This is a genomic window from Thermostichus sp. OS-CIW-33 (assembly GCF_054059615.1).
In genome coordinates this window covers 169,487-222,883 of sequence record NZ_JBSSCH010000005.1, presented here as the reverse complement: position 1 = coordinate 222,883, position 53,397 = coordinate 169,487, and the positions used below count along the sequence as shown (strand labels likewise).

53 protein-coding genes (1 of these 53 running past the window's edge) are annotated in these 53,397 nt (G+C 57.1%); 27 read left to right on the top strand and 26 right to left on the bottom strand.

The genetic code is table 11. The annotated features are described in order from the left end of the window. A partial coding sequence (locus ACVWZG_RS05850) for an RNA-guided endonuclease InsQ/TnpB family protein (RefSeq protein ID WP_457405373.1) occupies positions 1-428 on the bottom strand: 428 nt, incomplete at its 3' end. A gap of 213 nt (positions 429-641) precedes the next feature. Between ACVWZG_RS05850 and proB the strand changes: the two genes are divergently transcribed. Continuing rightward, positions 642-1,757 (top strand): glutamate 5-kinase, encoded by a 1,116-nt coding sequence (gene proB, locus ACVWZG_RS05845; RefSeq protein ID WP_414352179.1) that lies wholly within the window; start codon positions 642-644, stop codon positions 1,755-1,757. An 86-nt stretch (positions 1,758-1,843) separates the two neighbouring features. Here proB and raf1 read toward each other — a convergent pair whose 3' ends face one another. From raf1 to infC, 4 genes are all read right to left on the bottom strand, one after another. After that, complete coding sequence (raf1, locus tag ACVWZG_RS05840; RefSeq protein ID WP_414343401.1) at positions 1,844-2,947, bottom strand: RuBisCO accumulation factor 1; 1,104 nt, start codon at positions 2,945-2,947, stop codon at positions 1,844-1,846. A gap of 164 nt (positions 2,948-3,111) precedes the next feature. Further along, positions 3,112-5,049, bottom strand: a complete 1,938-nt coding sequence (locus ACVWZG_RS05835) for a serine/threonine-protein kinase (protein WP_457405372.1) — start codon at positions 5,047-5,049, stop codon at positions 3,112-3,114. 126 nt (positions 5,050-5,175) lie between these two features. Further along, entirely contained in the window at positions 5,176-5,640 is a 465-nt protein-coding gene (bcp, locus tag ACVWZG_RS05830; RefSeq protein WP_457405371.1) for a thioredoxin-dependent thiol peroxidase, read from the bottom strand. 15 nt (positions 5,641-5,655) lie between these two features. Continuing rightward, positions 5,656-6,162, bottom strand: a complete 507-nt coding sequence (gene infC / locus ACVWZG_RS05825) for a translation initiation factor IF-3 (protein ID WP_457405392.1) — start codon at positions 6,160-6,162, stop codon at positions 5,656-5,658. 310 nt (positions 6,163-6,472) lie between these two features. Here infC and ACVWZG_RS05820 point away from each other — a divergent pair, with 310 nt between their 5' ends. The 4 genes from ACVWZG_RS05820 to ACVWZG_RS05805 all read left to right on the top strand — a co-directional run bounded on the left by ACVWZG_RS05820 (position 6,473) and on the right by ACVWZG_RS05805 (position 10,460). Beyond that, positions 6,473-6,784: a hypothetical protein gene (locus ACVWZG_RS05820; RefSeq protein ID WP_011432176.1), complete on the top strand. Its 312-nt coding sequence runs from the start codon at positions 6,473-6,475 to the stop codon at positions 6,782-6,784. 41 nt (positions 6,785-6,825) lie between these two features. Next, positions 6,826-8,211 carry an aspartate ammonia-lyase gene (locus ACVWZG_RS05815; protein ID WP_457396139.1) on the top strand — a complete coding sequence of 462 codons (1,386 nt, stop codon included), beginning with the start codon at positions 6,826-6,828 and terminating at the stop codon, positions 8,209-8,211. Positions 8,212-8,251: 40 nt separating this feature from the next. Beyond that, the gene (locus ACVWZG_RS05810) at positions 8,252-8,992 is read left to right on the top strand and encodes a Uma2 family endonuclease (RefSeq protein WP_457405370.1); all 741 of its coding nucleotides are present in this window, start codon (positions 8,252-8,254) and stop codon (positions 8,990-8,992) included. A gap of 79 nt (positions 8,993-9,071) precedes the next feature. Continuing rightward, positions 9,072-10,460: an MFS transporter gene (locus tag ACVWZG_RS05805; RefSeq protein ID WP_457405389.1), complete on the top strand. Its 1,389-nt coding sequence runs from the start codon at positions 9,072-9,074 to the stop codon at positions 10,458-10,460. A gap of 372 nt (positions 10,461-10,832) precedes the next feature. Here ACVWZG_RS05805 and ACVWZG_RS05800 read toward each other — a convergent pair whose 3' ends face one another. From ACVWZG_RS05800 to trpE, 4 genes are all read right to left on the bottom strand, one after another. After that, positions 10,833-11,294 carry a hypothetical protein gene (locus ACVWZG_RS05800; protein WP_414374946.1) on the bottom strand — a complete coding sequence of 154 codons (462 nt, stop codon included), beginning with the start codon at positions 11,292-11,294 and terminating at the stop codon, positions 10,833-10,835. Between the two features lie 173 nt (positions 11,295-11,467). Beyond that, positions 11,468-12,574 carry a chlorophyll synthase ChlG gene (chlG, locus tag ACVWZG_RS05795; RefSeq protein WP_414332050.1) on the bottom strand — a complete coding sequence of 369 codons (1,107 nt, stop codon included), beginning with the start codon at positions 12,572-12,574 and terminating at the stop codon, positions 11,468-11,470. Between the two features lie 234 nt (positions 12,575-12,808). Further along, positions 12,809-13,639, bottom strand: a complete 831-nt coding sequence (locus ACVWZG_RS05790; protein ID WP_457405368.1) for a phytanoyl-CoA dioxygenase family protein — start codon at positions 13,637-13,639, stop codon at positions 12,809-12,811. Positions 13,640-13,642: 3 nt separating this feature from the next. Continuing rightward, entirely contained in the window at positions 13,643-15,163 is a 1,521-nt protein-coding gene (gene trpE, locus ACVWZG_RS05785) for an anthranilate synthase component I (RefSeq protein WP_457405367.1), read from the bottom strand. Positions 15,164-15,303: 140 nt separating this feature from the next. On the opposite strand from trpE, the gene ACVWZG_RS05780 reads away from it, so the two are divergent. Beyond that, positions 15,304-15,852 carry an NUDIX hydrolase gene (locus ACVWZG_RS05780; RefSeq protein WP_457405365.1) on the top strand — a complete coding sequence of 183 codons (549 nt, stop codon included), beginning with the start codon at positions 15,304-15,306 and terminating at the stop codon, positions 15,850-15,852. Between the two features lie 256 nt (positions 15,853-16,108). Further along, on the top strand, positions 16,109-16,774 hold the full coding sequence (locus ACVWZG_RS05775) for a hypothetical protein (RefSeq protein WP_414332047.1): 666 nt from the start codon (positions 16,109-16,111) through the stop codon (positions 16,772-16,774). Positions 16,775-16,836: 62 nt separating this feature from the next. Here ACVWZG_RS05775 and ACVWZG_RS05770 read toward each other — a convergent pair whose 3' ends face one another. Then, the gene (locus tag ACVWZG_RS05770; protein ID WP_457415292.1) at positions 16,837-17,742 is read right to left on the bottom strand and encodes a M23 family metallopeptidase; all 906 of its coding nucleotides are present in this window, start codon (positions 17,740-17,742) and stop codon (positions 16,837-16,839) included. Between the two features lie 205 nt (positions 17,743-17,947). Here ACVWZG_RS05770 and cruF point away from each other — a divergent pair, with 205 nt between their 5' ends. After that, positions 17,948-19,009 carry a gamma-carotene 1'-hydroxylase CruF gene (cruF, locus tag ACVWZG_RS05765; protein WP_457405363.1) on the top strand — a complete coding sequence of 354 codons (1,062 nt, stop codon included), beginning with the start codon at positions 17,948-17,950 and terminating at the stop codon, positions 19,007-19,009. 47 nt (positions 19,010-19,056) lie between these two features. Continuing rightward, positions 19,057-20,094, top strand: a complete 1,038-nt coding sequence (locus ACVWZG_RS05760; RefSeq protein WP_457405361.1) for a threonine aldolase family protein — start codon at positions 19,057-19,059, stop codon at positions 20,092-20,094. Between the two features lie 89 nt (positions 20,095-20,183). Here ACVWZG_RS05760 and lspA read toward each other — a convergent pair whose 3' ends face one another. From lspA to ACVWZG_RS05745, 3 genes are all read right to left on the bottom strand, one after another. Next, positions 20,184-20,708: a signal peptidase II gene (gene lspA, locus ACVWZG_RS05755; RefSeq protein ID WP_457405359.1), complete on the bottom strand. Its 525-nt coding sequence runs from the start codon at positions 20,706-20,708 to the stop codon at positions 20,184-20,186. 260 nt (positions 20,709-20,968) lie between these two features. After that, on the bottom strand, positions 20,969-21,193 hold the full coding sequence (locus ACVWZG_RS05750; RefSeq protein ID WP_148202686.1) for a hypothetical protein: 225 nt from the start codon (positions 21,191-21,193) through the stop codon (positions 20,969-20,971). A gap of 156 nt (positions 21,194-21,349) precedes the next feature. After that, positions 21,350-22,153 (bottom strand): ABC transporter permease, encoded by an 804-nt coding sequence (locus ACVWZG_RS05745; RefSeq protein ID WP_457405357.1) that lies wholly within the window; start codon positions 22,151-22,153, stop codon positions 21,350-21,352. Between the two features lie 166 nt (positions 22,154-22,319). On the opposite strand from ACVWZG_RS05745, the gene ruvA reads away from it, so the two are divergent. Both ruvA and nadD read left to right on the top strand, forming a co-directional pair. Then, positions 22,320-22,934, top strand: a complete 615-nt coding sequence (gene ruvA / locus ACVWZG_RS05740; RefSeq protein WP_457394558.1) for a Holliday junction branch migration protein RuvA — start codon at positions 22,320-22,322, stop codon at positions 22,932-22,934. Then, complete coding sequence (gene nadD / locus ACVWZG_RS05735) at positions 22,931-23,539, top strand: nicotinate-nucleotide adenylyltransferase (protein WP_414375554.1); 609 nt, start codon at positions 22,931-22,933, stop codon at positions 23,537-23,539. Before ruvA ends, nadD begins: the two co-directional genes overlap by 4 nt. Positions 23,540-23,725: 186 nt before the next feature. Here the strand turns inward: nadD and psaC are convergent, their stop codons facing one another. Next, a complete protein-coding gene (gene psaC / locus ACVWZG_RS05730) occupies positions 23,726-23,974 on the bottom strand; it encodes a photosystem I iron-sulfur center protein PsaC (RefSeq protein WP_011432199.1) in 249 nt (82 codons plus the stop codon). A 213-nt stretch (positions 23,975-24,187) separates the two neighbouring features. Here psaC and ACVWZG_RS05725 point away from each other — a divergent pair, with 213 nt between their 5' ends. Then, a complete protein-coding gene (locus tag ACVWZG_RS05725) occupies positions 24,188-24,580 on the top strand; it encodes a hypothetical protein (protein WP_457405355.1) in 393 nt (130 codons plus the stop codon). A 26-nt stretch (positions 24,581-24,606) separates the two neighbouring features. Here the strand turns inward: ACVWZG_RS05725 and ACVWZG_RS05720 are convergent, their stop codons facing one another. The 7 genes from ACVWZG_RS05720 to ACVWZG_RS05690 all read right to left on the bottom strand — a co-directional run bounded on the left by ACVWZG_RS05720 (position 24,607) and on the right by ACVWZG_RS05690 (position 31,762). Continuing rightward, positions 24,607-24,969, bottom strand: a complete 363-nt coding sequence (locus tag ACVWZG_RS05720; protein WP_011432201.1) for a DUF3493 domain-containing protein — start codon at positions 24,967-24,969, stop codon at positions 24,607-24,609. A gap of 3 nt (positions 24,970-24,972) precedes the next feature. Beyond that, the gene (locus tag ACVWZG_RS05715; RefSeq protein WP_011432202.1) at positions 24,973-25,614 is read right to left on the bottom strand and encodes a hypothetical protein; all 642 of its coding nucleotides are present in this window, start codon (positions 25,612-25,614) and stop codon (positions 24,973-24,975) included. Positions 25,615-25,749: 135 nt separating this feature from the next. Next, complete coding sequence (locus ACVWZG_RS05710; protein ID WP_414412849.1) at positions 25,750-27,051, bottom strand: aldehyde dehydrogenase family protein; 1,302 nt, start codon at positions 27,049-27,051, stop codon at positions 25,750-25,752. A gap of 137 nt (positions 27,052-27,188) precedes the next feature. Beyond that, positions 27,189-27,641: a hypothetical protein gene (locus ACVWZG_RS05705; RefSeq protein WP_011432204.1), complete on the bottom strand. Its 453-nt coding sequence runs from the start codon at positions 27,639-27,641 to the stop codon at positions 27,189-27,191. Positions 27,642-27,698: 57 nt separating this feature from the next. Further along, positions 27,699-28,898 (bottom strand): hypothetical protein, encoded by a 1,200-nt coding sequence (locus ACVWZG_RS05700; RefSeq protein ID WP_414374958.1) that lies wholly within the window; start codon positions 28,896-28,898, stop codon positions 27,699-27,701. Positions 28,899-29,036: 138 nt separating this feature from the next. Next, positions 29,037-30,326, bottom strand: coding sequence for a hypothetical protein (locus ACVWZG_RS05695; RefSeq protein ID WP_414374959.1), 1,290 nt, complete (start codon positions 30,324-30,326; stop codon positions 29,037-29,039). Continuing rightward, positions 30,323-31,762: an NAD(P)/FAD-dependent oxidoreductase gene (locus tag ACVWZG_RS05690; RefSeq protein ID WP_457405352.1), complete on the bottom strand. Its 1,440-nt coding sequence runs from the start codon at positions 31,760-31,762 to the stop codon at positions 30,323-30,325. The genes ACVWZG_RS05695 and ACVWZG_RS05690 overlap by 4 nt, the downstream gene beginning before the upstream one ends. A 148-nt stretch (positions 31,763-31,910) precedes the next feature. Here ACVWZG_RS05690 and gshA point away from each other — a divergent pair, with 148 nt between their 5' ends. Further along, on the top strand, positions 31,911-33,047 hold the full coding sequence (gene gshA / locus ACVWZG_RS05685) for a glutamate--cysteine ligase (protein WP_457405349.1): 1,137 nt from the start codon (positions 31,911-31,913) through the stop codon (positions 33,045-33,047). A 212-nt stretch (positions 33,048-33,259) separates the two neighbouring features. On the opposite strand, the gene ACVWZG_RS05680 is transcribed toward gshA, so the two are convergent. Together ACVWZG_RS05680 and ACVWZG_RS05675 are read right to left on the bottom strand one after the other, a co-directional pair. Continuing rightward, positions 33,260-34,006, bottom strand: a complete 747-nt coding sequence (locus ACVWZG_RS05680) for a TVP38/TMEM64 family protein (protein ID WP_457405348.1) — start codon at positions 34,004-34,006, stop codon at positions 33,260-33,262. An 80-nt stretch (positions 34,007-34,086) separates the two neighbouring features. Further along, positions 34,087-34,437, bottom strand: coding sequence for a phenylpyruvate tautomerase MIF-related protein (locus ACVWZG_RS05675; RefSeq protein WP_414357213.1), 351 nt, complete (start codon positions 34,435-34,437; stop codon positions 34,087-34,089). Between the two features lie 183 nt (positions 34,438-34,620). Between ACVWZG_RS05675 and ACVWZG_RS05670 the strand changes: the two genes are divergently transcribed. Continuing rightward, positions 34,621-35,004, top strand: a complete 384-nt coding sequence (locus ACVWZG_RS05670) for a RidA family protein (protein ID WP_011432209.1) — start codon at positions 34,621-34,623, stop codon at positions 35,002-35,004. Between the two features lie 17 nt (positions 35,005-35,021). Here ACVWZG_RS05670 and yidD read toward each other — a convergent pair whose 3' ends face one another. After that, positions 35,022-35,291: a membrane protein insertion efficiency factor YidD gene (yidD, locus tag ACVWZG_RS05665; protein ID WP_414344078.1), complete on the bottom strand. Its 270-nt coding sequence runs from the start codon at positions 35,289-35,291 to the stop codon at positions 35,022-35,024. 231 nt (positions 35,292-35,522) lie between these two features. On the opposite strand from yidD, the gene ACVWZG_RS05660 reads away from it, so the two are divergent. The 12 genes from ACVWZG_RS05660 (at position 35,523) to ACVWZG_RS05605 (ending at position 50,125) form a co-directional block, all read left to right on the top strand. Beyond that, positions 35,523-36,824, top strand: coding sequence for an MFS transporter (locus ACVWZG_RS05660; protein ID WP_457388316.1), 1,302 nt, complete (start codon positions 35,523-35,525; stop codon positions 36,822-36,824). A gap of 160 nt (positions 36,825-36,984) precedes the next feature. Then, on the top strand, positions 36,985-37,821 hold the full coding sequence (locus ACVWZG_RS05655) for a SpoIID/LytB domain-containing protein (RefSeq protein WP_457405346.1): 837 nt from the start codon (positions 36,985-36,987) through the stop codon (positions 37,819-37,821). A 373-nt stretch (positions 37,822-38,194) separates the two neighbouring features. After that, entirely contained in the window at positions 38,195-38,461 is a 267-nt protein-coding gene (locus ACVWZG_RS05650) for a CRISPR-associated endonuclease Cas1 (protein WP_414344071.1), read from the top strand. Positions 38,462-38,522: 61 nt separating this feature from the next. Beyond that, positions 38,523-40,511 carry a type III-B CRISPR-associated protein Cas10/Cmr2 gene (cas10, locus tag ACVWZG_RS05645; RefSeq protein ID WP_457394584.1) on the top strand — a complete coding sequence of 663 codons (1,989 nt, stop codon included), beginning with the start codon at positions 38,523-38,525 and terminating at the stop codon, positions 40,509-40,511. Positions 40,512-40,821: 310 nt separating this feature from the next. Next, complete coding sequence (locus ACVWZG_RS05640; RefSeq protein WP_457405344.1) at positions 40,822-41,937, top strand: type III-B CRISPR module-associated Cmr3 family protein; 1,116 nt, start codon at positions 40,822-40,824, stop codon at positions 41,935-41,937. Then, positions 41,934-42,830 carry an RAMP superfamily CRISPR-associated protein gene (locus ACVWZG_RS05635; protein ID WP_457405343.1) on the top strand — a complete coding sequence of 299 codons (897 nt, stop codon included), beginning with the start codon at positions 41,934-41,936 and terminating at the stop codon, positions 42,828-42,830. The genes ACVWZG_RS05640 and ACVWZG_RS05635 overlap by 4 nt, the downstream gene beginning before the upstream one ends. Positions 42,831-42,832: 2 nt before the next feature. Beyond that, on the top strand, positions 42,833-43,411 hold the full coding sequence (locus ACVWZG_RS05630) for a hypothetical protein (RefSeq protein ID WP_414407813.1): 579 nt from the start codon (positions 42,833-42,835) through the stop codon (positions 43,409-43,411). Next, positions 43,371-45,077: an RAMP superfamily CRISPR-associated protein gene (locus ACVWZG_RS05625; protein WP_457405341.1), complete on the top strand. Its 1,707-nt coding sequence runs from the start codon at positions 43,371-43,373 to the stop codon at positions 45,075-45,077. Before ACVWZG_RS05630 ends, ACVWZG_RS05625 begins: the two co-directional genes overlap by 41 nt. Positions 45,078-45,130: 53 nt before the next feature. Next, a complete protein-coding gene (locus ACVWZG_RS05620) occupies positions 45,131-45,766 on the top strand; it encodes a Uma2 family endonuclease (protein WP_457415289.1) in 636 nt (211 codons plus the stop codon). A 211-nt stretch (positions 45,767-45,977) separates the two neighbouring features. Further along, complete coding sequence (locus ACVWZG_RS05615; protein ID WP_457405338.1) at positions 45,978-47,666, top strand: hypothetical protein; 1,689 nt, start codon at positions 45,978-45,980, stop codon at positions 47,664-47,666. A gap of 11 nt (positions 47,667-47,677) precedes the next feature. Continuing rightward, entirely contained in the window at positions 47,678-49,702 is a 2,025-nt protein-coding gene (locus ACVWZG_RS05610; RefSeq protein ID WP_457405336.1) for an AAA family ATPase, read from the top strand. A 156-nt stretch (positions 49,703-49,858) separates the two neighbouring features. Continuing rightward, positions 49,859-50,125 carry a hypothetical protein gene (locus ACVWZG_RS05605; RefSeq protein WP_414331890.1) on the top strand — a complete coding sequence of 89 codons (267 nt, stop codon included), beginning with the start codon at positions 49,859-49,861 and terminating at the stop codon, positions 50,123-50,125. A 14-nt stretch (positions 50,126-50,139) separates the two neighbouring features. Here ACVWZG_RS05605 and menB read toward each other — a convergent pair whose 3' ends face one another. Both menB and cobA read right to left on the bottom strand, forming a co-directional pair. Further along, entirely contained in the window at positions 50,140-50,964 is an 825-nt protein-coding gene (gene menB / locus ACVWZG_RS05600; RefSeq protein WP_457405334.1) for a 1,4-dihydroxy-2-naphthoyl-CoA synthase, read from the bottom strand. A gap of 63 nt (positions 50,965-51,027) precedes the next feature. Continuing rightward, positions 51,028-52,584: a uroporphyrinogen-III C-methyltransferase gene (cobA, locus tag ACVWZG_RS05595; protein WP_457405333.1), complete on the bottom strand. Its 1,557-nt coding sequence runs from the start codon at positions 52,582-52,584 to the stop codon at positions 51,028-51,030. Positions 52,585-52,759: 175 nt separating this feature from the next. Here cobA and ACVWZG_RS05590 point away from each other — a divergent pair, with 175 nt between their 5' ends. Further along, positions 52,760-53,397: the 5' portion of an ABC transporter substrate-binding protein gene (locus ACVWZG_RS05590; protein WP_414344061.1), read on the top strand. Its footprint extends 373 nt past the window's final position; 638 of the gene's 1,011 nt are visible here — the first part of the coding sequence; the start codon lies at positions 52,760-52,762; its stop codon lies beyond the right edge, outside the window.

Here is a 53,397-nt window from a genome sequence, read left to right as displayed (position 1 = left end):
CGGCTGTTGCGATAACGCAGCCAGCCAAGTTTGGGCAGAAAGATGCGGCTGTTGGCCTGGTCCAGCTGGATTTGCTTGGGGTCGGGATAACGGAAGCTGTCGGACCGGCCTTTTTTCTTGAACTTCGGGAAGCCGGCGCGCTGGGCGAAGAAGTGGCTGTAGGCTCGCTCCAAATCCTTGAGTGCCTGTTGCAGCGGATGCACCGGCGCATCCGCCAGCCACGCCGTATCTGCGCTGTGGCGCCACTTGGTGAGCAACTGGCACAAGCCCGCATAGCCTAGCTTTTTCTGGCCTTGCTCGTGACGCTCCTTCTGCAACGCCAGTGCCTTGTTGTAGACGAACCGGCAGGAGCCAGCAAAGCGGCGCATCTGCCGTTCCTGCTGGCTGTTGGGCAGCAATTCGTACTTGAAGGCTTGAAGTCGTTGCACCGCTCAATCGTATTCTTGGCCTATGCGTGATGACAACGATATTCACATGGCCGACACTGCGTTTTTAAAGGGCGTCGGCTACGGTCGGCGCTATCCTTCCCTGCCCTGAAGGACGGGGCTTGCCGCGCCTTTTGGTCAATACAGCTGCGTCTTGACTCCGCTATGGTGGCGCTATGGTGAATAGAGGGGTGGGAGGATGGGTTGAGAGCGGCGATGGCAACAACAGACGTGACGGTGGTGGTGAAGATCGGCACCTCCAGCCTGACAGATACTCAGACCGGCTTGTTGCGTCTTTCGGTGTTGGGGCCGCTGGTGGAGGTGCTGACCCACCTGCGCAGGCAGGGGTATGCGGTGATCTTGGTCTCCTCTGGGGCGGTGGGGGTGGGCTGTGCTCGCCTTGGCTGGCGGCAACGACCGACGGCTATTGCCGAGAAGCAGGCGGTGGCTGCGGTGGGACAGGGGCGGTTGATCCGCCTTTACGATGACCTCTTCTCGGCTCTGAACCAGCCAATTGCCCAAGTGCTGCTCACCCGCGGCGATCTGGTGGAGCGCAGCCGCTACGTGAACGCCAATCGCACTTTTGCCCAACTGCTGCAGATGGGGGTTATTCCCATCGTCAATGAAAACGACACGGTGGCAGTGGAGGAGCTGAAATTCGGCGATAACGACTCGCTTTCGGCGTTAGTGGCCAGCATGGTGCAGGCCAAGTGGCTTATCCTGCTCACCGATGTGGACAAGCTCTATTCGGCTGACCCCAACCGAGATCCCTCTGCCCAGCCCATTGAGCGGGTGTTGCCCGGGATCCCGCTACAGGTGAAGGCCGAAGCCCAGGGGAAAAGCGGCTGGGGCACCGGCGGCATGGCCACCAAACTGACCGCTGCTCAAATTGCTACAGCTGCAGGGGTAACGGTGGTGATCACCAATGGCAAACGGCCTGAGCAGATCCCGGCAATTCTGGCCGGCGAGGCCATTGGCACCCGCTTTGATCCGGCTCCTCAGCCCGCCAGCGCCCGCAAGCGATGGATTGCCTACGGCCTCATCCCCGAGGGATCTTTGACTTTGGATGAGGGGGCGGTACGAGCGGTGTGCGAGCAAGGGCGCTCGCTGTTGCCGGCAGGGATCACAGCCATTTCTGGGGAGTTTGAGGCGGGGGCTGCCGTGCGCCTGTGCGATCCCAGCGGCCAGGAGGTGGCGCGGGGCCTGGTGAACTACAGCGCCGAGGAGCTGCGGCAGATTAAGGGCAAAAAAACTGCCGAGATCCCTCACATCCTGGGCTACGAAGGGGTTGATACTGCCGTCCACCGGGATAACTTGGCCTTGCTCAATTGAGGCCATGGGTGAGGCCATGGGGGCGAGTCCAGGCGCGGTGCTCTGCACCACTAGCACGAATGGCTACAACGGCGGGATCCCAACGCCTATTCTTCCAACTGCCAGGGATCCTGAGCCAGCACCTCATCGAAAACCCGCGGGGGGCGCACGGCCATCAGCACCTGGCCCAACAGGGGAGAGGAGGGCGAGTCTTCTATCCACTCCACCGCCAGGGATCCGGCCCGATCCACCAGGAAAAATCCCGCCATCTGAGCTCCCTCCCAAACCCGAGCGGCGCGATCGACCACCAGCAAAACCGGATCCTGTTCTTCACCGGCAGGCACCGGCAAACCCAACAGGGATCCCAAAAGCCGGTTTTCCACCTGAAGGATCACCGGATCCCCGGCCTTTTGAATCACCGGCCAAGCAGGCAAGGCCATCCAAGTCTGCTCCGCCGGGCTGTTGACCCAGCCAAAGGGCCCTTGCGGCTCGCTGGGGGGGATCCCTTCCCAGGCGGCAGTTGCAAGAGGCAGGGATCCGGCCACCGGCAGCAGTCGCGGCAGATCTTCTTCCAGGCGAAACACCGACAGCTTGGGCAAAACGCTGCGTTGGGGGCGGGAGCTGGTGGCAATCGTGGACAAGAGCTGCTCCACCTGTCGGCGGGCTGTATCACTGTGGACATACTGAAACGCTCGACCGATAGCCCGAGTTCGCTCCTGCAGATCGCGGGTTTGCTGGGCCGTCCGCCAGGCTTGATAGGCCACCGCATCGCCGGGGTGATCCGTAAACCCTTCCGGAAGCTGTTGGAGCTGGGCATAATTTTTCACGGCGCGGGCGATCTCATGAGCATCAGCGGCATTCAAATGGCGACTGAAGATAAATTCCGCCACCCGAACCCGATCCTGTGGAGAGAGAATGCGCAACTCGTAGAGGATATCGCTGCCTTTATGGGCAAAATGCCCCAGAACTTCTGGGCTGGCTCCTGCTTTGGCCATCCCTTCGTAAACCTGGGCCGCAACAAGGATCTGGTTTTGGTGAATGGGCTCAAACCCGGTTGCCTCGAAGATGGCCTGGGGAGTCATTTTCTGTCGTTGCAAAGCTTGACAGGCCTTGGCCCAATCCAGCCACCGGCCCTCTTTGCGGCGCAGCCGCTCTACCAACAAGCTGGGATCCTCCTCCACAGCAGCAGGTTCCGGCAGATACTGACTCATGCTTGTTCTCCAACAGGCTGGACAGATCACCACTCCCCTGGTCCACAGCCCAGCAGAGCTGGCCGGGCATCTGGCCAAACTTGATCTTCAAACTTGATCTTAGGGCTGATAGCGGTTCTGGCCGAGTCCGGTCGCGACAGCGGGACGGAGTCCTTGGCGAAACTCTAGATCGCTGGGTCGCACAGCATCACCTGGGAAGGCTGTCCACTTACCGGCAAGCAGTTCAGATCCAATTGCCAAAGCTGAGACAGGTGAGATTTCTCTGCTTTGGGCACCTGCAGCCAAATCTTGCCCCTTTGGCCCACCTGCAACACCTGTGAGCCGTTAGGCACAGCTACTTGGGCCAAGGGATCCCCTTTTTTACTGTACAGCCAGAGGGAAGTGGATTGCTCGCCCTCTCGACACAGCAGCAGCACGCCCCAAGGGGCCTTGGCCATCTGGACAGGTTGCCCTTTCAAGAACCAGCGGCGCACCCGCAGCGGATTCACCTGCACCGAGTCGAGATAGGGGCAGAAATCCTGCTGGCCTTCCTTGCCCCCATCTGTTGCCGCGAAGAGCAACCGTTCCCCCAGGCTGATCACCCCCCCTTGGGGATCCAAGGGCAGGCGATAGCGAATGGGCTGGGATCCCGTCTGCAGAGACCAACCGGTCGCGACAGTGGGATGGTGTCCCTTGGGATAGGGCAAGAGGCTCATCTCCACCCACTGCTGCCCCACACCTGTCAACAAAACCAGATGCTCCGAGAGGGCCAGCAAGCGGGACAGGGATCCCTGCCAAGGCCAGCGGAAATAACAGCGGGAATCGGGGAAAGGCTGTGTTCCTGTCGGCTGCCATTGTACTGCCCCCAACTCTTGGGCGGTGGCCCAGACCAGCTCCTGTCGCTCTGCCAGCCAGGTGGCCTGCCAATCCTCCTCAAAGCTGAGCAAGGTGCGGATGCGGCTGGGGCTGAGGTGCAAAAGGCTGCTTCGGGAGAAGGCCAGGGCTTCCGGGAAGGTGTTCAAGGGCAGCACCGCCCGAATTGGCTCGTCCAGGGAAAAACGGGCCAAAGCAGGGGATCCCAGGGCAAGGTTCTGGAGCTCCAGCCATTCCAGCCTCTGGGGGGTCACCCGCAACAGCAGCGGGGATCTGGAGCCGCTGGGATCCTCGCAGATGCAGAACTTTTGCTCGGCCAGGAACTCCATCCCGCCAGTGTCAACAGAGCCCAGATCCGGCAGATCCCAAACCTGTACCCCAGGGGGCGGCCATCTGGGCAGGCGAGGGCCAACCCAACAACTGGCCGGCTCTTGCCACTCTTGGGCAACCACCGCCAAAGCCGACCGCATTTGGGCAGCAGTGCGGAACCGCCGCAAGGGCAACTTGCGTAGGGCTATCTCCAGCACCTCCCGCAGCGGGGCAGGGATCCCTTCGGGACAGACAAACGGCTGGTTGAGGTGGGCGTGCATCAACTGGCCGGGGGATCCGGAAAAAGGCCGCCGGCCTGTCAACAGCTCCAGCAGGATGATCCCCACCGCGTAGAGATCCGAGGCAGGGCTAAACTGACCGTAGAAGCGCTCGGGAGCCATGTAGGCAGGGGATCCGGTGGCGCTGATCTCATCGGGAAGAGGCTGGGAGTGGCGGGCAATGCCAAAGTCTGTCAGCTTCAGTTGCCAGCCCTGGGGCGTGGGCTTGAGCAGGATGTTCTCGGGCTTGACATCGCAGTGGATCACCCCCTGCCGGTGGGCATGATCTAACCCGGCCAAAATCTGATCCACAAAGCCCAAAACCTGCTTGACCGGCAGCCACAGCCCTTGCTCCACCTGGTCGATCAGCTCCCGCAGCGTGCCTCCCTCGCAGTACTCCAACACCAGGTAGCGACCTTCGCGGGCATGTTCGAGGGCGTAGCAGCGGGTAATGTTGGGGTGGTTGAGGGTGAGCAGATGGCGCAGCTCCCGCAGCAGATTTTGGGTGGGAAAGCGCTCCGCCGGCAGCTCCTTCAGGGCCACCAGGTCTCCTCCTTGACGGGGACGGGCACAGAATACACGCCCGTACTGCCCTTGGCCGGCCAAACCCAACATTTGGTAGCTGTCGTGAATCGACTTGAGGGTACGGCTGCGTCGGGACACGGCCCTAGCCCACGAGGAATCAATACCGGCACTTTACATCTTTTTTTGCTCTTTTCGTTCCCGTCTTGGCTCAGGTTCCAGAACAACGAGCCCAGCAGCAGGTCTGCCGAACTCCCACCGGAAAGCCTAAGAGCCGGTCAACTGCTTGAGCAGCTCCGCTGCGTGGGTTTCCACCTTGACCTTGGTGATAACGGCCTCGATCTTCCCCTCCGGATCAATAACAAAAGTGGTGCGGTGAATGCCGTTGTACTCTTTGCCCATGAACTTTTTCGGCCCATAGACCCCGTAAGCCCTGGCCACCTTGGCCCCCTCATCCACCAACAGGGGGAAGGGCAGTTGCAGCTTCTGGGCAAATTTTTGGTGGGAACGGGCATCGTCGGCGCTCACCCCCAAGATGGCGATGCCGTGGGCTTGATAGTCAGCGTAGGCATCCCGAAAGCCACAGGCTTCTCGGGTGCAGCCGGGAGTGTTGTCTCGTGGGTAGAAGTAGAGCACCACCCGCTGGCCCCGCAACTGGCTCAAGCTGATGAGATTGCCCTCGGCATCGGGCAAGGTGAACTCAGGAGCGGGATCCCCAACCGCAAGGGGCATAGGTGGGATCCCTCCTCAGACCGATTTTTTGGGAGAGAGAATCATCGTGATGTTTCGCCCTTCCTTTTGGGGGGGCTGCTGCATTTCCGCCACGCCCTCCAGGTCTTTGAACAAGCGCTGCAGCAATTCTTCCCCCAGCTCGGCGTGCTGGGCCTCACGACCGCGGAACATCACCGTGGCTTTCACCTTGTCTCCATCCCCCAAGAACTGTTGGGCGCTGCGCAGGCGCACGTTGTAGTCGTGCTCGCCGATGTTGTAGCGAAACTTCACTTCCTTGATCTCGGCAGTGTGTTGCTTCTTGCGGGCCTCCCGTTCTTTCTTCTCCTTCTCAAACTTGAACTTGCCGTAGTCCATGATGCGGCAGACGGGCGGGTCGGCCTTTTCGCTCACCAAGACCAAGTCCAGATCTTTTTCTTCTGCCAGGCGCAGGGCTTCGCGCGGGCTCATGATCCCCAACTGAGTGCCGTCGGTATCGATAAGGCGGATTTTGGGGAAGCGGATGCGCTCGTTGATAGCCGGCAGCTCTGCACGCTGCTTGCGGGGGAAGCGGTCAGGTGGACGCTCTACGGTCAAGTTTTCCTCTCTCAACGAAATAACAACACAAGACAAATGCTAAGTAGGACTAGCCCCCTTCGGAGCAGTGCCGAACCCTGAGTTTGGACTCTCCAATCAAAGTCGGCCACTGGCCCGCAGGCCAAGGCAGGCTGCACCTATACTAACCGGCATTTTCCGTCTCTTTCTAGAGCCGTCAAGCGTTGTCAAGGCCCGCTCACTTGGGGATCCTGCCAGATTGGGGCAACAACCGCGGTAGGATACCAAAGTGGCGATCCTGATGGGATCAAAGGTTGTTTGTCGGCCAGCAGGGAGGGCAGAAGCGGTGCAGCTCGGTTTAACGGAACGGGAACTGACAGAGTTGGCCCAAAAGTCGGTTCAGCTCATCCTGAGCCCGCGGGAAGGGGATAGCGAAGCGCTGATCCAGTACAAGTCTTCGGCAGAATTTCGAGCAGGGGTGCATCTGGCCTGTGCGGCCATGGTGTTGGTCTTGGCAGAGAACAACGAGCGCCTCAGCCAGCAGTTGCAGGCTACTTTACAAAACTTATCTGCAGCCGTCGAGACACCCTCAGAGAAGGCTGCCGGAAGCTAGCCCAAGGATCCGCGAACGGGGGAGGAAAAGCCTTGGCTGAGGTGCGCAGCGAACGAGACTCAATGGGGGAGCGGCAACTACCCCAGTCGGTTTACTACGGCATCCAGACCGCCCGTGCCCTGGAGAACTTCCCCATCAGCGGCCTCAAGCCCCTGCCAGAGTATGTGGAGGCCTGCGTGCTGATTAAAAAGGCGGCGGCGGAGGTCAACGGCGAGCTGGGGTGCATTCCGGCAGAAGTGGCCAAGGCGATTGTCCAAGCGGCGGATGAGATCCTCCAGGGATCCCTGCGGGATCAGTTTGTGGTGGATGTGTACCAGGCCGGGGCGGGCACCTCCCACCACATGAACGTCAATGAGGTGTTGGCCAACCGCGCCCTGGAGATCCTGGGGGAGCCCAAGGGCCGCTACGAGCGGGTCAGCCCCAACGACCATGTCAACTACGGCCAGTCCACCAACGATGTCATCCCCACCGCCATTCGTCTGGCTGCCCTGCTGCGGGTGCGACGGGATTTTCTGGGCACGCTGGACAATTTGGTAGCGGCGCTGGAGCAGAAGGCCCAAGAGTTTCGCGGCATCCTCAAGGCCGGTCGCACCCATTTGCAGGATGCGGTGCCAGTGCGGCTGGGGGATAGCTTCGGCGCCTACGCGGCCATCTTTGCCCAACACCGTCGCTGGATTGAGGAGGCCAGCCAGGCCCTGTGCAGCTTGGGGCTGGGGGGAAGCGCCGTCGGCACCGGCCTCAACACTCATCCCCAGTACCGGCAAAAGGTGGTGCAACGGCTGGCAGAGTATACCCAGTTGCCCCTCACCCCTGCTCCCCACCCCATGGCGGCGATGCAGAGCATGGCCCCCTTTGTGCATCTGTCGGGATCCCTGCGCAACCTGGCCCAAGATGGCATCAAGCTGGCCAACGACCTGCGGCTGATGGATTCTGGCCCCAAGACCGGCCTGAAGGAGATCCAACTGCCGCCGGTGCAGCCCGGCTCTTCCATCATGCCTGGCAAGTACAACCCGGTGATAGCCGAGATGTTGAACATGGTCTGTTTCCAGGTGATTGGGCTGGATACCGCCATCACCCTCGCAGCCCAAGCGGGGCAATTTGAGCTGAACGTGATGATGCCCCTGATTGCCTATGACCTCCTGCACAGCCTGCAGATTCTGAACAGCAGCCTGCGGGTCTTTGCCGAGCGCTGTATTCAAGGCATCACCCCCAAACCGGAGCGCTGCCGCGGCTACGCAGAAGGGACGCTGGCTTTGGTGACCGCCCTCAACCCCTACATCGGCTATTTGCAAGCTGCAGAAGTGGCCAAGGCTTCTTTGGAAACCGGCCAGTCCATTCGTCAGATTGTCTTAGAGCGCAACTTGATGACCCCGGAACAGGTGGCCAAGGTGCTGGATCTGGAGGCGATGAGCCAAATGCAGTCCTAACCCATTCGCTACAGTGGAGGCATACTGCTCCTGCCTGGCCATGACCATCGCCCCCTATCGCTGGCCCACCCAGCACGACTTGCCCGATACAGACGACACCCCCTTGGACAACGAGGATCAAGGCCGCCAATACCCCCTCCTCCGGGAACCGCTGCTGCTGCACTGGTCAGATCGGCAAGACTTTTTTGTGGCTTGCAATATGGGCCTTTACTACGCCCTACCCCAGCAGGTCATTGTTCCAGATTTGTTTCTGGTGCTGGGGGTTCCCCGTTGGCGGGATGGCACTGCCCGCAAAAGTTATGTGGTTTGGGATGAAGGGAATATCTTGCCTATTCTCATCTTGGAGATCATCTGCAACGACCAGGGGGAAGAAAAACCCGGACAAGCCAAATTCCAGCTCTACGAAAGGCGGCTGCGGATCCCCTACTACGTCACCTTCGAGCTAGAGACCGATGAGCTGAATGTTTATCAACTCCAGGGCGGACACTATGAGCTGCTCCCCGGCTCAGGCGCTGGAGAACATCCCCCAATTCTGTTGCCCGATTTGGACTTGAGTATCGGTCGGTGGTGGGGATCCTACGAGGGGCGAGAACGCTTTTGGGTGCGCTGGTATGATAGGGCAGGGCAATTGTTGCCTACGGGAGCTGAACTAGAACGGCAGCGGGCTGAATTGGAACGGCAACGGGCTGAATTGGAACGGCAGCGGGCAGAATTGGAACGCTCCCGAGCCGAACGACTGGCCCAGCGGCTACGGGAACTGGGAGAAGACCCTGAATTTTGATCAGCTTTTTCAGGGATCCCCAAAAAAGAAATCTCCACCTACCCCCTACACTGGAATCCTGGCATTCCAGGGGGACATGATGACCAGACAGCGACTCAGTTTGTGGACGAAGCTGGCCTATGGGGTGGGGGATCTGGGCACAGGCATGACGGCCAACATCCTCATCTTTTTCCTGCTGCCCTTTCTCACCAATACCGTTGGCATGTCGGCAGGCCTAGCCGGCAGCATCTACGCCATCACTCGCTTTTGGGATGCCATCAACGATCCCATCATCGGCATTCTCAGCGACCGCACCCGCACCCGTTGGGGCCGTCGCCGCCCCTGGCTGCTGTTTGCAGCCCTCCCCTCTGGCCTCACGTTCCTGGCCCAGTGGTGGATCCCTTTTCCCGGTCGGATTGGCCCCCTGTTTGCCTACTACCTGGCGGTGTCGCTCTTGTTCAATACCTTCTACTCTGCGGCCAATATTCCCTACGCCTCCCTGACAGCGGAGCTGACCCAGGATTACGACGAGCGCACCCAGCTCAACCAATTCCGCTTTGCCTTCTCTGTAGGGGGCAGCATGGTTGCGGTGGTTACCTTTCCGCTCTTGGTCAACCTGCTGCCGGATCGGGCTGCCGGCCACCTGCTGGCGGGAGCCTGTTTTGGAGTGATCTCGGCTGTGCCCTTGCTGATCTGTTTTTGGGGGGTGCGAGAACGGTATCCATCCCAACGGGATCCCATGCCCCTGGTTCAACAACTGCGGGTGGCCTTCAGCAACCGCCCCTACCTGTTTGTCAGCGGCATCTACCTGTGTTCTTGGCTAGCGTTTCAGTTCACAGCCACAATCATCCCTTATTTCATCGTCTTCTGGATGGGCCTGCCGGAGGTGTGGATTTCCTTGGTGGTACTGGCGGTACAGGGGATCGCAGTGCTGACGCTGTTCGGTTGGACCCAACTGAGCACCCATCTGGACAAGCGCACCATGTACCTCATTGGGGCGGGGTTTTGGCTGATCTCGCAGGCAGGCCTGTTTTTTCTCCAGCCCGGGCAGCAGGGGATCATGATTGGGCTGGCTCTGTTGGCCGGCATTGGGGTTTCTGCTACGGCCTATCTCGGCCCTTGGTCCATGTTGCCGGATGTGATCGATCTGGATGAACTACAAACCGGGGAGCGGCGGGAGGGGATCTTCTACGCTTTTATGGTCTTCTTACAAAAGGTGGGCCTGGCGCTGGGGCTGTTTTTCGTGGGGCAAGCTCTGGATTGGGCCGGCTTCGTGCCTTCGGTGGCCGGAGAGGCCCTGCCCATCCAGCCGGAATCGGCTTTGTTGGCCATTCGCGTTGCCATTGGCCCCTTACCGGGAGTGGCTTTGATCGGCGGGATCTTGCTGGTGTGGTTCTACCCAATCACCCGGCAGCGTCATCAGCAGATCCTGATGGAATTGGAAGAAAGACGGCAACAATACCACCCCAGCACCGAAAGATCTCCTTAGACCGCAAAATAGGCTACGGTTTCTAGCGGCAGAGCAACTGGCGCAATTGCGGGGGTTTTGATCTTCGGCCCAGGCTACTCCTCTCTCAGGGGCCTGCAGGATTACCCCATCAATAGCCTGAAAATCGATCACTCCTTCATCTCGCGCTGGGGGCCGAATGAAGAAAATGCCGAGACCATTGCCTGATCATCACCTTGGCCCGCAGCCTGGGAATGGATGTCACTGCCGAGGGGATCGAAACCCTACAGCGACTGCACCAATGAGGCTGTTGAACTGCGAGTATGGCCAGGGCTATTTCTTCGCCAAACCTCTCTAGGATGCAGAGCAAATGCTGCGGTTGCAACTGGACAAGAGGTGAAGGGATCCCTGCCCTCAGTCTAGGATGATGCGCAGGCCGCTACCCGAGGGAGTCGCCGGTTCAGGGTTGGGCACAATCCGCAGCCCACTGCCGGAGGGCCGGGTCACCGTGTTGTCGATGTTCACAAGGAAGGTGTTGGATTGGCCGTCCCGCTCATACACCACCACGTCGTTGCGGTTGAACTGGGAGCGACAGATGATGGGGGAGTTGTCGGCAGCAGTAGCCGCACTGCAGCGGTAGCCAGGGGCAGAGACGATCTTGCCTTCTTCATCGATGGAAAAAGGAACTGCAGAGGGCAAGATTGGAGAAAAGACCGGCTGGTCGGGATTGAGGATCACCGAGCCACCTGTGCTGGGTTCTACCACGATCCCCCGCCCGTCGATGACGATCCGCTGCGCTTGGGCGGGAGAGACGGCCAGCGGCCCCAAGAGCAAAGCCAGGCTTAGGCCGAGTTTGAAGGGGAAAAGCGGGTTCATCGGATATCTCCTTTGGCCCAGGGCCATAACAGCTTCCAGGAATCCGCCAACGATCCTCGAAGGGGATGGATCCCTGGCTCAACTTAACTTGATCTTGGCCCAGATGTCGGGCCGAACCCAGGGCGGAAGCCGTCACCTCTGTTGCCAAGATGGGCACTTTGCCGTCGGCTCGACTACCACAGCCCCGAGCGGCCCAACGCCAGCCCGACCACCAACATGCCCAACACCAAGAAGGGCTGCGCACTGGCCTGGTATTTCACATCGTTGTTCAAAGGATCCCGCAGCAGGTACATATCTTGGAAGGTTATTTGCGGGATGATCAGCAGCACCAAAAGGGCCGCGTAAAGTTTTAGGCCCGCCCCCAGCAAAAACGAGGCCATGCCGAACTGGAACAGGTCGATCATCAGCACCGAGATCCAAGCGGCCCCCATCGCCCCAAACATCACCGGCAAAGAGGCCAAGCCAAACTGCCTGTCCCCTTCGATGCTTTTGAAATCGTTGACCACAGCAATCCCCAGCCCGGCCAAGCTGTAGATCAGCGTCAGGATGCAGACCGTCCAGTTCAGCTCGCCGAACAAGGCGTGGCCTGTCCACCAGGGCAGGGCGATGTAGCTGGCACCAAGGGCATAGTTGCCCAGCCAGCCGTTGCGCTTGAGCTTCAGGGGGGGCGCCGAGTAAATGTAGGCAATCAGGGCTCCTGCCAGCGCAATGCAGGTGATCACCGGGAAGTCATGGCCGGTGTACCAGTCCAGAGCGTAGGCCAAGCCCAACCCCAAGATCAGCAGCACCCAGATCTGGATAACCACCCGCTGCAGAGAAATAGCGCCGGAGGGAATGGGGCGGTAGGGCTCGTTGATGGCGTCGATCTCGCGGTCGTAGTATTCGTTCACCGTTTGGGTATAGCCCGTCATCAGGGGGCCCGCCAGAATCATGCCCACCAAAATGAGAGCCACATTCTCCCAAGTCCAGGTGAAGTGACCGGAAGATGCCGCCCCCGGAATCAGACCCCACACCAAAGGAATCCAGGTAACCGGTTTCATCAGCTGCAAGTGCAACTGCCAAATGGAGCGAGACTCCACCTCTGCTCCTTTCATGCCCAGCAGTTGACGGACACGCTGCGCATTCGACCCGCCGGTGCCAGGGGATCCCTTGCCGGGATCCGAGTCTGGGGTGGTTTCTTCCGCAGTAGCTCCTACCTCCTCTAAACTGGGCTCTGCAGCAAAGGCCATCTCAGCCGCCATTTCCGGCGAGGAGGGATCTTGAGGGATCTTTTCGCTCATGGTGGGATGCGCAATCAAACTGCAATAACGGGGATAACCACCCCCATTCTGAGACATCCTAGCCGGATTGCTCAAACAAGAGGAAAGAGTCAGAAAGTTTAAAGTCAGGGTCGTTATCCAGTCGCTCCGAAACGGTCTGTTGCAATTCCACACTCTCCCCTCCCAGAAGGACAAAGGCGGATGGCGCGGAGCGCTTGGGAAGTCTTGGCCGGTCAGCTCGCAGTTCCGGGCCGTCTACACAATCTGTGCCGTCACGAATAGGCGCTGATGCTCGGCTGGGATCCGCTCTTTTTCTTGGGCCGGGATCACCAGGGGAGGTTGCTGAGTGTAATTGATGGGATCCCGAAACCAAGCGCGGCTGTAGGTGTTGTAGAGAAGAGGACGGGGAGCGGGCGAGCGATTGGCCCGACCCAGGTGAATCAGGCGGTAGTCGAACAGGAGGCAGGATCCCTTGGCCAGGGGCGGATCGACAAAGGGCATCTGCTGGGCCAGCTCGGTATAGTGGGCATCGAAGACCGCATGGCTGCCGGGCCAGAGACGGGTCATGCCGTTCTCTTCGTTGACCTCCACCAGAGGAATAAGCAAATTCAGGGCATAGCAAGGAATGATCGCATCCAAGGTCTCGTCGCCAAACAGATGAGACAGATCCCGGTGAACTTGTTGATCGGCGGATCCCGGCAGAGAGACCACCGCCCCCAGCCCGCTCAAGATCAACTCCGGCCCCAAAATCCGCTTCAGGATGGGCAAGATCAGAGGATGGGCATAGATGAGGGGATCGTTGAAGGGGCCCTCCAGGCGAACCGTTACCATCACCCGTCTATTGCCCACTAACAGGGCATCGGCGTGGTGCTCGTGGGTGCAGTAGCGGCTGTAGGTGGCCAGAAAGCTGCTGTGCAACTTGTCGATGAGCTCGGGGGGAAAGATCTCCGGCAACACCAGATAGCCCTCTGTGGAAAACAGTTCAAAAGCCTGCTCTACGGTCTCTGGATCCGGCTGCTGGAGCTCCTGTAAGGACTCCGTCCCGCTGACGCGAACCGCAGGGCTGAAGCGCAACTGGGCCAACATCGGCTAGGTCTCCTGCAAACTGGCCACAGCCATTAACATGCCCCGCGCTTTGTTTAGACATTCTTGATATTCCCGCTCCGGATCCGAGTCGGCCACAATACCTGCCCCGGCCTGCAAGCTCACCTGGCCCTGATGAACCAGCAGAGTGCGGATGGTGATGGCGGTGTTCAGTTGGCCGGAAAAGTCGTAGTAGCCATAGGCGCCGGCATAGGGCCCGCGGCGGCATCCTTCCAGCTCATGAATAATCTGCATGGCGCGGATTTTGGGGGCGCCCGTAACGGTTCCGGCAGGGAAGGTGGCCCGCAGCAGATCCCAGGCGCTGTACTGGGGATCCAGCCGCCCCACCACGTTGCTGACAATGTGCATCACATGGCTGTAGCGCTCGATCTGCATCAGGTCATCCACCTGCACAGATCCCAGTTGGCAGACCCGTCCCAGGTCGTTGCGGGCCAGATCCACCAACATCACATGTTCGGCCCGTTCTTTGGGATCTGCCAACAGCTCTTGCTCCAGCTGCCGGTCTTCCTGAGGGGTGGTGCCGCGGGGGCGGGTGCCGGCAATGGGGCGCACGGTGGCGATGCGGTCTTCTCCCACCCGGCTGAGTTTCACCATCACCTCTGGGCTGGAGCCGATGAGGCAGAGATCCCCAAACTGCAAAAACGCCATATAAGGGGAAGGGTTAATCAGCCGCAACGAGCGGTAGAGGCAAAAGGGATCCCCGGCAAGGGAGACGGTAAACCGCTGCGAGAGTACCACCTGGAAGATATCTCCGGCGCGGATGTAGTCCTTAGCCTGTTCCACGGCTTGGCAGTAGGCTGGGCGGCTCAGGGTGCTGGGGGGGATTTGTTCGCGCCAGCGGGACGGAGTCCTTTCCGACAGGTGGGGCTTCCAGTTGAGGTGCAGATGGGCCAGAGAAAGAGGAGCGCTGAGCTGCTGCATCAGCTTTTCCACCCGCCGGCAGGCTTGGGCATAGGCTTCCTCGGCAGCGTGGTGACGGGTATCGGCGAAGGCCACCACCCAGATCTTGCGCTTCACCTGGTCAAAGAGCAGGATGCTGTCCACCTGCATCAAAACGGCATCAGGGGGATCCCCCGGCTGCAGGGGGTGGATGGGCACCTTGGGCTCAATCCAGCGAATCAGCTCGTAGCCCCAGTAGCCAAACAGGCCGCCGATGCTGCTGGGCAATTCCGGCAAATGCACCGGCTCATAGGGCTGCAAGCAGCGGGCCAAGATGGCAAAGGGATCCCCTTGGTGGTGCTCCTGTCGGCCATCGCGGTATCGCTGTAGCGCTTGATCTCCGCGTATTTCCAAAACCCACAGGGGATCGCAGCCCAAGAAGCTGTAGCGGGCCACCTGTTCCCCCCCCTCCACCGACTCCAGGAGAAAGTTGTAGGGCTGGCCAGCACAAACCCGATACCAGGCAGAAACCGGCGTTTCCAAATCCGCCACCCATTCCTGGTACACCGGGATAAAGTTGCCCTGCTTGGTGAGGGCAAGAAACTCCTTCAAGGGAGGGTAAATCATGGCCTGCAACTTTTGTGCTTTTCCTGACTCTACCCCAGACACGGGATCCCAAGGGCGTGTGGATCCCTCTGGATTGCCCGGTTGCAACAGCGCCGAAAACCATTAAGCTGAGAGCGGCTCTACTCTCGGGATCCCTTGCCATGCAAAACCCATCTCAGGTGATTCGTGAGCGCCTGCGCTATCAAGGCCACAAATACACCTTCGTCAGCCAGCGTTTGCGTTTTCCCAACGGCAAAGAGGGGGAGCGGGAGTACCTCATCCATCCCGGGGGGGTGGTGGCCGTGCCTGTAACTGCAGCAGGCAAGTTCGTCTGCATTCGTCAATATCGCTTTGCGGTTGCCTCCTACCTTTATGAATTTCCGGCAGGCACAGTCGAGCCAGGGGAGCATCCCGATGACACCATTCGCCGCGAGCTGGAAGAAGAAACGGGCCTGCGTGCCCATCGCTGGGATCCCCTTGGCCAATTTTATTTGTGCCCCGGCTATTCCAGCGAGATTATGTATGCCTATTTGGCGCGGGAGCTGGAAGTGCTGGATTCCCCTCCCGATAAGGATGAGGATGAAGATATTACCGTAGTGGAGTTTTCTGCTTCTGAGCTTACAGATATGTCCCGTTTGGGAATGGATTTGGACAGCAAGTCCATTGCCTGCTTTTGGCGGGCCCAATTGTTTTTGGCTGCTGAAAAATAAAGCTCTCCGTCGGGGGGCTGCCCCTTGCTCCTGGGGGATCCCTTTCAAATTGGCGGGGCGTCGTTCCAAGCCGACTTTGTTGGCTACAGAGGAAGCTCCAGGCTTTTCACCCTAACTTGGTAGCCCATTGCCAGGCGAGATCAAGGTGAGATCGAGGTTGCGTTCGACATAAAAGGGATCCCTGTATCCCGGCTGTTTGGTTGACTGGGAGAACCTTGGAGTCCTTTAGAATTTTAGGGGCGAGGAGTGAGGAAATATGCGGAAGCTGTTGTGTTCCTGTGGTCGAATAGCCTGGGGAGCGGCCTTGGCTGCCACTCTACCGGTTGCTGCTGTTCCTGCCTATCCCCAGCCTGTGCTTCCGCTGCTGCCGGTTCCTTCTGAGGGCGGCGCTGCTCGAGGTGGGGTTGTGGCTTTATTCAATCAATCCATTTGGTGGGATTTTATTCGCGGCAATCGTGGCGAAAACCTACGCCTGTTCCCGGCCAGCCTAACCTCTCCATCTCGCCAGGATGTGGTGGCTGTGTTTCAGATTCAGCGGCAGCCCACCGTAGAGCCGGTGGTGCGCGTTCTCAGCTTCGAGCACCAGGGGGGGTATAGCTTTCGTCTGCTCCACACGGCTGAGCCGATCCCAGGGCGGTTGGTGGAGGCTCACCTGCGCACGGACATCACCTCCAGCCCACAGCCCAAGTTGGTGCTCCTCACCGAGCGAGGGGGCATCAGCCTGCTGCGCTCTGTCTTGGTCTTGGAACACCGGCCTGAGGGACTTGTGCCACTGCTGAGCGTGACGGATCTGAGCAATGCCAGCCTGCGGGTCAGCCCGCAAGGGATCCTGGTCATCTCAAGCCCGCCCGGTGCCAGCCGTGATTTGAGGGCTACCCTCTACCAATGGGAGGGAGATGGCTTTGTCCGCCGAGATCTGTAATCTGCTGCGCGTCTGTCTGTCAGCGAGGTCTCGCCCAGAGCGGATGTCCGTTATGGCTATCGCTACCCTTGCCAGCAAGCTCCCAAGCTGGGGGCTTGTCCCACCTGCCAAAGGAACAGACTCTCGGCCCCAAGGGGGTGAATACTCCAGGGATCCAGGCCAGACCCAAACCACCCGTAGGGATCGACGGCAGCTGGTTGGCCGGAGTTGGTGTTGTCGAAGCGACGCACCTCGAAATGAAGATGGGGCCCGCTGGCACAGCCGCTATCTCCCGATAGGCCGATGATTTCTCCTGGGGCCACCACTTGCCCCTCCTGCACCCCAACTTGGCTGAGGTGGGCGTAGAGGGTTTCCCAGCGGGGAAGGGTTCTTCTGTCTGCTCTCTCCCCATCGGAGAATTCTGGCTCGTGCAGAAGGCGCACCCGCAACCCCCTGACCAGCCGGCCCAAGCTGGGGCAAAAAAACTCCGGCTCCTCGCGGGCCAAGGTGACCCGTCCTGCGGCAGCGGCCAGGATCGGGGTGCCCACCGGCATCTCCCAGTCATAACCGGCATGGCCATCGCTTTTGCCACACGGGTGCAGCGGGTCGGGGATCCAAACCTGGCCTTGCCCACTCACAAACCGTCTGTTGCCATCCCTCTCCCCCAAAGGCAGATCATGGTCGAAGAGATTGGTGACGGGAAATTCTCCGACAAAGGGCTTGTGCAAAAACGGCCACTGGGGCGGCGGCGGATCCCCATAGGCAGAACGATATTTTTCCAGCTCCAGCCGATAGTCTTCCAGATCCTGACGCTGGGCGGGATCTTCCGTGTGCTCTCGTAAGAGATCCACCAGCTGCAGGGCCTGCACCCAGTCCTGGCGCTCCACAGCACGAGCCAACTGGGCGTACACCCCCACCCGGGATCCCTGCGGCGAAGACGGGGAGGAGACCTGAGGAAAAACGGGCGATATGTTTACGAATTGATACAATAGGCAGCAAAATATCAGCAGTGTCACCGTTAGCGGTGGTGACATCCCTGCCCAGAGGGCCATCCCAAGTAGGCCGGCCTGCAAGCAAGCGGGCTTGTTCTTGGCTTCGGGCTCTCTCTTGGGGCCATCCGCTTTTTCCCTCAGCCGCCGTATGGGTTGCAAGGAGACAGAGCGGCTTCGCTTAACCACTCTTCGGGAGTTTCTCATGCGTTGGTTCTCGTCCTCTGGTGTTCTCGTCGGCCTGCCTTTCCATGGGCAAAGCGTTCTGCCCCTATCCGGCTCGATTTGGCGGCGGCTGGAAGCTTTGGCTCTGGGTTTACACATTCTGTCTTTGCTTTTTGGGTTGGCAGGGTTGCTCTGGGTTGTACCGCATCCCGAGTGGGTGGCCAGTTTGCCCCCCATTGGCCTTCAAGCCTTCTCCTTGAGCATGGGCAACGGCGGCGTGGCCTACATGGTGTTCGGCGCGCTGGCAGCAGCTCTGATGGGATCCCGGCTGTTGGGGGTGCGGCGCCTGTTGATGTTTTTGATCCCGGCGGTGGGCATTTCCTTGGGCAGTGAGCTGTTGGGTACCAGCACCGGGATCCCCTTTGGCAACTATGGCTACCTGAGTGGGCTGGGCTATAAGATTGCCGGGTTGGTGCCTTTTACCATCCCTCTGTCTTGGTTTTATGTGGGGTTGTCGTCCTATTTGTTGGCGCGTGTGGCTCTGCAAACCCAGCGCCACTGGTTGATCCACTTCGAGGCCATCATGTTGGGGGCCCTGCTGCTCACCGCCTGGGACTTCGTGCTGGATCCGGCCATGACCCGCGGCTCGATTCCCTTCTGGACGTGGTTTCAGCCGGGGCCCTTCTTCGGTATGCCGCTGCAAAACTTCGGGGGTTGGATGCTGACCGGGGCTGCCTTTATGACGGTGGCCAATCTGCTGTGGGGCGAGGATCAACCCATCCTTGACCGCCGCCAGTTGGTGGGGCCGCTGGTGCTCTATGTAGCTAATTTTGCTTTTGCCCTGTTGATGAGCCTGGGATCCGGCATTGTTGCGCCGGCGGGGTTGGGCCTGTTGTTGGGGTTGGGGCCTGCTTTGGGGTTGTGGTGGAGTGCAAAGACCCCATCCCGCTATTGCGAAAGGACTCCGTCCCGCTATCGCGACCAGCCTGAGCCGCCTTCCCATCCTGAACAGGACTCCATCCCGCTATTGCAAACGGTCGAGGGAGAGGCAGGTCGGGACTGGGATACTTTGGAGGATCCCGGTTGGGTTGGCGCGAAGTAAGCCGGCCCTAACCCTTCCTCGGCGAGATCCCTTGGGTTGTCCAGGCCATGAACTTCTGCAGCGACAATGTTACAGGCGCCTGTCCTGAGGTGATGGAAGCCCTGTTGGCCCTCAAGGGATCCGCCATGCCCTATGGAGGGGACGAATGCACAGCGCAGGTGCAAAGGCTGTTTGCCGAGATCTTCGAGCATGAAGTGGCGGTGTTTCCGGTAGCAACAGGATCTGCTGCCAATGCCCTGGCCCTTTCGGTGCTCACCCCGCCCTACGGGGCGATTTATTGCCATCCCGAGGCCCACATCAATCTGGACGAATGTGGAGCGCCAGAGCTGTTTACAGGTGGGGCCAAGTTGGTGGGGATCCCAGGGGAACAAGGCCGTATTGACTGGGGCAACTTAAAAGCAGCCCTGGAGCGGGCGGGGTTTGGGGTGGTTCATCACGTGCAGCCTGCCTGCCTCAGCCTGACGCAAGCCACCGAGGCCGGCACCCTCTACTCCTTGGAGCAGCTTGGATCCCTGGCGGATTTGGCCCATCACTTTGGCCTTAAGGTGCATATGGATGGGGCCCGCTTTGCCAATGCCCTGGTTGGTTTGGGTTGCACCCCTGCCGAGATGACCTGGAAAGCGGGGGTGGATGTGCTGTCCTTTGGGGCCACCAAAAATGGAGCCTGGGCTGCGGAAGCGGTGGTGTTTTTTCATCCAAATCAGGTGGGCGATTTTGAGTTTCGCCGCAAGCGCAGTGGCCATCTGCTCTCGAAGATGCGCTTTTTGTCTGCCCAATTGCAGGCCTATCTCCAGGATGGGGTGTGGCTGCGCAATGCCCGCCATGCCAACGCGATGGCCCAACGGTTGGCGCAGGGACTGGGATCCCTGCCGGGAGCCAGGTTGGTATATCCCACCGAGGCCAATGAGGTTTTTATCGAGCTGCCGGAGCCGGTTCTCCAGGCCCTGGAGCAGGCGGGGTTTCGGTTTTACCGCTGGCTGGGGGAAGGTCACCACTTAATCCGCCTGGTGACGGCTTTTAACACTTTGCCCGCAGATGTCGAGCGCTTCTGCCAGGTGGCTCAGCAAGCCAGCCGTTTGCAATAGGCGGACGGAGTCCTTGCAGCTGACCGGGGATCCCCCTGGCCAAAGGCCTGAGCATCCCAAGGGATCCCTGAAGGCTGTTCATCGGCTGGTCAATCCTTAAAGTGGGTGCTGTCGCGACCGGGCTTTTTCTCCAGGCAGGGCGAGGCGGAAGTCGATCCCGTTTTCTTCGAGTTGTCCTGTAGCAGACCAATCAGCAGACAGGCCACCCCAAGGTTGATGGCCACATCCGCCACGTTGAATACCGGAAAGCGAATCCAGATCAAATTGAAAAAGTCCACGACATAGCCGTTGACGAAGCGGTCGATGCCGTTCCCCACGGCTCCTGCCCACACCAAGCCATAGCCGGCCTGTTCCCATCGGCTCAGGATCCCGCCGCGGATGGCCAGCAGCCCCAATGCCAGCGCTACCCCCAACGAGATCCACTTCAAGAGCTCTGCCGAATCTTCAAACAGGCTCCAAGCAGCGCCGGTATTCTCCACGTAGGTGAGGTGAAACACCCCTGGCCACAGCTCAATCTCTGGCCCCGGCAGCAGCCGTTCCACTGCCCAGTGCTTGGTCGCCTGATCCAAGATCACCCCCAGGATCCCGGCCAGCCAAAAGCCTTTGTTTTTCATGTCGTCTTGGCCTCAATCACGTCCACCGGCAAGAGCGCCCCGATGAGCACTTTTCCCATCCTGACATGCTGCTCTTCTGCCGGCTCATTGCACAGAAGCTCAAGGGCGGAGCTCTGGACTCGAAGTTGGGCCTGTAACGGGATCCAACACCGGTGAGTGGCCTCAGAAGCGATTGGCCGCCTCTGGCTTGAGAGGAGCAGCAAGAAAACCGTCCAGCTTAGGCAACTGGACGGGGATCCCCTGGGGGTGGACAGGATTGGCTACCGACCCTGCTGCTCCAGGGAGCGGCGCAATTCACTGGCCATCTGCATAAACTCTTGCGGATTGCCCGCCTTGCCGTAGGAAGAGCGATCCTGAACCTTTTTGCCGCTGCCTTGGCGGGTGCGGGTGTTGAGCAAAGCGCTGGCCATTTCCATGAACTTGGCAGGATTTCCCTCGCTGCTGCCCCGCACGAGAGGGGCGCGTCCGGCACGAGTGACAGCCATAGATACCTCAATTTTCACAAATGAAATGCTTGTTACATTTTCTCACAAGGGCTCTGCGATCAACCAGGGCCAGCGTTTCCTTGCTGTTACAGCGACTCCGGCCAATACTTAGGGATCCCTCCAAGTGCAAACCTTGCATGAGGCTGGAAAGAGCCATCAGCGAGTCGTGGTTTTCTCTTGGGTCAAGTGATGGATCAGCCAAATGGGGAGCACCGTCAGGCCGATCACCCCCAGAGCCACCACGCTGATCACCGGGCGCTGCCGAGGCTTGGTTAGCTGGCTGAACACCCAAATCGGCAGGGTTTGCTGCTGGCCAGCGGTGAAGGTGGTGACGATGATTTCATCGAAAGACAGGGCAAACGCCAGCAGGGATCCCGCCAATAGGGCCGAGGCCAGTTCGGGCAGAAGGATGTACCGAGAGGTTTGCAGAGGATTGGCCCCCAAGTCGGCAGAAGCCTCCAGTTGAGAGCGTCCCATGCGGCGAAACCGCGCCAGCACGTTGTTGTACACCACCACCAGACAAAAGGTGGCATGGCCGATAACAATTGTCCAAAAGCTGAAAGGGATATGCAGCAAATGGATCGCCGAGCGCAAGGCGATCCCGGAGACAATGCCCGGCAAGGCGATGGGCAGCAACACCAAAAACGAGATCGTCTCGCGGCCAAAAAATCGGCTGCGATAGACTGCTGCTGCCGCCAGGGATCCCAGCACCACTGCCACTCCGGTAGCCAGCAAAGCCACCCGCAAAGACAAAAACAAGGCCCGCCAAATATCGGCCCGCCCCCAAGCCACGGCAAACCAGCGCCAGGTCAGCCCCGGCAAAGGGAAGCGCAAGGTCGCCTCATCGGGGCTGAAGGCATAAAGGACGATCACCAGCAGAGGAAGATGGAGAAAGAGCAGCACCCCCAGCGAGAACAGGAGCCAAAGCCATTGGCCGATGGGAAAAGGGCGAATCGGCATGGATGAGGGAGAATACAGAGCTGGATGGGGAACAGTCTACAGGTAGAGAAATGGTCTGTGAAATAGCCTTGTAAGGAAGCAGGCTTTGGCAAGGACTTTAGATTGCTTGGCTGACTCTGGAGCTCCAGTCGAGCAGAGCATCCCAAACCCAGATTAAACTCGCAGCATGATCGCGTTTTTAAGCGGCCACCTTGTGGCCATCGAATGGGGAGAGCGCAGTAGCCTCACCGTTGAGGTGCAGGGGATCGGCTATCGCGTCAAGGCCCCAGGACGTTTTCTCAAGCAACTGCCTGCAGTGGGGGAGCCCGTCCGGGTGTTCACCCATTTGGTGGTGCGAGAGACTGAGCTGGTGTTGTACGGGTTTGGCTCGCCAGCCGAGCGCGATTTGTTTGTGGAACTCATCAAAGTCTCGGGGGTGGGGCCGGCTTTGGGCTTGGCCCTGCTGAATACCTTCAGCCTGCCGGAGCTGGTGCAGGCGGTGGTGACCGAAAACGTGCGCCTGCTCTCCCTCACGCCGGGGGTAGGCCATAAAACGGCCCAACGGCTGGCCCTGGAGCTGAAAACCAAGCTGGCCCACTGGCGACAGGGGGTGGGAGTTGCGGATCAACCCTTGGCCGGGGGGCCGCCCATGCCTATCCGGGAAGAGGTGGAAATGGCCTTACTGGCCCTGGGCTACAGCACTCAGGAAATTCAGGCTGCCTTGCAAGCTCTGCCCACCCACCGCCGCCCAACGGAAGACTGGCTGCGGGATGCCATCACCTACCTGAGCCAGCAGCCATGAAGCACCGCCGCATTGCCATTCTGGGTGGAACCTTCAACCCTGTGCACCATGGCCACTTGATCATGGCAGAACAAGCTCTTTGGCAGTTTGACCTGGATCAGGTGCTGTGGATGCCCGCCGGGGATCCCCCCCACAAGCCTCTGGCCCCTGGTGCCAGCAAAGCCGACCGCCTGGCCATGGTCAAGTTGGCCATTGCCGACCACGAGCGCTTCGCCTGCTCAGAGCTGGAGATCTGCCGTCCGGGGCGCTCCTACACCATCGAGACGCTGCGCACCCTCATCCAGGAGCAACCCAATACCCAGTGGTACTGGATCATCGGCGTGGATGCTCTGCGGGACCTGCCCCAGTGGTATCAAGCGGAAGAACTGGCCCGCCTCTGCCATTGGATTGTTGCCCCACGGGTGGATGCCGGCGATGCCGCCCAGGTGCTGCAGGCGGTAGCCGAAAAGTTGCCCATCCAAGCCCAAATCCTGGAAGCCCCTACCCTGACGCTCTCTTCCACCTACCTGCGACAGCAAATCCAAAAGGGAGGGTCTATCCGCTACCTGGTGCCCCCTGCTGTGGAGCACTATATCCGTCAGCACCGCCTCTATCTGCAGCCCTAAAGGAAAAAAGGGGGCGGATCCCCCCTCTAGAGTCACCAAACAGCTTAAGACCTGCCATACGCCACAGCCTCTCCCCGGAAGAGGGAAAGGCTGGAACTGGGTTGGGAAGTAAACTGCTTTTCTGGTACTTTGGAATACTTGTGCTCTGTGGGCAGTTGAGAGTGGGGTTGCGGCCAGGTGCCCCCATCAGTAGGCTAAGCCCATGCTGCGGGTGGTTTCGGGGCCAAGGTAGACTCGGATGCTCAGAAAATCGGTGGGACAAGCGGTTTCACAGCGTTTGCAGCCAACGCAGTCTTCGGTGCGGGGAGCGGCAGCGATCATGCCAGCCTTGTTGTTCCCCTTCCAGGGCACCATCTCCAACACGTCGGTGGGACAAGCCCGCACACACTGAGTGCAGCCGATGCAGGTGTCGTAGATCTTGACCGAGTGAGCCATTAGCGTTCTCCAGTCGAGCAGGTTGAAACGTTAAAAAAAGGTTTACCGAATCCGCAGGGCAGCAGCATCGCTGCGCAAGTGCCCTCAGTGTACAGTAGTCCTGGGAAGCCTCCAAAATCTCCGATCCAAATGTTCAAACAAATTTACATCCGGTGGGGTCGTCCTCTGAGCTGATGGGAAGGTTGCTGGGGTTGGGCTAGGATCGGCCTGAAGATGACAGGACAAGGGATCCTGAACATGGGGCGTTCGGTGCAAGATTGGCGAAGGCAAACTCAGGGCAATCTGCGTCGTCTGGGGCCAATTTTGCTGGAGATCTTCGAGGAAAACGTCCCTCGCCTACGCCGCTGGGATCAGCAGCTCACCGATTGGGTGCGCAGCCGCCGCTGGGGGGTGGATCCGTCTCTGCCCAAGGTGGCTATCTATGTCCTGGGCGCAGTGGTGATCCTGGCGATCCCACTTCTCACGTTTGTGGCTTTGGGGGCCTTTCTGACCTTTCTGGGTGTCCAAATTGTCCAAAAGTGGTCACAAGGGGATCCCGCTCGCCAAACTCAGCGCCGCTATCTGCGCAGTGCTGACGCGGATGATGATGACTTTGATCTGGATTGAGAAAGGGGCTGCGGGGAATGGGCGGGCTAACTGTCCGCCGACCGTTGGGGCTCCTGGGAGTCTTGCTGCATGCCCAAGCGTTGTTTGACCTGTCTGATCACCTTCTGGTGAGAGCGGTTTTCCAGCCTGTTCAGGCCGATGGCGCCGGCCAGGATCCCCAACTGTAAGGCCAAGCTGGGCAAGGTGGTGTTCAAGTCCCGTCCCGCCAGGGCTCGAAAGAAAAACACAAACGCCCCGATGGTAGCCGAGAACCCCACCGCCAAGTAGATGAAGCGCCGCAAGCTGCGGTAGGGAGCGGCCAGCTCCGTCAACAGCCTCACCTGCTCTGCTGAAGAGGGATCCCGGCGTTGCGACAGGGGCGATCTTGGCTTGGGATCGGAGTCTGCCATTGGCTACACCTCCTCAGGCAACAAGAGGGGCTCCCGACCGGAAACCCCCGCCAAAACGGCTTCGGCAGCGCGGCAGGCGGCCAGAATATCTCGCTCTTCCCCTCCCAAGTACACGCGGCCAAAGCTACCGAAAGGCATCACTTCTAGGATGTTGATCTGGGCAGATTTTTCTGCCTCGTTGGCAGCCAGGGGGGCATAGCCTGCCGGTTGCACCTCCAGGATGTAGAGGGTTTGGCCAGCCAGGAGCATTTGGCCACGGCGGGAACGGTTAATCAACTGGGTTTGGTGGGGATCGATGTTGCGGATGATCTGGCTGGAGATGATGCGGGGCTTGAGGCGCTCCTGTTCACTCACCCCTAAGGCAGCCAGAATCGCCCGTCCGGCGGTGCGGGTATCCCCTTGGTTGCTGGAGTGTACTTCCAGAAGGCCGTAGAGGCGTTCCACCACCTGCAGCCCCGGCCTCACCGAGGTGGCCTTCAGGGCAATATCCATAACGCGGTTGATCTCGATGCCGGGGGAAATCTCGACCCACAAAGAAGTGTCCCCAGGCAGGGGCAAAAAGCCGTAGGCTACTGTGCCCAGATAAGCAGCATACTGGGGTTGCAGCCGATCCAAAAACACGTAACTGCGAAGGTCGATCCCCAAAAAAGTCCTCCCTTTGGGCTCAGTTGGATGTTGAGCTGATGGCGATCTACATTCTCATTCTCCAGCCTCATCCCAGCTCTTGGATCTTGGGCAGACCGGCCAACCTTGGCGCATCAGTTGGGTTGCTGCCCGGCTCTACAGATCGCCCTGAGCCACCACCTTCACCGTTGTCAGGGCTTCCACGTCGATGGGCCCGCGCACGTGCAGCCGCTGGGTAGAAATGCCCAAAGACAGGTCGCGAAACGCTCCCAACGTGGGGATCCCAGCTCCCCGGCCTGCCGAGAGGGGGGAAGTGTTGATGTGGATCAGGGCGGCATCTACTTCCTGGAGAAAGCGCTGGGCCGCCGATTGGCTATCGGTGAGGATCGTCTCCGATTGACGGCAACCATTTTTGTTAATCCAGGCGATCGCCTCCGTCAGGTCGGCAATGGGCTGCAGGCGCAGATGAGGTCGTTCCGTCGAGTCAAAGCCTTGCCCAAGCGGCTGGAGCTGCGGGAACTGTTCCAGAATGGAGGCGGCTGCCTGGATATCGATCCCGTGACCCAGCAAGTCCTCAATCAAGGCGGTCAGATGGTTGGTGGCCCAATCGGTGTGGATCAGCAGCCAGAGGGTGAGAGGCTGATAGATGGGGATCCCTTCTGAGCCATACTGGGCGAGGGGATCCAACAAAGCCGACTTGACCAAGGGCCAAGGGGCAGTGCGATCCAGATAGATGTGGCCGTAGCCCAAATGGGTGGCCAGAGTCGGCACTTTGCTGGCCTGCAACAGGAACTCCACCCAGCCGGGGCGACCGCAGGGAATCACCAGGTCTAGGTAGCGGGTTTGCTGTAACAACGGCAATAGTGGGGAATCTACTTGGGGATCTGCGGTTCGGTCTTGGGCGGGCAAGGTTTGAATGGCTCCTTCCGGGATCCCGTGCTCGTAAGCCGTCTCTGCCAAGAGGTTGACCATGGCCTGGTGGGTTTTCTGGATGGGACCGCTGCTGGCCAAAATCACGCCATTTCCTGTTTTTAGGCACATGCCAATGCCATTTAAGGCAAACTCGGGGTAGATTTCGTAGACCAGAGCAATCAACCCCAACGGGACGCGGTAGCGGCCAATAAACAGGCCATTCTCCTGGCGGTGCCCTTTCTCCAGCTTGCCAATGGGATCCGGCTGCTGGGCCAGGAGAGTCAGCAACTGGGCGGATCGCTGTAGACGCTCGGGGGTGAGCTTCAGGCCGTTGAGGATCCACTCCGGTACGGTTTGCTCGCGGCAACTTTCCAGGTCGAGGGTATTGGCTTCCAGGAGCAGATCGGAGCGCTCCAACAAACACCGCGAGAGAGCCAGCAGGGCCTGGCGCTTGGTTTGGCTGCTCAACCGCTGCATCTGCGGTAGTAAGCGGCGTACCTGTCGCAGAGTGGTACCTAAGTCAAAGTCTGAACCGAAATCTGTCACTTGAACTTCTCCCGCCTAGCCCATTAGAGACAGACCCGCTGCGTTCTCCAGACCACTGCTAACAAGAAATGGTTGGATCCACAAGTGCTGGGGCTGCCAATTCTGGAGACCAGTCGCTGGAGAAAATCTCACTCACCTCAGGGCCGCCGCAGCAGCAGGATCGCCGTTACCATCAGCAGCGTTAGCAACAAGCCGAGAATCATGAACCAACTGAGCAACTGGGTTTGGTTTGGGAAGAGCACTGCGCCGATGAACCCAACCGCCAAGACAATGCCCAAGCTGAGGGTGAGGCCCAAGAGCGCGGATCCCTGTAGGGTGTTTTCCCGCCGCAACACCCATTGGTAGCCGTTCCAGAACCACATTTTGCGATAGGGATAAGAAACGGCCAGTTGCTCGATGTACAGGCGGTCGGGGGTAATGGCAAAAATATGCTGGCAACGGCTACACCCAAAGGCTTCGGTTAGGGTGATCAGGCGCAACTGACCTTGATGGCAGCACGGGCAGGGGTAAATTTTGGCGGGCTCAAGGGTCTGAGCGACACGCGGGGCTGAGTTTTGACGGGGAGACTTGCGGGGAGAAGAGAAGGCCACAGCTCTCAGCCGGTGAGAAGTTGGGATCCCTCACATCCTATCTTCAGGAAAGCGGAGTCAAGCCACCCAGAGATGGTGGACGTAGCGCCAGGTGAGGATTTGGTTGAGGGCGAGGAAGATCAAAGCTAGAAGCCCGTAGCCCAGCTTCAGGATAGTGCCAAGATAGCCAAGCACCCTTTGGGGGATGAAGCTGAAATCGGTGTGTTTGGCCCAATGTACCAACGCCAACACCTGCAGGATGTGAACCGGCAGACAATAGCGGCTCATGCTTCGCTGGCCCAAGGGGCTCGTACCCGTCAGGGCAATGTAAAACATGGCCCAAGCAGCCAGATGAAATCCCAGCCGCTCCCGCCAACACTGGCTTCTACCTGCCATAACTCCTGCCGCATCCATTAAACCTGTAACAAGCAGGGATCCCAGGGTGGCAGACACAAACAGTTGGCTAAGAGCGTCAGCCCACAGCCCAGGGTCTTTCATCGGTGCAGAAAGAGAGAGTAAGCTTTGCCAGCGTTCGGCGGAAAGGACATATGTGCGAGCTTGGAAAATAGCTTGATAATTGGCTTTCACGCCGGTAAAGTAACGCTGCATTTCCAGGTAGAGATCCCAGCGTCCGAAGCGGAGCTGACAGTAGAGAAAAAAGCCCAGGCCACCCAACAGAGCCAAGCTCGCTGCCATACTCGTCCAAAACCAACGGCGGGCTTGGGTTCTCTCCCCCGCTTTCAGGAGATTCAAAAAAGGGAGCAGCGCCACCGGCAAGCCGACAATCCGAGTAGCACTCATCACCAAGCCGTGGATCCCAGCCAGGAGCATCAGCAGGGGACGGCCCCCGTGAATTGACCAGTAGAGAAAACCCAGTAGGCTGGCCATAAACAAAGATTCGCTGTAGCCCACGACCAGGTAAAAGCTGGTGGGATAAAAGAAGATGAGCAAACTAGCCAAAATTTGCCAGAGGGGGGGAATTTGCCACCTGCGGTAAAGCAGGAAAAGGTAAACCCACATCAGCCAGCAAAAGAGTTGGGCGGTGAGGTAGAGCCCCAGTTCAGGGTCAACTCCCACAAGGTGACTGATTGCGGCCACTGCCAGGGGATAGCCGGGGAAAAAAGCCACGTTGCTCTGCTCATAGGCAATCTTGTCGAAACCCACAAACTGGTACCCCCGCCGCACAATGCTGAGATACCAATAGCTATCCCGCTGACTCAGGGCTGTGAAGGCAGAAGCATAGTCACCGCGTTTTGTCCAGAGGTATATCGTTAGCACTTGCAGGATAGTAAGCGCTAAGCCTAGCAAAGCGATCCGAACAGAGAAGCAACCTAAAAGTTTGCGGATCTGCTGCAACAGATGGCTGAGGCGAAGACTCATCGGCACATTGCTCTTTCTCTCGTCAAGACGGCTCCGTCAAGCCACCCAAAGATGTTGGACGTAGCGCCAGGTGAGGATTTGGTTAAGGGCAAAAAAGATGAAAGCCAAAAGACAATACCCCAGCTTCAGGGCACTGCCAAGATATCGCCAAGCCCGTTGGGGGATGAAGCTGAAATCGGTGTGTTTGGCCCAATGCAGCCAGGCCAGCACCTGCACGATGTAAACCGGCAGGCAATAGCGAACCATACTTCGCTGGCCCACCACACTCATTCCTGCTAAGGCAATGTAAAACATCACCCAAGCAGCCAAATGAAACCCCAGCCGCTCCTGCCAGCGCCGACTTTTGCCGGCTGTGGAGCTGATCCCATCTATCAAACCGGTCACCAGTAGGGATCCCAAGGTGAGAGGAACAAACACTTGACTGAGGGAAATTGCCCATATCCCAGCTTCCAAAGCTTCAGAAAAGGAAAACAGGGATCGCCAATGACCAATAGAAAAGAGAGGAGTATAGGTGTGCGCTTGAACAATGGCCAGGTAATTGACAGAGCTGGGGCCAAAGTAGGACTGCATTTCCATGTAGAGATCCCAGCGTCCAAAGCGAAGCTGACAGTAGAGAAAAAAGCCCAGCCCCCCCAGCAAAGCCAGGCTCACTGTCGCCACTGTCCAAAGCCAACGTCGGGATCCTGACCAGAGATTGAGAAGTGGAATCAAGGCTACCGGCAAACCCACAATGCGGGTGGCGCTCATTGCCAAGCCGTGGATCCCGGCCAGGAGCATCAGCAGGGGACGATCCCAATGAATTGACCAGTAGAGAAAACCCAACAAGCTAGCTGTAAACAAAGACTCGCTGTAGCCCACACACAGATAAAAGCTGGTGGGATAAACCAGGATGAGCAAACTTGCCAAAGCCTGCCAGAGCGGGGGAATTTGCCACTTGCAGTAGAACAGGAAAAGGTAAACCCACATCAGCCAGCAAAAGAGCTGGGCGGTGAGGTAAAGCCCTAGTTCAGGGTCAACGCTCAAAAGGCGACTGATTCCAGCCACCGCCAGGGGGTAGCCGGGGAAAAAAGCCACGTTGCTCTGCTCATAGGCAATCTTGTCAAAGCCCACAAACTGATACCCCTGCCGCACGATGCCGAGATACCAATGGCTATCCCACTGAATTAGGCCCTTGAAGATGGAAACATAATTGCTCTCCTCACTCCAGAGGGAGATCATGAAGATCTGCAGCACTGTCAAGGCCAAACTGGGCAACAAGATTTGCCCTAAGAAAGGGGCAAGGTACTGCCGACCTCGCTGCAACAGATGACTGAGAGGAAAGCTCATCGCTGAATCGTTAAGGGTGAAGATGGCACTTTGATTTCTTCTTGGTAATCGTCGTCGGAGTTCACCTGCCAGAGATTGTGACTACCGGGTCGGAGAATGTTCTCAGCCGCCAGCAAGCCCATCAGTAAACTGTGATCTTGGTTGTTGTATTTAAATGAGCCGTAGCGGCCCACCACTTGTAGATTTTCAAACTGGCTGAGATACTCCTGCAAAATGGCTAAATCTTCTTTATAGCTACCGGTATAGATGGGATAAGTGCGGGGCAGGCGCACCACAAAGCCACTGTAGATCTTTTGATCGTGAAGCAGGCCAATTTGACGCAGCTCCTTCTCGGCCAAAGCCAGCAATTCCTCCTCAGGAGCTTGCCACAAGGGATCCCCAAAGTTGCACCAATACTCACAGCACAAGGGGGTTTGCTCTTGGTTGGGCAACATGGCCGGAGACCAATTGGCGAAGTTGGTCACCCGTCCCACCCCCACCGTTGGATCGTTGATATACAGCCAGTTATCGGGGAAGAGCTGGGATCCCTGCACAATTAGGTAAACCAAAACCGTGTTGCGAAACCTAAGATTCCGGGCTGCCTGCAACACCTTTGGGGGTGGTAATTCCTGCAGACTTTGCACCAACACCGTTAGAGGAATCGAAGAAATGACGTGAGAGGCAGGAACCCAAGTCTCTTGCTGAGTCTGAAGGTTGCGCAATTGCAGTTCGGCAATTTGGGATCCCTCGTGCCTAAGGGCGACTACCTCTGTATTGAGCAAGACTTTCTGTCCTTCGGCAAGCAAATACTCCTGCATTTTTTCATAGAGCTGCCCGGATCCCAGGCGAGGAAACTGAAACTGATCGATCAGGGATTTCACCGAACCTCGATTCCACCCCAATGCCTTTTGGATGGCTTGCCCAAGGCTGAGACCTTTGATGCGCTGAGCGGCCCAATCGGCACTGATCTCGGTACAAGGGATCCCCCAGAGCTTTTCCGTATAGCCTTCAAAGAACATTTGAAAAAGCCGAGTACCGAACTTGCCTTTGACCCAGTCGGCAAAGTTCTGGGGAGCTGGTCGCGGAATTAATTGTGCCCAGAGATAGGAAAGGACAATGTGCAGGCTTTCCCACCAACCCACTTTGCGCAGGACTTCCCAGGCCTGAATGGGGTACTGAAAATACTGCTTGCGGTAATAGATGCGGGTGAGCCGTCGGACGGTTACTTGCTCGGATTCCAAAACCTGACTCCACAACTCTCGCACCGGCAGGATTTTAGTGAAAAAACGGTGCGGGCCATAGTCCAAGATAAACCCCTGATACTGAATACTTTTGGCCAAACCCCCGACCTTCTCCTCTCGTTCTACCACCACTACGGAAAAACCCAGTTGGTTCAAGCGATAGGCAGCCGCCATGCCTGCCGGCCCCGCTCCCAGGATGTAGATGGGATCCCCCACTCTGTCTCTTCCCGAAACTGCTTTACAGGGACATTCTAAAACAGGTCGAGAAACTTCCCTACCATCGGCCAATTCCCTGCCAAACCCCAGGACAATGAGGGGAGAAGAGAAAGGTTAGACTGGTGAGGCTGCGGCTGGAGGCTGGCCTGTGCTGTTAACCAAGGGCTTTGAGGTGGAAATGTACACCGGCACCGCCGCCGGGGAAGTGGTGGGCTTGTCGGATCGCATTTGCCAGGCTTTGCCAGGGTTTGTGCGGGAGCCGGATCGGCGCAACGTGGAGTATATCACCCCTCCCCTTCGCCGCTACGAAGACCTGCTCTGCGCTCTGCTGCGACCTCGCCTGCAGTTGCGGCAATTTTTGCGCCGTCTTGGCCCTTACACCCTTCTGCCAGGGAGCACGCTAGCTTTGGGCGGCAGCGACCACTTCGAGCGGTCGGATCCCGGCAACCCCTACCACGACTACATCGAACGCACCTACGGCACGCGGGTGGTAACTGCTAGCATTCACATCAATGTTGGCCTGCCAGGTACCGAGGCCATCTTCCGGGCCTGTCGCCTGCTGCGAGCGGAAGCATCTCTCTACCTAGCTCTGAGCGCTTCCTCTCCTTTTCTGGACAGACGGGTGACGGGATCCCACTCCAGCCGTTGGCAGGTGTTCCCCAAAACGCCGGCTCAGGTGCCCTTCTTCCGGGATCACGCCCACTACATTGCCTGGATCCAGGAGCAGCTAGCCTTGGGCACCATGCAGAATGTGCGCCACCTGTGGGCCTCGGTGCGACCCAACGGCCCGGAGCGGCCCTACCATCTCAACCGGGTGGAGCTGCGCATTTGCGATCTGGTGGGGGATCCGGTAATGGTTCTGGCGATTACCGCCTTGGTGGAAGCCCGTCTCTGGCAGTTGCTGGCCCAGCCGGAAGCGCTGGATCCCTTGCGGGGGCCCTTTACCCCGACAGAGCTGGAGAGCCTTTGCGAGGCCAACGAGCAGGCTGCTGCCCGAGAATCGCTGCAATCTCGTTTGGTCGATTGGCAGACAGGCCGGGAACGGGCGGCCCAAGAGTGGATCGAAGAGCTGCTGACCGAAGCTTGGCGCATTGGCCAACCTCAGGGCTTAGGCTGTTTTCTAGCTCCCTTGCAAACCCTACTCCACCAGGGCAATGAGGCCCAACGCTGGCTGAAGCAAGTCAACCAGGGATCCACACCTGCCCAGGTGTACCAAAAGGCCATCCAGGAGCTGGCCGAACAAGACCGAGAGAGGCAGGAAACCCTCTGTCAAGCTGTCGGCTAAGCCTCTGCCCAACGGTGAGCGTTCTCAACCCGGTGCTTTCTACACACTAGCTCGCCGAGCCAACTTATAGTCATTTCAAACTGGATTGAGACACTCCTACTGCTGCCCAAACGCTCCGCGCCGCTTCCGCGACCACCTCCAGTCCTTCTCCCAGAGAGAGAGGAGTTGGGAAGCAATGCAACAGATTTCATTCTTGTTTAAAATGCAATTCCCTAGGCAGGCTCCACCGCTTCTTGTAGGGCTTTGCGGGCAATGCGAGTGACGTAGACGGTAGCGGCTATGGTGGCGATGAGCCCCACGAGGCGAACGACCCATTGGGCGGTTTGAGCCTGAGGATCCAACTCCGCGCCTTCCATGTCGGCCAGGGATCCCGCCAACGAGCCGATGTACACATACATAAAAGTGCCCGGCACGATCCCGGCAGTGCCCAACAAGTTATCCAGAAAAGAAATTCGGGTCAGCCCTAGGGCGTAGTTGAGCACATTGAAGGGAAACGCAGGCGACAGCCGAATCAGGCCGACTATTTTCCATCCCTCACGTCCCACTGCTCGGTCGATGGCCGCAAACTTGGCATTTCCCTCAATCCATTTCGCCACCTGTTCCCGCGCCAAGTAGCGCCCGATGAAAAAGGCCAAATTCGCTCCAATGGTTGCCCCGATCAGCACGTACACAGTTCCGGCCAGCAACCCGAACACGGCCCCTGCCCCCAAGGTCAGCACCGAGGCTGGTAGAAGCAGCACCGTCGCTACAATGTAAATGGCAATGAAGAGGATTGGCCCCAGCAACCCCAAGCTTTCAATCCAAGCCAGAGCTTCGGCGAGCCAGTCTTGAATAACTCCAAAAAATCCCAATCGATGGGCTGCCCAAAAGATAAAAATGGCCAAGCCCAAGCCGGTAGCAAGCTTAAGCAAAATCCGCTGCTTTTGGGGATTTGTGTTGAGTTGAGGTAGCTCTTCCATTGGCTAAACTCCTACAAAGTTCTTGTGAGGCGAGCTAGAGCAAGCCAGAGTAGACAGCTCTTGGAGTAGGGGAAGTATCTTTACCCGAAAGTCGTGCCGTTCCATCCCCAAAGATAGCCTTTGGCATCGCTGAACTCAATGTAAATCCTCTTCTTGGGGATCCCCAATCGGGCCTCGATGGTGCCGCAAAAAAACTCGCTCATGGCCCGGGTTTGTTGGGCGGAAAATTGCCCGATACTCTTGATTTCCACGTAGCAACAGGGATCCCCACTGCCGGCAAAGGTCATCGGGATCCCACCCTCAAAGGCGGTCATCACGTAGGCTTCCGACTTGCCCAACTGTTCCGATAGAGCAGCAGACAGCACCTTAAGCAGTTCCCCTACCGCGGCGGCTTCTGGTTGCACAGACGTTTGCAGCTTGATCAAAGGCATGGATCCCTCTCCCTATCAACAAATTCATCTTGAAATTCATCTTGGCATTCTCAGCCCCGCTCTTCGGCAATCCACCTGTGGTAGCGTAGCGACAGAGTTGGGCAAACCTCTATGGAGCAGACGAAGCCGGCCAAGCCAGAGATCGGCCACCAGCAGGGCCAAATCGGGCCAGGCCCTTGTGCTGTGCAAACTGAGGCTGCCCCCGCTCCTGTCGGCCCTTACAGCCAGGGCGTTACTGCTCTGGGGCCGTTTCTGTTCACCGCCGGACAGGTGGGCCTGGATCCCAAAACCGGCAAACTGGTGGGGGAGGACATTGTTTCTCAAACTCGGCAGGCGTTGCTGAACGTGCAGGCAGTGCTGGAAGCGGGGGGCACCACTCTCGCCAATGTGGTGAAGACAACGGTTTTCCTGGCCGATATGGAGGACTTTGCGGCCATGAACGAGGTTTATCGAGAGTTTTTTGCCACCGATCCGGCTCCGGCCCGCTCTTGCGTGCAGGTGGCTCGCCTGCCCCTCAATGCCCGAGTGGAAATCGAGGTTGTAGCCTGCTACCCACAATCGACCTAAATGTCTCCTGAGTCCGGCTAGCGGAATGGTTTCTGGGTCGGCGCGGATCCCGGCAAATCGGGAACTGGATCGTAGCCCCCTGGGTGCCAGGGATGACAGCGACAGAGGCGACGGAGCCCCAGCCAACCCCCACGTAGGGCACCGTAGCGTCGCACCGCTTCCAAGGTGTACTGGGAGCAGGTGGGGTAGTAGCGACAAGCAGGCGGCAGCCAAGGAGAAATACCCACCTGGTAACCCCGGATCAGGGCAATCAAGCTGCGAGTGAGGGGATCCGATCGTTCAGGCATGGGTCGGAGTCCAAAAAGCGCATCTCTAGGTAACTTGAGGTTAGCTGTTATCCCAGACTGGAGGCGCCTGCAAAGGCGAGCAGGGCCGGTTCCCAGCCCCAGACCATACGGTTACAATCAGAAAGGTTAGTACCTAAATATTTCGGGCTGAGGGATCCGGCGAAGGTGGGCTTATCCTAGGGCGCGGTTCTGGGAGAACGCTTTGAGTTCCATTTTGCATAAGGAGTTGGCGTGAGGGTATTCGGGCAGCTGCAGCCGGCACAGCGGCGCAACTTGGGCATTTTGTTTGTGGCTGGGCTGCTCTTTTGGGCCAGTTTATCCTCGCTGCTGCCCACGTTGCCTCTCTACGTCAGAGATGCCGGTGGCACCAGCCAGCAAGTGGGCTGGGTAATGGGGGCCTTTTCGATTGGGTTGCTGGCCTTTCGCCCTGCGTTGGGTCGCCTGGCGGATGGCCACAGCCGGCAGATCGTGCTGCTTATCGGCATGGGGGTGGTGGGGATGGCCCCCATAGGATACTGGCTCTCCGATTGGATCCCATGGGTAGCGCTGGTGCGAGCCTTTCATGGGGTTAGCATCGCCGCTTTTGCCACAGCCTATGTGACTTTGGTGGTGGATTTTGCCCCAGAAGAAAAACGGGGTGAGATCCTGGGCTACATGAGTTTGGTCAATCCGATCGGCGCAGCCATTGGCCCTGCTTTGGGCGGCTTTTTGCAGGAGTTTGCCGGCTATGGCCCTTCGTTTCTCTTCTCTGCTCTGCTGGGGTTGGTGGGCTTTCTTTGTACCCAACTGGTTCGAGAACAGCGGCGTGAGCATTGGGGATCCCTGCCGATGGATGGGGCCTTCTGGAGCTTTCTGGGCAGCCCGAAGGTGCGCTCCCTCGCTTGGGTGATGTTTTTGGTGGGGTTGGCCTTCGGCACCCAGACCACCTTTGTGGCCTTGTTAATCCAAGAAGCCGGAGCTCCCCTGAATCCAGGTCTTTTTTATACGGCAGTGGCCTTTGCCAGCTTTGGAGTGCGCCTGCTCACCGGTCGCGCTTCCGATCGCTATGGGCGGGGGCCATTTATCTCCCTCAGCTTGGCCACCTATGCCTTGGCAATGGGGATCCTGATTGTTGCCAACAGCACCGGCGCTTTTCTGGCTGCTGGGATCGTGGTGGGTTGCGGTTTTGGTACTTTGATCCCTCTCATCTCTGCCCTCGTGGCCGATCGCTCGGAGCCGGCGGAGCGGGGTCGCCTGTTTAGCTTGGTGATGTGCGGGTTTGATTTGGGCATTGGCCTGGCGGGGCCCCTTTTGGGCACCTTAGCAGCGGGATCCGGCTATCGAGCCATGTTTGGCTATGCGGCTCTTCTTTCCCTGGCTTCCCTAGGTTCTTTTCTCTTCTTCTCCAATGGGCGACCGGGGGACTCGCTGCGCTTTGCCTTGGGCCTGGGGCCGGACAGCCTTTCGGGTTGTCTGGAGGACAGCCGCAACCCGACCTCCTGGAGCCACCGGGTCAGCCCGCTCCCCCGGAGACGGGATCCCGTTCATAGATAGTCTCATATCTCTATCAGATCCCCCCTGCTCCACACCTGATCCACACCTGAATTGAGACTCAAGCCCTCTGCAGTTTCTACAGACAAACCGGCCCATTTCTGGAAACTCGCCCTATCCTAAGTTGGAGTTGGTGTACAAAAGGCAACTCTGGATACGGATTATGGAAGCGCGGCATTGGCTGGCCCTGCTGGGATCCCTGGTGGTCAGTGCCTTCTGGGGATGGGTGGAAGCCGTCTGGGGGGTGACAGTGCGAGTGCAATTGGCCGATACCACTGCCCCTCTGGTGGTAGGCGTTTCTCTCCCTGCCCAACTGATCAACGGTCGGGGAGAGGTGCTGGCAGATCTGCCCCCTATGCAAGGGTTTTTGGCTCAGCCCAGCCCTCAAGGGGTGCGTCTGCATGGGGTGGTTGACCCGGTGCTGTTCATCGAACCTCAGGAGGGTGGCCTGGTGGCAGTGAATGGCCGCTGGTACTCCGGCAAGGTGCTCTTGACTGGCTACAACATGGTGATGGCCATCAACTACGTGGATCTAGAAGACTATGTGGCCAGTGTGGTGGATGCAGAAATGGGATCCCGGTTCTTCCCAGAAGCCCTGAAGGCGCAAGCGGTGGCAGCCCGCAGCTACGTTCTTTACCATCGCAATTCCCGCGGTTGGTTTGATGTGTTTAGCGATACTCGCTCCCAGGTGTACCGAGGGCTTTCCCAGCGGTCGGCAGCCGCCCTGGAAGCAACACAAGCCACCCGTGGTGTGGTCATGGTGTATGGGGGTCAGTTTGTCAATGCCATGTACAGCGCCAGCAGCGGCGGCCAAACCGTCGGGGTGAGTGGGATCCCTTATTTGATGAGCTTACCGGATGTCAGCCCCTATCCCAAGTTTGGGCATGGCATTGGCATGAGCCAGTGGGGCGCCCAAGAATTGGCCCGCCGAGGCTGGACTTACCGCCAAATTTTGGCCTACTACTACCGAGGGGTCAGCTTTGCTCGTTTGCCAGAGTGAGACCTTCAGTGCCCTGATTTGCTCTGTCTCGTCTGCGTCAACCGAACCGCGGCTTTTGGGCCTGAAAGACCTCTTGGGCTTTGGGATCCCCTCGCTGAGGGCGGCGTTGAACTCCACTTCGGTCATGGTGCTAGAGCCGAGATAGTAGCCCCAACGATACACCAGATCCCCAAGGATGCCGTAGTGTCTCAGGGTTTGCAGATCTTTCATCAGGAGCGCACCGTCACGAACGGATCCCACACCAGAAACCCTGCTCTGCTTTTTCGCCATTCGCATCTTCCCTTACAGCATTTTTGGGCCTGACTTTTAACTTGAAGAAGACCCCGTTTTGTTCCCACCTCAGCTTCAATTTTAGGCTTCTGGGAGTGGCCTCATGGGTAGAACACTCTATGTCTCCCAACAGGATTGCTACCTCAGCCTCGACCAGGAACGCCTGGTTGTCAAACGGGCTGGAGCTGTTCTTCAACAGGCTCAATTGCCCCACTTGGATCAGATTTTGATCTTTGGCCATGCCCAAGTCACAACCCAACTGATCCAGAGTTGCCTAGAGCGCAACATCCCCATCGCCTATCTTTCCCACATGGGGTACTGTGCTGGGCCGTCATCAACCGGCAGGTGCAGACCTACAAGCAGTTTGTAAATGATGTAAATGATCAGATCCCTGTTTACTTGCCGTTCCTCATCCGCTGAGGGGATCCCACATGCAGCTCTACGTCATCACCTACGACATCCCCGACAACAAACGACGCAAGAAAGTCTCTGACTTGCTTGATCATACTTGGGAAAGCTATTGGACTCTGGTTCCGCTGGGGGATCCCGACAAGCCTTTGCAAGCTAAAACTAAAGATCCCGACTACAAGTCCTGGAAAGAATCCCAGCAAACTCTAGCCCAAAGCCGAGTTGAATTGCCGACCAACCCTGAAGAAAAAGCCTATGGGAATTTGAATGTGGACACCTGGTGGGGCAGCTTGCAAGCGCGTTTGGGTCAGTCGATTCAGGCTATTAAAAATACCCGCACCTGGCAGATCCCGGTGGCCCCTGGGGAGCGGTCTACCCTCTCAGGCATGTACAGCGCGGTTCACCCCAATTTGCTCTATCGGGATCGATTCCGTGAAGGGGCAGGGTTGCCGGCGGGATCCCTGCGCATGTTCTGGAAACTGATGGCCGAAGTTTATCCGGGGCTTTTCAACGGCTCGGAGATGTTGAACGCGGTGGAACTGACCAAACGCATGGCCTGGAAGTATGGGGGCATTGCCAACTCTCTGGGAGTAGCCGAAGAAGAGGACGATCTGGAAAACCTGATCCGGTTTCCCAACCTCAGCTCCATTGCAGCAGCCCGCTTTGCCCATGATGCTCCCGAAAAGGTGAAACAGTATTGGCACGTGTTGGAGAAGCAGATCCGACAAGTTCTGCCGGAATATCGGGATCGATTTGGATCCCTGACGCGCCGCCCTTTTCAGGTGCCGAAGACGGATGAGCAAATGATTCCTGATCCCCAACCCCTCTCCCAGCGGACGAGGGGAGAAGCACCCTACAACGGAGTGATGTTTTCCAGCAGATGGCTGGTGGACGATCTGGGGCTCCAGGATCCTGAAGATATTGCCCTATTGCGAGAAGCCGTGGATCAAGCCCATCGACAGGTGGGTCTAACCGGGGGCAGTCCCTCCGACTGGTGGGTGATTGTACTGGCGGATGGAGACAACATGGGCAAGTATGTCAGCGGCTCCAGGCTACACCCCTATGAGACCTACCTGCCTGAAGATGTTGCCGATCAATTGAAGAAGAATGGCTTGGAGTGGCAGGAGCTTCTGCAAAATGTCAAAAAGCGCATGGGGCCAGCCACCCACGTGGGGCTTAATCGGGCCTTGTTGGATTTCTCCAATCGACTAGTTCCTTACCTGACGGAGAAACGCTTCTGTGGTCGGGTGGTCTACAGTGGCGGAGACGATGTCATGGCTCTCTTGCCCTTAGAAGATCTGCCCGAATATCTCCTCTTCCTGCGCGCAGCTTGGTGTGGGAATTGGTGTGGGAAACGGGATCCCAAAGACGAGTTCAGATTTGAAGGAGGATTTTGGCATCCCCAGCCGGGTAAAGATCTCTCCGGCCTGCCCAATCGTCCCCTTTTCACCATGGGCGAAGGAGCCACCATGAGCATCGGCGTGGTGATCGCCAACAAAGGGATCCCTCTGCCCACCGTCCTGGAAAATCTCTGGGAAGCTGAGAAGCATCGAGCCAAGAAGATCCCTGGCAAGGATGGTCTTTGCTTCCGGGTCATTTACCAATCCGGGAATACCTTGGAGGCCCTGATGAAAGGGGAACTGCTGGAGCAATGGTGGGACTGGTTAAAGCAAGGGCCGGAACTGGATCTGGGGCCAGTGCTATATCGTTTGGCCGAAGAACTGCCGCTGCGCTGTGTGATCTCTGCAAATAACAAGCTGTTTAAGCTGGCCACCACCACGATTTTGGCGCGACTAGACCGAGCTGAGAAGCTGGAACCTGTTCGGGAGCTTTTGGTGAACTGGATCAATGCCTGGGAAAGCTGGGCATTCGAGTTTCAAGGCAAGTCAGAGGCTCTGGGCGCCACTCCGGTAGATTTGGGTAATCTCTTGAGATTCTCAGCCTTTTGGATAGACAAGGAAAAACAACGAGATGATTGGATCAAAAAACCTCAGGAAATTGAGGCAAAGTAAGAGGATCGAGATGCGGTTACAAGACAAAGCCAAGTTACAAAATATTCACCCCTGGAGAGTTGAAGATTACCATCACATGATCGAAAACGGTGTGCTGACCGATGCCGACCGGGTGGAGTTATTAAAGCCGGGATCTGGGATGACTGGGTTGTTGATGTCAAGGCCAAGGAGAGCGCTCTTTATCACACCCTGCGGAAGGTTTTTATCAAGAAGTGCAAGTGGTTAAAGAGCGTGATTGCCTCTCTCCTTTGGCTTTCTCTGAGGTCACCTTCTGTGTCGAAGATTTATTTCCACAAGGCAGGTAATTCTTATGTCTGAAACTCAACTGTACTGGTACGCCCTAGAGCCTATGGATGTGCTGCTCTTCCGCGAGAGCAAACCTTTTTCTCCCGGCGAGGGATCCTGGGCGAAAGGATTATTTCCCCCTATGCCCACCACGATCTTTCAAGCGCTACGCTCCGCCCTGCCCTACACCTCAGACAAGGCTCGAAATCTCAAGTTCCTGGGGCCATTTCTCCTGGATGAGCAAGATACGCTCTGGCTACCCGCTCCCAAGGATCTCCTGGCTACGGGTCAATCGGATCCCCATGCTGATCCAGACACGACCCCAGAAGACAACTTCGAAGAGAAAGTCCGGGGAGACCAATACTCTCGCCTACAGCCGGCTGAGGGGGATCCTTGGAAACCTATCGGCTGGGATGATCAAAAACTCCCGCCCCTGGTGCCCCCCTCTCTCAAAAAAGGGGAGTACATCAAAGGCCGTCCCCACCCCTGGATGCGGGCCTCGGCACTGAGTGCTTATCTCCAAGGATCCCTACCCCAGGCCGACGACTTTCATGAGGATCCCTGGGATACCCAGGTACTACCTCACATCGACATCAAATCTGACACTCGCCAAGTGAAAGAGGAGGCGGGCTACTTTACCGAGGTGGCAACCCGGCTGCGGTGGGGGTGGCGATTGGCGGCAGCCATCAGTGCTCGGATCCCGGCCACCACCGTTCGCTTGGGCGGAGAGGGACATCGCGCCCTGGTCACGCCTCTGGAAGATTGGGATCCCGGCATCGATTGGGAGCGGTTTCGGCAGGGGACGGGTCGGGTGGCTTATCTACTCACTCCGGGCTTAGCGCAGCCTGAAGCGGATCCCCGCATCTATCAGGCCTATCCCTCCCAGTGGCAGCCTTATCTGGCGGGATGCGCCACGGATCGGGCCTTGCTATGGGGTGGAATTTCTGCGGTTCGGCGACAGGGCAGTGAGCGATTAGACTTTGCGCTGCTACCTCAACGGGCTTTCATCCCCGCCGGCACAGTGTATCACTTCAAGGAGGATCCACCACTGCCAAGGCAGCTTATAGGCAATCCATGCGCCCAGTCCCAGACCTTTGCATCATTAAATTACGGAACACTTTTGTGGGGAATTGTAAAATGATTCAACCTGACTTTCGCGTTGGCTATCTTTACAGCCTTGCCCCCATCCATTGCGGTGGAGAAGGCGACTTAGGCAATATCCTGGAAATTGCCCGTGAATCTCACACCAACTTTCCCTACATCCCAGGATCCTCTTTACGAGGAAGCCTGCGGAACGAGGTGACACTCCAAGATCCAGAAATCGCTGATACCCTCTTTGGACGGGAACTCCAAAAAGACGGCCAGATGGGGGTTCACCAAGTCTGGTTTGGAGATGCCCGTTTACTGTGGGTGCCGATGCGCACCATGTCTCTAGAGGGATCCGATTCCGTTTTCTGTTGGGTGAGCTGTCATTCCCTACTGCGAGATCACGCCTTGCTGTGCCGTCAGCCTCTTCCAGTTCTCCCCAGAACCCCTGTAGGAACAAAACCTGGTGTTTATGTTGTGGCAGACGCAGAAGTGCATGTTGAGAAACTCCCTGAAGGGCAAACCTTCTCACTGGCCGGGGAATGGCCCGCTGTTTTACAGGGGGATACCCAAGCAACCTGGAAAAATAATCGGATCATTCTTCCCGATAGCGACTTCCAGATCCTCATGGAGCACTCCCTTTGGACACAGATCCGCAACAAGATCCAGGAAGATTCGGAAGGAGCCAACCAGGTAGGCTCAGCAGAGGTGTTCTGGACAGATGTGTGCATTCCTCGTGACACCATTCTCTACTTCGCCTGGGGATATAGCCCCCTGCCCAACCAGGAAAACCTCACCCAAGAGCATGAGATTTTGATCAATGTTCTCCAAGGTTTGTTCCAGGTGGGGGGGCAAGCCAATGTTGGGCGAGGCTGGGTTCAAGGATGGGTCTCCAATGCCTCTGATCCCACCCCACAAGCTAAATCTGAGAACACTGTTAGGAGTTAAGAATGTCGAAGAACAAGCACATGAAGAGCTTTTCTAAGCCTGTTACTCCAAACTCCAAATTGGAAAACAAAGCTGTGCCTTCTCACCAGCGGAGGGAGATCAACAGCTCTTCCGACTCTGCACCATCTGAGCAGCGATCAGCAAGCGTACGCCCAGAGCATACCAGCTTACTGGCCTATAAACACATTCAACAGTACATGAGATCCCAAGGGAAAGAGTTTCTTTCTCAGGAGGATCTTAATGCGGTACTCCGACTTTCTCAACACCTGAGAGTTTTCGGCCTGCTCTCGGCCATAGGATACGTTAACCAGTCCAATGCTCAAGAAGGTAAGGTGAGACAGAGAACAGTTCCTGTCTGGACTTCTTTATTGGGGCAACTGGTTACCGAAGATAATTCTCTAGAGCCCAAAGCATTAATGCAGAGGATCCAAGCTCTGGCAAGCGACCAACCTGTAGAATACCTCGCCCTTTGGAGACGATCTTTAATCTTGGCGAATCACTGGAACTTTTGGGCTAGAGCTTATCTTTCAGGAGATACAAATGGAGAAAACACTGATGTACACCGGGCCGCGTCTAATTAAGCTATTGGCTGAGCAACATCAAAAGCGATCCTCAAACCTTTTCCGTCAGGGAACTTTCACTTTGCGTTGGCGAGCAAAAGTGGGATCCTATCCCCATCCCGATGTGGAAACGCTTGTTTCAGCAGGGGAACCCTGTGGGCCATGGCAGCCCAAAAGAGGTCGGCCAGAGGATAAGCGCAATGTTGGTAAAAACTGGGAACTTATGCCTGACTTGCCTCTCAATGGGTACATTCCAGGTTCTTCAATCCGAGGAATTGTGCGGGCCTGGGCAAAACAACAACCGGAGCGGATCCCCAAGATGGAAGCTCTCCTTGGATTCCAGAAAGAGACTGTTATCTCGGCAGGAAAAATTCAATTTCTCGACGCTTGGCCTCTAGAGCCCACCCGTTTAAGCCTCGATATTGTCAACCCTCAGCAAAACTTTCAGGTGTTCCACCAAGGTCAAGGCACTCCTTTATCGCTCTACACACTGGGCAATGGTCAGGGACCCATTGATTTTCTCGTGGCCATCCAAGGCGTTCCCGGCACAACTGAAGAAGAAGTCGATGAGGTCTGGTCATGGGTTCAACAAGCCTTAAAAGTCTTGGGGATAGGTAGTCGCACTGCTTCTGGATATGGTCGGATTTCGATCCCTAACCACAAGGGATCCAGACAGTTAAGTGAAGGCATATCAAGTATACTCTTTAGATTCCATCTCTCCAGCCAGGGTAATGCGGGCCCTAACATGAGAACCCTGGAGCTGCGACCTTCGCATTGGCGAGGATGGCTTAGATCCTGGGCATTGCGATTCTTTCTGGGAGTTATGAGCCAAGAGAATGCAGAGAAGACAGTGAGTGAGCTTTTTGGAACCCTAGAACCCAAGTCTCAAAAAGGGTGCATAAGGCTGGAAATGATCCAGGGAGATATCTGGGCACGCAAGTCAAAAAACTTCCCAACCTTCTACTCATGGCAGGGAGAACTTAGAATTGAAGCTCCCAAAGAGATCCTCATGGGAATCCTTCTCCCCATTGTGCGAGTTGCAGTGATGACTGGCGGAGTAGGTCGCGGATGGAGGAGACCACTTCACATTTTCATGATGCAAAGAACAGATCCTGCAGCCCGAGGCAGTCACCTGACGCTTGATATCAAAATTAAGGGTGAGTACAGGGTGTTTGGAATACCTCTTGAACCAGAAAAATGGAGGCAAGTATACGAAGAGTGGTATCAAAAAGTTGGACAAATCTGGCCGAAACGTTTGCTCAGTGGATCCCAGAATCCCAACTGTGAGGCATTTTCACCCAGCAGTTGTGCCGTATTCGCCGTCCCTGGCCCTGAACAGGATCCGGTTAATGCTTCAGATTTAAGTTGGGTTGATCCCAATGATGCAGAAAGTACGCGAGGAGATGGTATGGGGCTGGTTTATCAACAAAATCGACATCAAAACTACAAGCGGAATCCCGATCTTGGTGGAGACGCTGCGCAAGGCAGCGCCCATTGCTCTTGGGTAACGATTAGGAGGCACAAGATTAAGCATAAGCAAGTTGGTACTCAATGCCAGGAAGTGGTCTGCCTATTCATGGGAGGTGTCCAAGCTGGATGCCAGCATGTCCGTTCCCAGTTTCTCAATGACTTATCTCGAATAAAAGGCAGTCTCCATCTCTTCGGTCTGAAGTCTGAACAGCCTTGAAAAGATGAACTTTTCGCTCCTTCTAGACTGGTCTCGAGGAGATGAAGTCTGATATGCTCATCACTCCCACTCGCCCACATCTTCCCGAACAACGGGTCATTTTCCACCACCTTACCTGGGATCGCTACCAGCAGATTCTTCAGGCACTGGGAGAGCACCGTTCTTCTCGCTTGATCTACGACCGGGGTACTCTGGAAATCACCATGCCACTTGAAGAGCATGAGTTTCTGGTCAGGATGATCGATCTCTTCGTACGCATCCTAGCTACTACATACTTAGGACAAATTAAAACTATGGGCTCTACAACTCTTAATTATCCCCACATAGATCGAGGGGCAGAACCTGACAATGCCTACTACTTACAGAATCAACCTAAAGTCAAGGGACGCACTGTAGATTTCAGCCAAGATCCGCCTCCAGATCTGGTGGTGGAAGTTGACATAAACCATAGTACTATCAACAAGTTAGCCCTATATGCTGCCATAGGGATCCCTGAGTTGTGGCAGTTCAATGGTGAGGAACTGCGAATCTATGAACTTACTGCGCAAGGCTACCAAGAGTTAGAAACCAGTCCTAGTTTTCCAGGGGTTTCCAAAGACAGACTCTACCAATTCTTAGCAGAGGCTCGAGAGAATGAGATTCAGGCTGAACAGAATCTACGCAACTGGATCCAGGAGCAAAAGCTATGATTGCCCATTCTCACCCCAAAGCTTCTCCTCGGGAGTATCTGGCTCAGGAGTGACAAGCTGAGTTCAAAAGCAAATACATTGACGGTGAGATTGTGGTGGATCCTAGTAGATATTACCGATTGGTAGATTCCGTTGAGCTATCTTCAATCCAACGTCAACTTGCCCTGAAGACATCTACGAGAAAGTGAACTTTGATCCTAAGTGAGGAACTATGGCTACTCTGATTGCTAACATTGGCACCTCTGATCTGACAGTAAAAATTCAAGGCTTTGAGTACTACATTCCTGTAGGCTTTGATCGAGATGAACCAAACGAAGTTGCCGAAGATCTAACAGAAGACGAAAAAGTGATATGGGAAAGAAGTAGTCGAGAAGACTTTGTTGCCAATGGGCTCTGCAAAGAGCTGGGTGTAGAGGTTAGAGGTCAAGGCAGGAATGCCTACAGCTTCCGCGAACTAACAGAGAAACTTCTTGCCGCCTATCAACAGGAGCCAGATTCTTGGCAGGAGCGCATTCGACCTGGAAGAATCTGGGGAGTGATCCATACTGCCATCGAAGAGTTTTCGGTTAAAAAAATCAACATCTTTGTTACTAATCAAAGTCCCCCTCAGCATCAGGATACTTGCTTCTTGTTCGAAATCATCAAAAGGTGGATTGAGAGACATTTACAGCGAGAGGACATCCTCTTTCTAAAGCGAGTGATCCCTCAGAACGTCAAACCTAACCAACAGGATCTTGTCCTCAATGAGTATTATCGCTTCTTTGTTGACGAGATTGATTCAAACGAGGTGGTTCTTGTCAGTACCAAAGGTGGAACCCCTCAAATGCAGACAGCTCTTCGTCTGCAGTCAATTACTGCTGACATTCCCAAGCTGCTGTTTCTGGATCCGATTCTTTCAAAACGAAAGGTGCTTCTAGGAGAACCCTCAGCCTGCGTCCGAACTTCGTACTGGCAATATCAACGGACACAGAAGTATCGTGTTGTCATGCAACTGCTAGAACGTTTTGACTTTGCGGGAGCTTGTCAAGTTCTCAAGGGCTGGCAATCCATTCTGTCCTTTCAGATTGAGCAGGGCGTAGTCAGCAAGTCACAGCTACGTTCTAGCAGGAGACTGGTTGATGAAGCAATCAAAGGGCTAGAAGTAGCAGACTCACTTATAAACTTAGACATTGAGGCTGCTAGAGCTTCCAAAAAAGAGATGAATCTGGATATGAGTTTGGATCTAGATGCTCAAATCAATCAGGCCATCGAGAACTACAGCGTTTTGCTTAACTTATATTCTCAATGCAGAATATATAAACAAAATTTGCAAGTTTCCCATTTTCTTTCAAGAATGTCCTCACTTTGTGAAGAGATTCTCGACGAGGCCATCAAAAAACTTGGCGGCAACAGATATCTGGAACCCGCTGCTGTGGGCTTCCGGGTTGAGATTCGTGAAATTAGGAAACTGCTGCCTCAAGATCAGCTCAGCTTGCTGGACTCCTTGGATTATGTCAGGAATGGCCAATACGCAAAGATTCTCTATCGTACGAGCAAGCTTAGCTTTTTAGATATCCTTCTTGCTATTCGCAAAAAAGACAGCGAGAGTGAATCTTTATCTCTCTTAAAAAGAGAAATTAACAGTTTAGAGTTTTGGATCTACAAGCGTAACGAGATGATTCATGACAGTCAAGGATTTTCCAGTAACCGTATCTCTGAGTTAAACAAGGAGGCAAAACGAATAGGAGCCTGTCTTTATGAAGAAATCTTAAAAGTTCTGGCGAATATTCTCTCATCTCCTCTTTTACAACTGCCCAATATTGATAAGCAGAATTTTACTAAAGGCGATGATCTCTATCTCTACACTAGTCTAAAGAAATGGGTAATGGAAAAACTTCTTCTGGATCTGCGTGCTTCCTAAAGGAGGGCAAATTGATAAGCATAAGCTCTTCCCACTACAACCACGTTCTTATCGGGATCCCCGCCAGCGGCAAGTCAACCCTGGCAAAAGTCTTGGCCGCAACTTGGCAAGGTTCTCAAGTTGTTAGCACTGATGATATTCGTCAAGAGTTGTACGGGGATCCCTCAATCCAAGGCAACTGGCTGGAAATTGAGAGCCTAGCCCTTGCCCAGATTCGTAAGGCTCATCAGCAGGGCCAAGTTATTGTCTACGATGCTACCAATGCCTACCGCCCCTGGCGGCTGGATCTGCTGCAAAAGTTGCCCGGCGCAAATTGGATTGGGTGGCATCTGACCACTCCTCTGGAAGTCTGCAAGCAAAGAAATCAGCAGCGGGATCGTCAGGTACCCATCTCTTTCATAGAAGCGATGGCTCAGGCACTAAAGACTTTTCCGCCTATACCCGCAGAGGGATTCCTGGATGTACTGACCTTGGATTTGTCTGGATCCCTGCCTACCCAAGAACAAATCCGCGAGAAGGTCAGTGGCATTCCTCGCACCTTGATCAACCGTCAGAACGGCACTCGAAAGGCGACGCTACATGGCTACTCTCGGCTGCTTGACTTTGAGCGCTTGCTCCATCTTCTCGCCATTTTGATCCATCATCCCGGCAGCACCCTGGAGGAAATCACCCACCGGATTGCCTCTGAAAAAGGATCCGTGTACGCCGATCCTGAACTGCTGTCTAAAGATCTCATCTGGCTGAAACAGAGTGGTTTGCTCTGTCACACCGGCGAGAACAACGCAGGGGAGCAACACCAACTCTTGGTTCAACCCGAAAACCAGCAACCTCTAGCCTTTGCCACCCACGCATATTCTGACTGGGATAGCTTCAGCCGCTTGATCTATACCATCCGCCTGATCTTGACCCAACCCTTCCATTTCGATCCCGAGCTGGGCAGTTTGGAAAGCTTGAACCGCGAGCTCCAGCAACGGGGCTGGGTGAGAGGGCAAAACAGAGATGCCATCCGCAAGGACATCGAAAAGGTCTTGAAGCCCTACCAGATTCTGCCATCCTTCCCGATGAAGCGGGGCTACTTCACTCACTCTGGGATCTTCACTCGCCATGAACTCAAGCAGATCTACCGGCTTTTGCAGGTAAGCACTCGTGCTCTGGAAAACCCCTGGGAGCAGGCGGTCTATGAAATGGTGGAGCAGCGTATGCGCCTCAGCCGCATTGATACTTCTGAGATCTACCCCACTCGTCGGCTGGGCAATCAACCCATTGTGGATCCCACCTTGGCTCCTTCCGGTACCTTGGCGGATCGTCGTGGCCTGCAGGTGGTCGAGGAAGCGATGGAGAGGGGGGAGTTACTGGAGGTGAAGCGTTTGCCGGGAGCCACCTTCCCCGGAGAGGATGTGGAGAGCTTTCGCATTTGGCCCCTGCAACTGGTCTTTCATCAAATTGCCTGGTACCTGGGCTGCGAGTATCACAGCCCGAAGAGGCAGGGACTGATGCGGTTTGAGCGGATGGATCGGCTCTTTCTTAACCGGCGGCATTGTGCAACGCGCTCCCGCCAAGAGCAGTTGGTTGCCCTAGAACGCCTGCACAAGCTCTACGATGTCAGTGCCGGGATCTTTTTGGGCAATGACCCGCATCTGCAGAAACAGATCCTCAGCCGGGATCCCAACGAGCGCCGCCAAGCGGAAGTCACTTTGGAACTTTGGTTTAGCGATCGGATTTTTCCGTTTGTGAGCGAGGGCACCCGACGCTTTAAGCACCAGCGTATGTCCCCCCGCATATCGGGATCCTCGCGGCCCAAGTCCATCTTCAACTTGCCCCCAACTGGAAATAGTCAGTTTCCCCACCGGCTTGAGGTGGTCTTGCCCCGTTGGTCTCTGGAGGACGTCGACCTAAAGCGCTGGATCCTAGGCTTTGGGGGGGAGGTGTTGGTGGTCAGCCCAGAGCCCCTTCGGCAAATGATTCAGGATGCGGGGCAGGCGATCTCAGCTTTGTACAGGGATCCCTTACCTGATCCTGAGCGAAAAAGCTCGTGAAAGAAAGTATTAGCTGTATTAGCTGATTTCCTCTCCAGGCGCCAGATTATCCAGCAAAAGTTTTCAGGATTTTGTCTCGAACCCTCCAATACTTTTTGTTGTGAGGGTCTACACGGGATCCCCCTTAGACTAGCCACAGATCATCGGAGTGCGGCAATGGCTACTCAACTGGATGTGGAAGACATTCGAGGGATCCGATCGGTTGCTGAGGTGGCTGGTCTCTTTGCATCTCTGGGGTACGCTCTGGTGGGGCAACCGTTGGATATAGCAGCGCTGGAGCTACCCGCTGATTTTGACAGACCTCGGGCTGCATATTTCCTGGCGGAATATCGACAGCGGTATTTCCGTCAGGTGGTGCTGCTGCTTGAGTTTGAGGTAAAGCCCAGCCCTACAGGTCGCTTCCCTTCGGGGAAGTGGAATTAATGAAAACAAACAAACTATGGCAGCCAGGGAAACTGGCGAAAGTTAGGTGGGCGCTTTTCCAAAAAGGCGCGTTTGCCCTCAGCAGCTTCTTCGGTCATGTAGAACAGCAACGTCGCATCTCCGGCCAGCTCCTGCAGCCCCACCTGCCCATCGCAGTCGGCGTTGAAGGCAGCTTTGAGGCAGCGGATGGCTAAGGGGCTGTGCTGGAGAATTTCTTGCGCCCAGCGGATCCCTTCAGCTTCTAGCTCTTCCACCGGCACCACGGCATTGACCAGACCCATCTCTAGGGCTTGGGCTGCGGTGTATTGGCGGCAGAGGAACCAAATCTCGCGGGCTTTTTTTTGCCCCACCACTCGCGCCAGGTAGGCGGCCCCAAAGCCCCCATCGAAGCTGCCCACCCTAGGGCCGGTTTGCCCAAAGATGGCATTATCGGCGGCAATGGTCAGGTCGCAGATGAGATGCAAAACATGGCCACCCCCAATGGCGTAGCCTGCCACTAGGGCAATCACCACCTTGGGCAAAGAGCGGATGATGCGCTGCAGATCCAGCACATTGAGACGAGGGATCCCGGCCTCATCCAGGTAACCGGCCTCGCCCCGTACGCTTTGATCCCCGCCGGCGCAGAAGGCATACTTCCCATCGGTATGGGGCCCGGCGCCTGTTAAGAGCACTACTCCAATCCTGGGATTCTCTCGCACATCGGCAAACGCATCAATCAGCTCGGCAATGGTCTTGGGGCGGAAGGCGTTGCGCTTGTGGGGACGGTTGATGGTGATCTTGGCAATGCCATCCGTTTTTTCGTAAAGGATGTCTTCGTAGAGCTTGGCCGTCTGCCACATGGTGTCTGGGTGTATCTGCTTGGGATGCCCGGCTGGCTGACGCGGGCGGCATGGGCGGGTTCATTATAGAGGAGCCCTTGGGTGCTGTGAACTGCTACCGCGAACGGCCTGAAAAGGCTGGGTGAAACGGTTGGTCGCTTGGATGAGGGCTTCCACCAATCCTTCCAAAGTATACTCCTGGGCTGCGATGTCCACTCGACCAAATGCAGCCTTGCAGGTTTCGGCGGTTTTGGGGCCGATGGCGGCAATCTGCACCGGTGGATCCCACACCTCTGGGCCCAGCCCTGCCTGCCGGATCAAGTGGGCAAAATGCTGCACCGTCTTGGAGCTGGCAAAGGTGAGGATGTCCACCTGGTGGGCTTTAAGAGCTTCCAGGACCTGGGGATCCGCTGCTGCTGGACAGGCGGACTGATAGGCGGCCACCTCCACCACCTCTGCTCCTCGCTGCCGCAACCCCTGTACCAGCTCCTCCCGCCCTCCTGACTCAACGCGGGGAAAGAGGATGCGCTGCCCCTGCACTGGCTGCGGCCAAATGGGTAGCAGGGCTTCGGCCACAAACTCGGAGGGCATCAGATCCGGGCGAATGCCGTACTGGGCCAGCACGGAAGCGGTTTTGGATCCCACCACCGCCACTTGCAGGGAGTGGAGTGCTCGGCTATCTCGCCCCTGCCGCTGCAGCCGCTCAAAGAAAGCCTGCACTCCATTGGCAGAGGTCAGCAGCAGCCAGTCGAATTGTTCCAGGTTGGCAATGGCTGTATCCAAGGGATCCCAGCTCGTGGGCGGCTGGATCACCAGGGTCGGCATCTCCAGCACCCGCGCCCCCTGGGCCTGCAGCAACTCACAAAAAGCTGGCGATTGCCCCTCAGAACGGGTAACCAGCACCGTCTTGCCTGCCAGGGGAGCCGGCGGAGGCAAAGGAGGGATCCCCGGCAAAAAGTCCTGCCGCAACCGGATCACCTCCCCGACCACCAGCAGACCCGGCAACTTCGCCTGACCCGCCTCCTGCTGCAGCTCCGCCAAGGTGCCTACCCACACCTGTTGCTCTGCCTGCCCCGCTCCCCAGATCACAGCCACCGGTCGGTCTGCCGGGATCCCAGACTCCACCAGCCGTGCGCCAATGTGCTGTCGCTGCCGGGATCCCATCAAAATCACCAAAGTATCCAACTGGGCCAGGGCGCCCCAGGGCAAGGCCTCTAGATCGTGGGCAGTCAGCACGGCAAAAACGCGGCTTAAGTGCTTATCGGTCAGGGGGATCCCTGCCCAGAGGGGGCCAGCCAGGGCCGACGACAACCCCGGCCAAATCTCAAAGGGACAGCCCGCCTCCCTGAGGGCTTGGATCTCCTCGCGAGCGCGGCCAAAGATCAAGGGATCCCCTGACTTGAGGTGAACCACCTGTTTGCCTTCTCGGCAGCGCTGGATGAGCCAGTGGATGCCCTCCTGGAGGCTTCCTGGCCCAGAGCGTCGCCACACCTGCGCCTGCGGCGGCAACTCTGCCAACAAGCGCTCATCCACCAGCTCGTCGATCCAGATAGCCTCAGCCTGCCGTAGGATCTCCAGTGCTCCCTGCGTCAGGCCCGCCCGCCCGCCCAGCCCTGCCCCCACTAGATACACCTTGCCCATGCCCTACCCCTTGGAATGTCGATCTTGCCCCTTGTAAGAAGGGGATCCCGCTTGCTTTGCAAATATAAATCGAAGACGCCTCCCAACAGCTCCTCTTCCAAGGGGTGGCCAGCCTGAGGAAAAACTGGTCTACTTGCGAGATACTGAAAGCGTGGCCGCCTGAGGATCCCTGCCTATGTCCGGTGTAACTCCAGAGCCTTGGCCGCGGCGGCGTTTTTTGGCCAGTGGAGCTGCTCTGCTAGCAGTAGGAGCGGGCTCCCGCCCCTCTTCGGCCAGATCCCGGCCCTTGCGACTGGTCACCAACTGGTACGCCCAGGCCGAACACGGCGGCTTTTACCAAGCCCTGGCCACCGGCATCTACGCCGACTACGGTCTGCAGGTGGAAATCCGCATGGGGGGAACGGCGGTTAACGTGCTGCAACTGCTAGCCGGGGGAGCGGCAGATTTTGTGCTCGGCGGCAGCCCCGACGCTCTGGCGGCTCTGCAAGCTGGGATCCCTGTTCTCACCGTGGCCGCCTTTTTCCAGAAGGATCCCCAGTGTCTCTTGGCCCATCCAGGGGTGGGCATCGAGCGCCTGGAAGACCTGCGGGGCAAGCCCATCTGGGTGTCACCGGGGGCCAACCTCACCTACTGGCCTTTTTTGCGGGCCAAATTTGGCTTTACCGACGAGCAGAAGCGCCCCTACAACCTCAGCCTCACGCCCTTCTTGCTGGACAAGTCTTCTGCCCAGCAGGGCTATGTGACCTCCGAGCCCTTCCGCGTGCGCCAGGAGGGGGGCTTTGATCCCGTCGTTTTTCTGCTGGCCGACTACGG

Bases quoted from the DNA above. Each gene is read 5' to 3' on its own strand.
- proB (WP_414352179.1), top strand. From the start codon at position 642: ATGGCAACAACAGACGTGACGGTGGTGGTGAAGATCGGCACCTCCAGC.
- raf1 (WP_414343401.1), bottom strand. From the start codon at position 2,947: ATGAGTCAGTATCTGCCGGAACCTGCTGCTGTGGAGGAGGATCCCAGC.
- bcp (WP_457405371.1), bottom strand. From the start codon at position 5,640: ATGCCCCTTGCGGTTGGGGATCCCGCTCCTGAGTTCACCTTGCCCGAT.
- ACVWZG_RS05820 (WP_011432176.1), top strand. From the start codon at position 6,473: ATGGGATCAAAGGTTGTTTGTCGGCCAGCAGGGAGGGCAGAAGCGGTG.
- ACVWZG_RS05810 (WP_457405370.1), top strand. From the start codon at position 8,252: ATGACCATCGCCCCCTATCGCTGGCCCACCCAGCACGACTTGCCCGAT.
- ACVWZG_RS05805 (WP_457405389.1), top strand. From the start codon at position 9,072: ATGACCAGACAGCGACTCAGTTTGTGGACGAAGCTGGCCTATGGGGTG.
- ACVWZG_RS05800 (WP_414374946.1), bottom strand. From the start codon at position 11,294: ATGAACCCGCTTTTCCCCTTCAAACTCGGCCTAAGCCTGGCTTTGCTC.
- chlG (WP_414332050.1), bottom strand. From the start codon at position 12,574: ATGAGCGAAAAGATCCCTCAAGATCCCTCCTCGCCGGAAATGGCGGCT.
- ACVWZG_RS05790 (WP_457405368.1), bottom strand. From the start codon at position 13,639: ATGTTGGCCCAGTTGCGCTTCAGCCCTGCGGTTCGCGTCAGCGGGACG.
- trpE (WP_457405367.1), bottom strand. From the start codon at position 15,163: ATGATTTACCCTCCCTTGAAGGAGTTTCTTGCCCTCACCAAGCAGGGC.
- ACVWZG_RS05780 (WP_457405365.1), top strand. From the start codon at position 15,304: ATGCAAAACCCATCTCAGGTGATTCGTGAGCGCCTGCGCTATCAAGGC.
- ACVWZG_RS05775 (WP_414332047.1), top strand. From the start codon at position 16,109: ATGCGGAAGCTGTTGTGTTCCTGTGGTCGAATAGCCTGGGGAGCGGCC.
- cruF (WP_457405363.1), top strand. From the start codon at position 17,948: ATGCGTTGGTTCTCGTCCTCTGGTGTTCTCGTCGGCCTGCCTTTCCAT.
- ACVWZG_RS05760 (WP_457405361.1), top strand. From the start codon at position 19,057: ATGAACTTCTGCAGCGACAATGTTACAGGCGCCTGTCCTGAGGTGATG.
- lspA (WP_457405359.1), bottom strand. From the start codon at position 20,708: ATGAAAAACAAAGGCTTTTGGCTGGCCGGGATCCTGGGGGTGATCTTG.
- ACVWZG_RS05750 (WP_148202686.1), bottom strand. From the start codon at position 21,193: ATGGCTGTCACTCGTGCCGGACGCGCCCCTCTCGTGCGGGGCAGCAGC.
- ACVWZG_RS05745 (WP_457405357.1), bottom strand. From the start codon at position 22,153: ATGCCGATTCGCCCTTTTCCCATCGGCCAATGGCTTTGGCTCCTGTTC.
- ruvA (WP_457394558.1), top strand. From the start codon at position 22,320: ATGATCGCGTTTTTAAGCGGCCACCTTGTGGCCATCGAATGGGGAGAG.
- nadD (WP_414375554.1), top strand. From the start codon at position 22,931: ATGAAGCACCGCCGCATTGCCATTCTGGGTGGAACCTTCAACCCTGTG.
- psaC (WP_011432199.1), bottom strand. From the start codon at position 23,974: ATGGCTCACTCGGTCAAGATCTACGACACCTGCATCGGCTGCACTCAG.
- ACVWZG_RS05725 (WP_457405355.1), top strand. From the start codon at position 24,188: ATGACAGGACAAGGGATCCTGAACATGGGGCGTTCGGTGCAAGATTGG.
- ACVWZG_RS05720 (WP_011432201.1), bottom strand. From the start codon at position 24,969: ATGGCAGACTCCGATCCCAAGCCAAGATCGCCCCTGTCGCAACGCCGG.
- ACVWZG_RS05695 (WP_414374959.1), bottom strand. From the start codon at position 30,326: ATGAGCTTTCCTCTCAGTCATCTGTTGCAGCGAGGTCGGCAGTACCTT.
- ACVWZG_RS05680 (WP_457405348.1), bottom strand. From the start codon at position 34,006: ATGGAAGAGCTACCTCAACTCAACACAAATCCCCAAAAGCAGCGGATT.
- ACVWZG_RS05675 (WP_414357213.1), bottom strand. From the start codon at position 34,437: ATGCCTTTGATCAAGCTGCAAACGTCTGTGCAACCAGAAGCCGCCGCG.
- yidD (WP_414344078.1), bottom strand. From the start codon at position 35,291: ATGCCTGAACGATCGGATCCCCTCACTCGCAGCTTGATTGCCCTGATC.
- ACVWZG_RS05655 (WP_457405346.1), top strand. From the start codon at position 36,985: ATGGAAGCGCGGCATTGGCTGGCCCTGCTGGGATCCCTGGTGGTCAGT.
- ACVWZG_RS05650 (WP_414344071.1), top strand. From the start codon at position 38,195: ATGGGTAGAACACTCTATGTCTCCCAACAGGATTGCTACCTCAGCCTC.
- cas10 (WP_457394584.1), top strand. From the start codon at position 38,523: ATGCAGCTCTACGTCATCACCTACGACATCCCCGACAACAAACGACGC.
- ACVWZG_RS05640 (WP_457405344.1), top strand. From the start codon at position 40,822: ATGTCTGAAACTCAACTGTACTGGTACGCCCTAGAGCCTATGGATGTG.
- ACVWZG_RS05635 (WP_457405343.1), top strand. From the start codon at position 41,934: ATGATTCAACCTGACTTTCGCGTTGGCTATCTTTACAGCCTTGCCCCC.
- ACVWZG_RS05630 (WP_414407813.1), top strand. From the start codon at position 42,833: ATGTCGAAGAACAAGCACATGAAGAGCTTTTCTAAGCCTGTTACTCCA.
- ACVWZG_RS05625 (WP_457405341.1), top strand. From the start codon at position 43,371: ATGGAGAAAACACTGATGTACACCGGGCCGCGTCTAATTAAGCTATTG.
- ACVWZG_RS05620 (WP_457415289.1), top strand. From the start codon at position 45,131: ATGCTCATCACTCCCACTCGCCCACATCTTCCCGAACAACGGGTCATT.
- ACVWZG_RS05615 (WP_457405338.1), top strand. From the start codon at position 45,978: ATGGCTACTCTGATTGCTAACATTGGCACCTCTGATCTGACAGTAAAA.
- ACVWZG_RS05605 (WP_414331890.1), top strand. From the start codon at position 49,859: ATGGCTACTCAACTGGATGTGGAAGACATTCGAGGGATCCGATCGGTT.
- menB (WP_457405334.1), bottom strand. From the start codon at position 50,964: ATGTGGCAGACGGCCAAGCTCTACGAAGACATCCTTTACGAAAAAACG.
- cobA (WP_457405333.1), bottom strand. From the start codon at position 52,584: ATGGGCAAGGTGTATCTAGTGGGGGCAGGGCTGGGCGGGCGGGCGGGC.